The 57671-nt window shown below is 30.5% G+C and carries 57 protein-coding genes (2 of these 57 only partly in view); 17 read left to right on the top strand and 40 right to left on the bottom strand.

The genetic code is table 11. The features are described from left to right. Positions 1-222 carry the 3' portion of an encapsulin-associated ferritin-like protein gene (locus BN3657_RS00605; protein WP_062551351.1) on the top strand. It extends 156 nt beyond the left edge of the window, so 222 of the gene's 378 nt are visible here — the last part of the coding sequence; its start codon lies off the left edge, out of view; its stop codon occupies positions 220-222. 58 nt (positions 223-280) lie between these two features. Here BN3657_RS00605 and BN3657_RS00610 read toward each other — a convergent pair whose 3' ends face one another. From BN3657_RS00610 to BN3657_RS00625, 4 genes are read right to left on the bottom strand one after another with little or no spacing between them, the layout of a single operon-like run. After that, complete coding sequence (locus BN3657_RS00610) at positions 281-1492, bottom strand: AI-2E family transporter (protein WP_062551352.1); 1212 nt, start codon at positions 1490-1492, stop codon at positions 281-283. Positions 1493-1511: 19 nt separating this feature from the next. Beyond that, a complete protein-coding gene (locus BN3657_RS00615) occupies positions 1512-1970 on the bottom strand; it encodes a hypothetical protein (protein ID WP_062551353.1) in 459 nt (152 codons plus the stop codon). 2 nt (positions 1971-1972) lie between these two features. After that, positions 1973-2839 carry a radical SAM protein gene (locus tag BN3657_RS00620; RefSeq protein ID WP_062551354.1) on the bottom strand — a complete coding sequence of 289 codons (867 nt, stop codon included), beginning with the start codon at positions 2837-2839 and terminating at the stop codon, positions 1973-1975. A gap of 27 nt (positions 2840-2866) precedes the next feature. Continuing rightward, positions 2867-4321, bottom strand: a complete 1455-nt coding sequence (locus BN3657_RS00625) for a nicotinate phosphoribosyltransferase (protein ID WP_062551355.1) — start codon at positions 4319-4321, stop codon at positions 2867-2869. A gap of 277 nt (positions 4322-4598) precedes the next feature. Between BN3657_RS00625 and BN3657_RS00630 the strand changes: the two genes are divergently transcribed. The 3 genes from BN3657_RS00630 to BN3657_RS00640 all read left to right on the top strand — a co-directional run bounded on the left by BN3657_RS00630 (position 4599) and on the right by BN3657_RS00640 (position 7771). Beyond that, the gene (locus BN3657_RS00630) at positions 4599-5417 is read left to right on the top strand and encodes a tRNA lysidine(34) synthetase (RefSeq protein WP_062551356.1); all 819 of its coding nucleotides are present in this window, start codon (positions 4599-4601) and stop codon (positions 5415-5417) included. Between the two features lie 145 nt (positions 5418-5562). Next, entirely contained in the window at positions 5563-6771 is a 1209-nt protein-coding gene (locus tag BN3657_RS00635) for an FprA family A-type flavoprotein (protein WP_062551357.1), read from the top strand. A gap of 649 nt (positions 6772-7420) precedes the next feature. After that, positions 7421-7771 carry a Spx/MgsR family RNA polymerase-binding regulatory protein gene (locus tag BN3657_RS00640; RefSeq protein ID WP_062551358.1) on the top strand — a complete coding sequence of 117 codons (351 nt, stop codon included), beginning with the start codon at positions 7421-7423 and terminating at the stop codon, positions 7769-7771. Positions 7772-7856: 85 nt separating this feature from the next. Here the strand turns inward: BN3657_RS00640 and BN3657_RS00645 are convergent, their stop codons facing one another. From BN3657_RS00645 to BN3657_RS00660, 4 genes are all read right to left on the bottom strand, one after another. Beyond that, positions 7857-9392: a ClC family H(+)/Cl(-) exchange transporter gene (locus BN3657_RS00645; RefSeq protein ID WP_230204163.1), complete on the bottom strand. Its 1536-nt coding sequence runs from the start codon at positions 9390-9392 to the stop codon at positions 7857-7859. Further along, positions 9373-10569 (bottom strand): hypothetical protein, encoded by a 1197-nt coding sequence (locus BN3657_RS00650; protein WP_062551360.1) that lies wholly within the window; start codon positions 10567-10569, stop codon positions 9373-9375. Before BN3657_RS00650 ends, BN3657_RS00645 begins: the two co-directional genes overlap by 20 nt. A gap of 113 nt (positions 10570-10682) precedes the next feature. Then, on the bottom strand, positions 10683-12035 hold the full coding sequence (locus BN3657_RS00655) for an MATE family efflux transporter (RefSeq protein ID WP_062551361.1): 1353 nt from the start codon (positions 12033-12035) through the stop codon (positions 10683-10685). Continuing rightward, complete coding sequence (locus BN3657_RS00660) at positions 12028-12651, bottom strand: NAD(P)H-hydrate epimerase (protein ID WP_062551362.1); 624 nt, start codon at positions 12649-12651, stop codon at positions 12028-12030. Before BN3657_RS00660 ends, BN3657_RS00655 begins: the two co-directional genes overlap by 8 nt. Positions 12652-13090: 439 nt before the next feature. On the opposite strand from BN3657_RS00660, the gene BN3657_RS00665 reads away from it, so the two are divergent. The 5 genes from BN3657_RS00665 to BN3657_RS00685 all read left to right on the top strand — a co-directional run bounded on the left by BN3657_RS00665 (position 13091) and on the right by BN3657_RS00685 (position 17814). Next, positions 13091-13726, top strand: a complete 636-nt coding sequence (locus tag BN3657_RS00665; protein WP_062551363.1) for a helix-turn-helix domain-containing protein — start codon at positions 13091-13093, stop codon at positions 13724-13726. Positions 13727-13782: 56 nt separating this feature from the next. Further along, entirely contained in the window at positions 13783-15222 is a 1440-nt protein-coding gene (locus BN3657_RS00670; protein WP_062551364.1) for an MBOAT family O-acyltransferase, read from the top strand. Between the two features lie 8 nt (positions 15223-15230). Continuing rightward, entirely contained in the window at positions 15231-16259 is a 1029-nt protein-coding gene (locus BN3657_RS00675; RefSeq protein WP_062551365.1) for a hypothetical protein, read from the top strand. A 171-nt stretch (positions 16260-16430) separates the two neighbouring features. After that, on the top strand, positions 16431-17306 hold the full coding sequence (locus BN3657_RS00680) for a LysR family transcriptional regulator (RefSeq protein ID WP_062551366.1): 876 nt from the start codon (positions 16431-16433) through the stop codon (positions 17304-17306). A 61-nt stretch (positions 17307-17367) separates the two neighbouring features. Then, the gene (locus BN3657_RS00685; protein WP_230204164.1) at positions 17368-17814 is read left to right on the top strand and encodes a phosphatase PAP2 family protein; all 447 of its coding nucleotides are present in this window, start codon (positions 17368-17370) and stop codon (positions 17812-17814) included. Between the two features lie 20 nt (positions 17815-17834). Here the strand turns inward: BN3657_RS00685 and BN3657_RS00690 are convergent, their stop codons facing one another. The 7 genes from BN3657_RS00690 to BN3657_RS00720 all read right to left on the bottom strand — a co-directional run bounded on the left by BN3657_RS00690 (position 17835) and on the right by BN3657_RS00720 (position 24702). Continuing rightward, positions 17835-18524, bottom strand: a complete 690-nt coding sequence (locus tag BN3657_RS00690; protein WP_062551367.1) for a hypothetical protein — start codon at positions 18522-18524, stop codon at positions 17835-17837. A 29-nt stretch (positions 18525-18553) separates the two neighbouring features. Then, positions 18554-19159, bottom strand: coding sequence for a C39 family peptidase (locus BN3657_RS00695; RefSeq protein ID WP_062551368.1), 606 nt, complete (start codon positions 19157-19159; stop codon positions 18554-18556). Positions 19160-19211: 52 nt separating this feature from the next. Then, the gene (locus tag BN3657_RS00700) at positions 19212-19940 is read right to left on the bottom strand and encodes a TIGR03915 family putative DNA repair protein (protein ID WP_062551369.1); all 729 of its coding nucleotides are present in this window, start codon (positions 19938-19940) and stop codon (positions 19212-19214) included. Between the two features lie 7 nt (positions 19941-19947). Beyond that, entirely contained in the window at positions 19948-21177 is a 1230-nt protein-coding gene (locus tag BN3657_RS00705) for a putative DNA modification/repair radical SAM protein (protein WP_062551370.1), read from the bottom strand. Positions 21178-21360: 183 nt separating this feature from the next. Next, positions 21361-22959: a Na/Pi cotransporter family protein gene (locus BN3657_RS00710; RefSeq protein ID WP_019138920.1), complete on the bottom strand. Its 1599-nt coding sequence runs from the start codon at positions 22957-22959 to the stop codon at positions 21361-21363. 176 nt (positions 22960-23135) lie between these two features. Continuing rightward, entirely contained in the window at positions 23136-24335 is a 1200-nt protein-coding gene (locus BN3657_RS00715) for an MFS transporter (RefSeq protein ID WP_082676808.1), read from the bottom strand. Between the two features lie 94 nt (positions 24336-24429). Further along, positions 24430-24702 carry a hypothetical protein gene (locus tag BN3657_RS00720; protein WP_062551371.1) on the bottom strand — a complete coding sequence of 91 codons (273 nt, stop codon included), beginning with the start codon at positions 24700-24702 and terminating at the stop codon, positions 24430-24432. 139 nt (positions 24703-24841) lie between these two features. Here BN3657_RS00720 and BN3657_RS00725 point away from each other — a divergent pair, with 139 nt between their 5' ends. After that, positions 24842-26623: an LTA synthase family protein gene (locus BN3657_RS00725; protein WP_062551372.1), complete on the top strand. Its 1782-nt coding sequence runs from the start codon at positions 24842-24844 to the stop codon at positions 26621-26623. Between the two features lie 72 nt (positions 26624-26695). Here BN3657_RS00725 and BN3657_RS00730 read toward each other — a convergent pair whose 3' ends face one another. Then, the gene (locus BN3657_RS00730) at positions 26696-27562 is read right to left on the bottom strand and encodes a hypothetical protein (protein WP_062551373.1); all 867 of its coding nucleotides are present in this window, start codon (positions 27560-27562) and stop codon (positions 26696-26698) included. Positions 27563-27634: 72 nt separating this feature from the next. Next, complete coding sequence (locus tag BN3657_RS00735) at positions 27635-28117, bottom strand: hotdog domain-containing protein (protein ID WP_019138926.1); 483 nt, start codon at positions 28115-28117, stop codon at positions 27635-27637. Positions 28118-28747: 630 nt separating this feature from the next. Between BN3657_RS00735 and BN3657_RS00740 the strand changes: the two genes are divergently transcribed. After that, positions 28748-29365 (top strand): CAP domain-containing protein, encoded by a 618-nt coding sequence (locus BN3657_RS00740; RefSeq protein ID WP_062551374.1) that lies wholly within the window; start codon positions 28748-28750, stop codon positions 29363-29365. An 83-nt stretch (positions 29366-29448) separates the two neighbouring features. Here the strand turns inward: BN3657_RS00740 and BN3657_RS00745 are convergent, their stop codons facing one another. From BN3657_RS00745 to BN3657_RS00825, 15 genes are all read right to left on the bottom strand, one after another. Continuing rightward, positions 29449-30966, bottom strand: a complete 1518-nt coding sequence (locus BN3657_RS00745) for an ABC transporter permease/substrate-binding protein (RefSeq protein WP_062551375.1) — start codon at positions 30964-30966, stop codon at positions 29449-29451. Beyond that, the gene (locus BN3657_RS00750; protein ID WP_062551376.1) at positions 30959-31696 is read right to left on the bottom strand and encodes an ABC transporter ATP-binding protein; all 738 of its coding nucleotides are present in this window, start codon (positions 31694-31696) and stop codon (positions 30959-30961) included. The genes BN3657_RS00745 and BN3657_RS00750 overlap by 8 nt, the downstream gene beginning before the upstream one ends. A 531-nt stretch (positions 31697-32227) precedes the next feature. Continuing rightward, entirely contained in the window at positions 32228-32476 is a 249-nt protein-coding gene (locus tag BN3657_RS00760) for a hypothetical protein (protein ID WP_062551377.1), read from the bottom strand. Positions 32477-32728: 252 nt separating this feature from the next. Beyond that, on the bottom strand, positions 32729-33040 hold the full coding sequence (locus tag BN3657_RS00770) for a PadR family transcriptional regulator (RefSeq protein WP_062551378.1): 312 nt from the start codon (positions 33038-33040) through the stop codon (positions 32729-32731). Between the two features lie 2 nt (positions 33041-33042). Next, a complete protein-coding gene (locus BN3657_RS00775) occupies positions 33043-34284 on the bottom strand; it encodes a DUF2812 domain-containing protein (RefSeq protein WP_062551379.1) in 1242 nt (413 codons plus the stop codon). Between the two features lie 313 nt (positions 34285-34597). Further along, positions 34598-35275, bottom strand: coding sequence for an MgtC/SapB family protein (locus tag BN3657_RS00780; RefSeq protein ID WP_062551380.1), 678 nt, complete (start codon positions 35273-35275; stop codon positions 34598-34600). Between the two features lie 320 nt (positions 35276-35595). Next, positions 35596-36636, bottom strand: coding sequence for an ACR3 family arsenite efflux transporter (arsB, locus tag BN3657_RS00785; RefSeq protein ID WP_062551381.1), 1041 nt, complete (start codon positions 36634-36636; stop codon positions 35596-35598). A gap of 2 nt (positions 36637-36638) precedes the next feature. Beyond that, entirely contained in the window at positions 36639-37043 is a 405-nt protein-coding gene (locus tag BN3657_RS00790) for an arsenate reductase ArsC (protein ID WP_062551382.1), read from the bottom strand. Between the two features lie 8 nt (positions 37044-37051). Next, positions 37052-38782: an arsenical pump-driving ATPase gene (arsA, locus tag BN3657_RS00795; RefSeq protein WP_062551383.1), complete on the bottom strand. Its 1731-nt coding sequence runs from the start codon at positions 38780-38782 to the stop codon at positions 37052-37054. Between the two features lie 12 nt (positions 38783-38794). Next, on the bottom strand, positions 38795-39172 hold the full coding sequence (arsD, locus tag BN3657_RS00800; RefSeq protein ID WP_062551384.1) for an arsenite efflux transporter metallochaperone ArsD: 378 nt from the start codon (positions 39170-39172) through the stop codon (positions 38795-38797). Between the two features lie 97 nt (positions 39173-39269). After that, positions 39270-39551, bottom strand: coding sequence for an ArsR/SmtB family transcription factor (locus BN3657_RS00805; protein ID WP_062551385.1), 282 nt, complete (start codon positions 39549-39551; stop codon positions 39270-39272). A 590-nt stretch (positions 39552-40141) separates the two neighbouring features. Beyond that, positions 40142-41929, bottom strand: coding sequence for a recombinase family protein (locus BN3657_RS00815; RefSeq protein WP_062551386.1), 1788 nt, complete (start codon positions 41927-41929; stop codon positions 40142-40144). 55 nt (positions 41930-41984) lie between these two features. Beyond that, on the bottom strand, positions 41985-42122 hold the full coding sequence (locus BN3657_RS08525) for a hypothetical protein (RefSeq protein ID WP_162832783.1): 138 nt from the start codon (positions 42120-42122) through the stop codon (positions 41985-41987). Positions 42123-42659: 537 nt separating this feature from the next. Continuing rightward, complete coding sequence (locus BN3657_RS00820; RefSeq protein WP_054251370.1) at positions 42660-43070, bottom strand: sigma-70 family RNA polymerase sigma factor; 411 nt, start codon at positions 43068-43070, stop codon at positions 42660-42662. A 269-nt stretch (positions 43071-43339) separates the two neighbouring features. Next, positions 43340-43861, bottom strand: coding sequence for a hypothetical protein (locus BN3657_RS00825; RefSeq protein WP_230204165.1), 522 nt, complete (start codon positions 43859-43861; stop codon positions 43340-43342). Between the two features lie 188 nt (positions 43862-44049). Between BN3657_RS00825 and BN3657_RS00830 the strand changes: the two genes are divergently transcribed. The 6 genes from BN3657_RS00830 to BN3657_RS00855 all read left to right on the top strand — a co-directional run bounded on the left by BN3657_RS00830 (position 44050) and on the right by BN3657_RS00855 (position 48433). Then, complete coding sequence (locus BN3657_RS00830) at positions 44050-44451, top strand: helix-turn-helix domain-containing protein (RefSeq protein WP_004026815.1); 402 nt, start codon at positions 44050-44052, stop codon at positions 44449-44451. Positions 44452-44459: 8 nt separating this feature from the next. Further along, positions 44460-45008, top strand: a complete 549-nt coding sequence (locus BN3657_RS00835) for an ImmA/IrrE family metallo-endopeptidase (RefSeq protein WP_054251369.1) — start codon at positions 44460-44462, stop codon at positions 45006-45008. A gap of 8 nt (positions 45009-45016) precedes the next feature. Then, entirely contained in the window at positions 45017-45499 is a 483-nt protein-coding gene (locus BN3657_RS00840) for a ligand-gated ion channel (RefSeq protein WP_054251368.1), read from the top strand. Beyond that, entirely contained in the window at positions 45492-46574 is a 1083-nt protein-coding gene (locus BN3657_RS00845; protein WP_054251367.1) for a virulence RhuM family protein, read from the top strand. The genes BN3657_RS00840 and BN3657_RS00845 overlap by 8 nt, the downstream gene beginning before the upstream one ends. A gap of 169 nt (positions 46575-46743) precedes the next feature. Then, positions 46744-47100 (top strand): plasmid mobilization protein, encoded by a 357-nt coding sequence (locus BN3657_RS00850; RefSeq protein ID WP_054251366.1) that lies wholly within the window; start codon positions 46744-46746, stop codon positions 47098-47100. 1 nt (position 47101) lies between these two features. Further along, positions 47102-48433 carry a relaxase/mobilization nuclease domain-containing protein gene (locus BN3657_RS00855; RefSeq protein WP_054252129.1) on the top strand — a complete coding sequence of 444 codons (1332 nt, stop codon included), beginning with the start codon at positions 47102-47104 and terminating at the stop codon, positions 48431-48433. 240 nt (positions 48434-48673) lie between these two features. Here the strand turns inward: BN3657_RS00855 and BN3657_RS00860 are convergent, their stop codons facing one another. The 8 genes from BN3657_RS00860 to BN3657_RS00890 form a co-directional block, all read right to left on the bottom strand. Then, positions 48674-51175: an ABC transporter permease gene (locus BN3657_RS00860; RefSeq protein WP_054251365.1), complete on the bottom strand. Its 2502-nt coding sequence runs from the start codon at positions 51173-51175 to the stop codon at positions 48674-48676. A gap of 12 nt (positions 51176-51187) precedes the next feature. After that, positions 51188-51853, bottom strand: a complete 666-nt coding sequence (locus BN3657_RS00865; protein WP_054251364.1) for an ABC transporter ATP-binding protein — start codon at positions 51851-51853, stop codon at positions 51188-51190. A gap of 111 nt (positions 51854-51964) precedes the next feature. Next, positions 51965-53188, bottom strand: coding sequence for a radical SAM/SPASM domain-containing protein (locus BN3657_RS00870; protein WP_054251363.1), 1224 nt, complete (start codon positions 53186-53188; stop codon positions 51965-51967). Then, on the bottom strand, positions 53181-54122 hold the full coding sequence (locus BN3657_RS00875; RefSeq protein ID WP_054251362.1) for a S8/S53 family peptidase: 942 nt from the start codon (positions 54120-54122) through the stop codon (positions 53181-53183). Before BN3657_RS00875 ends, BN3657_RS00870 begins: the two co-directional genes overlap by 8 nt. Before the next feature lie 71 nt (positions 54123-54193). Continuing rightward, the gene (locus tag BN3657_RS08455; RefSeq protein ID WP_154664279.1) at positions 54194-54358 is read right to left on the bottom strand and encodes a hypothetical protein; all 165 of its coding nucleotides are present in this window, start codon (positions 54356-54358) and stop codon (positions 54194-54196) included. A gap of 65 nt (positions 54359-54423) precedes the next feature. Continuing rightward, entirely contained in the window at positions 54424-55623 is a 1200-nt protein-coding gene (locus BN3657_RS00880) for a radical SAM/SPASM domain-containing protein (RefSeq protein WP_054251361.1), read from the bottom strand. Further along, a complete protein-coding gene (locus BN3657_RS00885) occupies positions 55620-56630 on the bottom strand; it encodes a radical SAM/SPASM domain-containing protein (protein ID WP_054251360.1) in 1011 nt (336 codons plus the stop codon). The genes BN3657_RS00880 and BN3657_RS00885 overlap by 4 nt, the downstream gene beginning before the upstream one ends. Before the next feature lie 16 nt (positions 56631-56646). Next, positions 56647-57671: the 3' portion of an ABC transporter ATP-binding protein gene (locus BN3657_RS00890; protein WP_054251359.1), read on the bottom strand. The gene runs 616 nt beyond the window's last position; the window shows 1025 of its 1641 coding nt (coding positions 617-1641); its start codon lies off the right edge, out of view; the stop codon is at positions 56647-56649.

Here is a 57671-nt window from a genome sequence, read left to right on the forward strand (position 1 = left end):
TGGCACAATGCTGAAGAAGAAATTGAACACGCAATGATGACACTTGAATGGTTACGTCGCAACCAAGAAGGCTGGGACGAACAAATGAGAACTTACTTATTCTGCGAAGGTAGCATTATGGAAGCAGAAGAAAATAAAAAAGAAGAAGAGGACGAAGATAAAAAAGAAGATAAAAAGGAAGACAAAAAATCAAAAAAGACAACAAAAAAGAAAAGTAAATAAGATTTTTAAATCAAAAAACTGCTTGGGTTTATTTCTCCAAGCAGTTTTATTTTTTATTTTAAATTTTTTTCATCCTAAGATCTAAGTTCTTTTCATCAATTTTGTACTCTGTGTATTCTTTTATCAAGGCATAAATAGTTGATGCTAGTGGTATAAATGCCCACATGCCAACTACTCCAAATAGAGATCCACCAATAGTTATAGCTACAAGAGTCCAAAGGGATGGAAGTCCAACTTCTTTTCCCACAAGTTTTGGATAAACAAGATTTGATTCAATTTGTTGTAAGATTACAATTAGGATAATAAAGGCAAGACCCTTTGTTGGATCTTCTATTACAATCATGACAAAGGCCATGGCTCCTCCAAGGAAGGGACCAATTATTGGCACAAGATCTGTAACTCCAATTATTACTCCAAGAGTCGCCGCATTTGGCATCCTCAATATTAAACTACATATAAAAGTTGCAATTCCAATAAAAGTTGCTACTGTAAGTTGTCCCCTTATGAAACCAAAAAAGTTTTCGTGAAGAAGGTGGAAAACATGAATTATTTTGTTTGCAACTTTGTTGTCAAAGCATGAGTAACAAATTCTTGTTGCTTGATAGCCAAGTCTTTCTTTTTCTGCCAATACATAGATAGATGTTATAAGGGCAAGGAAGAAAGAAACAAGTCCACCAACAATACTTGATGCAGTTGAAAGTGCAGAGTTAAGTATATATGATGACTTTTCGTCTGATTTTACAAAACTCTTTGCCTTGTTAAAAATTTCATTCCAAGACAAGTTGTCATATTCAGCTTGCAATTTGTCTGAATAGTTATTTAGATAAGGGATTTGTCTTGTCTTATCTATTGCCATTTGCAAGAAACTTGGAAGGGACTTTCTAAGTTCGTTAAAGGAATTTATAAGTTGTGGCACTATTATTGCACTAATTAAAAATATAAGAAGTATTAATACAATAAAGGAAAGGGCAATTGATATTGACCTCTTGTGTTTTTGAAATTTTTCATTTTTAATTTTGTCAAAAACTTTTCTTTCCAAAAAGTTTAGGGGTATTTTCATTATAAAAGCAATTACTCCACCTAAGATAAAGGGAGCACAAATTCCTATGAATACGCCTAAGCCAGAAAATATAATTCCACTATTTCTAAATAAGTATGCCACAAATAAAAGGGCAAGTCCCAACAAAAATATTTTCTTGTAGACATCAGTTTTAAAAGATAATTTTGATGTCAATTTATTTTTTTCTTTTATTTCTCTTTCTTCTTCCATTTTTCACCTCAATTTGAAACTACAAGTCAAAGTAGTCTTCAAAAAATTGTCTTTCTATATTTTTTGTCCTATTTAAGTAAATCTCTAAGTAATCATAAAATAAGGATCCAGGTCCTATTTTATTAGATTTATTTTTGTCTTCTGCATTTATATAATTTATGCGAGGAAGAGGGAGATTGTCGCCCCTTTTCCTCTTATTTTTATTTTCTTCAAAATCTTTTGGATTTACTTCAATAATAATTTCGAAATTCTTATTGTTAGCTTCATCCTTGTCCTTAAAAATGTAGTCTATGTCAAGTTTTTCTTTTTTCTTGGAAGAAGAACTATCAAGGGGGATGAGATATCTAACAGGATTTAGGGCAAGAGATTTTTCTTCATTTTCTTCTGTAAAAGAAATGACACCAGAGTTAATATCTCTAGAAAAATTATCATTTTTTTGCCTTTTTTCATCCTTATTTTCAAAATTTTTATTTTTCAATTTTAAAATCCTCTCAATACGTCAGGTCTAAAAGACTTTTTCTTTAAAGTTTTTTCTATGGCCTTTATTAGATCTTCTCTATCTTCATTTAAATTGCCAGCGAGGAGTACATAATTGGAAGCGTGATTTGACCTAAAGACAGTTCCTTCTGAGTCCACATTTTCCAAAAATATTTTCATCTCTTCTAGGATCTCTCCTGCATCTGGCATCTTAAATTTACCAGTCACATAATCTTCATAAAGCGGAGTATTTTTGTAAATTCTCATTGTGAGGTACCCCAAAAAGTCAGGTTTTGTTTCGGAAACTAGTTTTGCAGTTCCAACTGCATTTTTTTCCATTCCCTCTACTCCACCAAGACCTGCAATTATTGTGACAGAAGTTTTAAATCCTGCTTCCTTTGCCTTTTTCATGGCAGTGACATATTCGTCATAAGTTATACCCTTTTGAATTTCCTTTAAGAGATCTTCATCTCCTGTTTCAAAACCAATGTAGAGCATTTCGAGTCCTTCTTCTCTTAAAGTTTTTAATTCTTCTAGGGACTTTCTATTTATATCCTGAGCTGTTGCATAGGAAGAAACCCTCTTTACATTGGGATAATATTTTTTTATTGTCCTTAGGATTTCGACTAAGTCCTCTGTCTTTAAAACAAGGGCATCTCCATCTGCCAAGAAGATTCTCTCAAAATAATCTCCATAGGAGGACATTTCGATTAAATCCTTTTTTATATCTTCAAGGGGTCTTATCCTAAAATCATCTTCCTTGTACATGTAGCAAAAAGTACAGTTGTTGTGTGAACAACCCACTGTAGCCTGAACTATTAGTGACCTTGCCTCACTTGGCGGTCTAAAAACATTTCCGTAATACTGCATATAACTTCCCTTTCTTTTTTCATCCTATTAGTTTTTACCGTGCTTCTTCAAAAGTTCATCCTTTAATTTCCAAAGTTTTTCTGACAAGTCAACGATGTATTCATTTGGATTGTCAAGTCTTTTTGTTTCTTCCCAAAGAGTGTCAAGTTCTCTTTCTGCTCTTTCCTTTATCTCTTCAAGACTTGGCAGGTCATAAACAAGTTCACCCTTGTCATAAATTTGTACAAGAACCTTTTTGGCTGTGTAGTCGCTTAAAGTTTTCCTCTTCCAAGTGTAAACTGGATGGAAAATTTCATAATTGTCCTCAGGAATTTCTTCATCCCTTAGGGCGATTACATCTGCCATGGCTTTTCCAGTTTCATTTTCATAAAATCTATAAAGTTCTTTAAAACCTGGTGTAGTTATTTTTGCCACATTTTCAGAAATTTTAATCTTTGGAATAATTTTTCCATCATCATTTACTGTGGCAACAAGTTTATAAACTCCACCAAAAACTGGAGATGACTTTGATGTTATAAGTCTTTCGCCAACTCCAAAGGAATCAAGTTTTGCCCCTTGGTGAAGGATTGTCCTTATTGTGTATTCGTCAAGAGAATTTGATGCCATAATTTGTGCATCAGGATAACCTGCATCATCTAACATTTTTCTAGCCTTGTTGGAAATATAAGTTATATCCCCAGAGTCAATTCTTATTCCCTTAGGTCTAAATCCACGCGGAACAACTTCTTCGTCAAAGACTTTTATTGCATTTGGGATCCCCTCTTTTAAAGTGTCGTAAGTGTCAACAAGAAGAAGGCAGTTGTCTGGATAAACTCTAGCAAAGGCTCTAAAGGCTTCTAATTCTGTGTCAAACATTTGAACCCAAGAGTGTGCCATTGTGCCAAGAGCAGGAACTCCAAACATTTTATCTGATAAAGTGTTGGCTGTACCTGCACAACCTCCAATATAAGCTGCCCTTGCTCCAAGATTTGCAGCAGAGTAACCTTGTGCTCTTCTTGATCCAAATTCTACTACTGGTCTTCCCTTAGCTTGTCTAACAATTCTTGATGCCTTAGTTGCAATCATAGATTGGTGATTTAAAGTTAAGAGAACCATAGTTTCAAGCATTTGAGCTTGGATAGCTGGACCTCTCACTGTTAAAAGTGGTTCGCCTGGGAAAGCAAGTGTTCCTTCTGGCATTGCCCAAACATCACATACAAATTTAAAATCTTTTAGGTAAGCTAAAAATTCTTCGTCAAAAATATTCTTACTTCTTAAAAATTCTATGTCTTCATCAGAAAAATGAAGATTTCCCATGTACTCGATTAATTGTTCAAGTCCTGCAACTATTGTGTATTCTCCATTGTCAGGTACTTCTCTGAAGAACATGTCGAAGATGACAATTTTATCTCTCATTTCTTCTTTAAAAAATCCATTTGCCATTGTAAGTTCATAAAAATCAACAAGCAAAGTGAGGTTTTTCTTTACATTATAATTTACCATTTTATACTTCCTTTTCTTTTTTTAGCTCACGCTTCTTATAGTTAAATTACATAAATTATATCACAAAGGAGATATTTTTTATAATTTAAGTCTTTCTTATCCTATATATTCCCAAAATTATTTTTATAAAATTCTACTTGTGTTATAATTTTTAAGCAAAACTTTATAGGAGTCTTGATTTTAATAAAAGATTTTAGATTTTTTTAGGCTTTATTTATTTAAAAATTAGTAAATAACTGTGATATAATGAAAATAGATTGATGAAGGTGAAATATTTTTGGAAACAATAAAAAGTGTTGTGGACATAGAGAGGTCCCTCATAAAAACTTACAGAAGAGATATTTATAAAAAATTTGTCCAAGGGGTTAATAAATATGAAATGATTAGCCCAGGCGACAAGGTTGCTGTTGCTATATCAGGTGGCAAGGATTCTCTTACTCTTGCAAAATTAATGCAAGAATTAAAAAGACACAATAAGGTGCCCTTTGACCTTGAATTTATAGCAATGGATCCTGGTTATCTTCCTGAAAACAGAAAAAGACTTGAATACAACTGTGAAAAACTGGGCATACCTGTTAAGGTTCACGATTCCGATGTCTTTTCTGTGGCTGAAAAAATGTCAGAAGGTGGATCAACTTGTTACATGTGTGCAAGGATGCGTCGAGGTAATTTATACAACAGAGCACAAGAACTTGGTTGTAACAAACTTGCTCTTGGCCATCACTTTGATGATGTAATAGAAACTGTTCTACTTAACATTATTTACGCTGGCGATTTTAAAACAATGATGCCAAAGTTAAAGTCAAAAAACTTTGAAGGACTTGAACTCATTAGACCAATGTATCTTGTAAAGGAAGAAGCAATAATAAGGTTTATGAAATCAACTGGTCTATCTGCTCTTGATTGTGCCTGCACTGTTACCCAAAAGAAATCTGGCAACAAGAGATTTTTTATAAAAGAACTTATTGAAGAACTAAAAAAAGAAAATAAAAACGTGGATATAAATCTCTTGCGTGCAACAGAAAATGTAAATATGGAACAAATTTTAGGCTACAAGGAAAAGGGAGAAAGACACGACTTTTTAGAATTTTACTAAAATCAAAATTATTCTAAAGTTCTGATTTTTATTGGGATTATGGGGTATTAAATTACTTATAGTGAATTTTTTGATTTAAAATTTTAGCTTATTCAAATTAGAAATAAATTTTTAAAAATATTTAATATAAATATAAGGAGGATATATGGAAAATTTATTGTCAGTGCCTATTAAAAATGATATTTATTTCATAGGTACAAATGATAGAAAAACAGAATTATTTGAAGGAATGTGGCCACTACCAAAGGGAGTTGCTTACAACTCTTACGTGCTTAAAGGTGAAAAAAATATACTTTTTGATTTAGTAAGAGTTAACACAATTGACGATTACATTCAAAAGATAAATGAAATTATTGGGGAAAATGAAAAAATTGATTACATAGTAATCAATCACATGGAACCAGACCACACATCTTCAATTATATCAATTTTGGACATCTATCCAGATGCAAAGCTTGTTACAAACAAAAAGGCTGTGGCAATGCTAAAGAACTTCTACGAAGTTACTGACAACATCATAGAAGTTAAGGACGGGGAAACCGTAGAACTTGGAGATAGAAAAATTACTTTCTACACAACTCCAATGGTTCACTGGCCAGAATCTATGGTTGCCTATGAAGAAAAAACTAAGACTTTATTCTCACAAGATATTTTTGGCGGTTTTGGAACACTTGATGGTGGAATCTTCGATGACCAAATCGAATACAATTCACAATATCTAGAAGAAACAACTAGATATTTCATCAACATAGTTGGAAAATATGCAAGCCAAGCATTAAAGGCTCTAAAAAAATTAGAAAATCTTGATGTTGAATTAATTTGTCCAGACCACGGACCTATTTGGAGAGAAAATCCTCAAAAAATTATCGACATCTACACATCACTTGCAAAACAAGAAACAATTGATGGCTGTGTAGTTATTTATGGTTCAATGTATGGAAACACTGAAACAATGGCAGAAGCTGTTGCCAGAGGACTTGCCGAAGGTGGACTTAAAGATGTAAAAGTAAGAGATATTACAAAGACATCTAATTCTTATCTTCTATCAGATATTTGGAGATACAAGGGAGTTATCTTGGGATCATGTTCTTACGACAACAACCTATTCCCTCCAATGAATTATCTTTTGACAGAAGTTTCTCACCAAAGAATGAAAAATAATTATTGGGGAATTTTCGGTACTTTCTCATGGTCTGGTGGAGCTTTAAGAACTCTAAAAAAATACATGGAAGATGGCAAGTACGATGTTCTTGACACTCAACTTGAAATTCAAGGTGCAGCAACTGACGAAGAATTAAAACAATTAATTGACTTTGGAAAAGAAATGGCTGCAAAAATCTTAGCAGATAAATAATCTTATAATTTAAAGATCTCCACTTTTTATGGTGGAGATTTTTTGTATAATAAATTTTATAAACTCTTTGAAATTTTAATATCAAAAAGGCATATTAATCTAAATTATAAAAATTTAAAATTAAAAATATGCATAAAAAAAGAATGTCTTTATATTTATACAAGAAAAAGACATCCTTTTTAAATTTCCAATTCCATCCAACTTAAACTTTTTGGTTCAATCACATCTATCACCTATAATCTTTATTTACTAAAGTCATATATAAATTAAGCTTTTGTAAGAGCTCCCAACTCTAGGACTCTTTGCCATTTATATAAAAACTAAGAGTAAATCTCATTAATTCTTACAATTTACACTATTTACCATCAACTAATTACTTTTTCTCATTCGATTTATATAAAAGCCTCATTAAATTTTAATAAAAAGGCTAACAAATTTAATAAAAATCAAATACGCTTTTACTTTTACTTGGATGGAATTGTCATTTTTCTCACCAAATAAGTTAATCAATTTCTTTACTTTAATACGTTAATCTTATTTGGTATTAATATTATACCACACAAAACTATTTTGTAAACACTTTTTTAAAAAATTTTTAAAATTTTTTTATATTTTTTTATAGTATAATTTGTTTTAAGAGGAGGATATTATGAATACTTTAATTGGATATAAAAAATGCAGTACTTGCAAAAATATTGAAAAACTTTTAGAAGAAAAAAATATTTCCTATGGATATAGAGAAATCGACAAGGATCTCTTGAGTACAGAAGAACTTAAAAAAATAAAAGAAATGGCAGATATAGACATCTACAAACTTTTTAACTCATCTGGAGTAAGGTATAGAGAACTTAATCTAAAGGACAAGAAAAAGGATATGACTGACGATGAAATCTACGGACTTCTTTCAAGTGACGGTATGCTAGTAAAAAGACCAATTCTTTTAAAAGATGACAAGGCCTATGTAGGTCCCCAAGTCAAAAAATATTTAGAGAACTTATAAAAATTTATAAGTAAATTTCTAAATAAAATTTATTTTATAAGTAAAATAAGTGCAAGAAAAAAATCTTGCACTTTTTTATTAGTTATTATTCTCCCTTAAAAAATTCATCTATATCGAGAGAGTCTTCTGCGTTTATTAATACAGTTATTTTATCTCCAAGCAGGATCAAGTCATCTGCCTTTGGTACAAATTCACTTCCATCTCTTTCAATGGAAAGAATTATAAGGTGTCTTGGGAATTTTATATCTCTTAGGCTTTTATTTATATTGACAAAATCATCTGAAACAGTATACTCAAAAACTGAATAATCGCCAAGTTCTTTTTCTTTTGCAGTAAGTAAATTTTTATCTTTTAACTGTCTTTCAAAAAGAGTGTCGTAAATTGGTGCAACTTTCAAAAGTTCTGCAACATAGTAGGACACCATAACCACAATGGATAGGGCAATTAAGTGTTCAAAAGTTTTTGTCATTTCTGAAACTAAAATTATGGATAGAATTGGACTTCTGACAACTGAAGCTAAAATTCCACTCATGCCCAAGATTATAAAGTTGATGTAATAGTCGTTTAGGGCAAAAGTTCCATCTAAGATAGAAAAAACTAAAGCTCCACAAGATCCTCCAATAACTAGGACAGGTAAGAATATTCCACCTTGGACACCTGATCCGTAACAAAATGTTGTGTAAAATAATTTTACCAAAAGTATGGCAAGTATATATTTTACTGCAAATCTTTCCTTTGCCATTTTTTCTAGAAGCCCGTGTCCTCCTCCAGTTCCTTCAAAAAACATAAATCCAACAAGTATTGTAACTCCCATTAAAAGTGCATATTTTAAAATTTTTGAATCTATTTTTTTAAATAAGTCCTGAAATTTTGTTATTAAGTGGTTATAAATTCCTCCAACTAAACCTGTCAAAATTCCAATAACAATGGGAAGCCAAATTAATTTCATTGGCAGTGATTTTGTCACAAAGAAGGAAAAGGAAGTTTCTGCTCCCATAATTACAAAGGAAACATAATTTGCCACTATTGATGCAATAAGTGCTGGCAAGAGAACAAATTTTGAATAGGACTTGTGAAGTTCTTCTATGGCAAAAATTGCTCCAGCCATAGGTGCGTTAAAGGCTGCGGCAAGTCCTGCTGCTGCTCCTGCTGTTATCATATACTTTATTTCATCAGGTGGTCTTCTAAGAGATTTGCCCAAAAACTTTGCCGCAGCTCCACCCATTTGGATAGATGGACCTTCTCTTCCAAGCGAAAATCCCATGAGATTTCCCAGTCCTCCACCTACAATTTTGGAAACAAGTGTTGGGACTTCATTCATCTTAAATTTGCCAAGGATTTCTCCCCTAATTTGTGGAATACCACTTCCACCTGATAGGGGTGCCCATTTTAATAATTTGTAGATTATAAAAGAAATTAAGCTTGCCAAAACTATTAAAATAAATAAAGATTTTATATTAAATTCCTTATACAAAAATGCCCTATACATGTCCATTTTCATTATTACAAATCTATATAGAACAGAAAAAATCCCAGCAAAAAAGCCCACCATTATGGCATCTAAAAGCATGCTAAAGATTAATTTGTCCTTTCTATTTATATCATTTCTCAACTTTTTCACCCCATCTCAATCTCTTCCAAGCCTCTTCATCTAATTTCAAAATTTCTATATATTCTTTTTCTTTTTCAATTTTTTCTGGCACTGTATAAAAATTGACATTTAATTTTTTTATATTTTCACCATCAATATCAGCAATTAATTTAAACTTTTTAGATCTTATAAAATTATAAAATCTCGCATTTATAAGGGTCTTTCCATCGTGATAAATTAATTTTTTTGTCTTTGGATAATAGGACATCCTAAAAGACCTGTCATTGATTTTCCCCTTTAGGGTTTTTAAATCTCCATTTTCTTCAGGCTCAATATAAATTTTAGTTTCTGGAAATTTTAATTCCAAATAATCCTTTATAGTAAGGGCATACTTAGAATCATCTGATTTTAATCTCAAAAGATTTCCCTCATCATCTGTTGAGATATAAAAAACTATTAAATCTCTCTTATCTAAATCATAGGAAATTTTTGAAAATTCATCTCTCAAAAAGCTTGAAAAATAAGTGTAAGGAAAGTAATTTTCTTCTTTATAAAAATCTTCTATCTTATCCATTAGATCTTTTAAGTCTTTGGACTTTAATTTTACTTCATAACTTTTTTCGGAGATCTTTTTTACTTTAGTTCTCCTAATTATCTCTGTCCATTCTTTTTTCACATATTTTTTTAGTTCCGAATTCTTTTCAGAAGGAGAAACTGGTGGAAGAAATAATTTTTTGTTGTCCAAACTATAGCCAAGGTCTGATAAAACTTTGGAGTCGCGAGAAAGGTTAAGCATAGTATTTCTGTCAATGTATAGGGGAAGACTTGCTATATCCTCTCTAAGAAGGTAAACATCACTATTTATAATTTTTTCACCATAAGTTTCAATCTCATGATTTACTTCTTTTCTCTCGTAAAAATATCTAGATTTGTCGCTTGCTGACTGGTGATTTATTATATTTAACTTGTCGCCCCTATTGTTTTCACAAGAAAGTCTTAGTCCATAATCTCCAGAAGCTTTTACCTTGTTAAAGATGTCACTAAAGCCAAAATCTTGGAAATAGTCATCTGCAAAGGCAAAAATCCTGTCGTCTATTGTGTAGAGAATTTCTGCAACAATTTTTTTTGGATATCTATTAAAAGAAGATACTGCAAAAAAAATCCCAGCTGCCAAAATAATTATTAAAATTAAAGTTTTTTTCTTCATAAAATCACTGCTTTTTTTTATATTACTTATAGTTTACAATAAATCTTCTCTTTATTGCAATGAAAAAGGCACCAAGAGGTGCCAAATTCTATTAATTCTTTTATAAAATTTATTTAAAAATCAAAATCTTTTCTCCACTTTCCAAATTTAAAATAAATTGCCATAATTAGGAAATTTGCAAGATAAGAAACTGGATAAATTATGGATATTACCCTTATTGAATTGTAAATTGGCATTGCAAAGTAAACTATTACAATCCTAAATATACAAATTGTTAGAAGAGAAATAATCATGGGTCCCATTGCGTGTCCACTTCCTCTTATAAAGCCAGATATTGTTTCTGAAAGTCCAAAGGACCATATTCCAAGACTCAAAATCTTCAGGAAGTCTGCCCCATAGGCAACGACATCAGGATCAGAATTAAATATTGCAATAAGAGGACTTGCCAAGAAGTATGCTATTAGTGACAATACAAAAGCAATTCCAAATACAATTAATAGTGAAACTTTCATACCTTCACGAAGTCTGTCAAATTTTTGGGCACCAAAGTTTTGTCCCGAAAAAGTTGTAGCTGCAAGAGCAATAGCTTGCAGGGACATAAATAAAAATCCATCTATTCTTCCTTCTGCCGCAACACCTGCTATGGCATCTGGTCCAAAGGAATTTATCTTCGCTTGGAAAATTACATTAGTAAAGGACAAGAGAGCTGTTTGAACTCCTGTTGGGATACCAACTTCAAAAATTCTCTTAGCTTCAAACTTGTGAAGTTTTATTTCACTTCTTCTAAGTTTATAAGATCCATCAGTTTTTAGGAGTGAATAAGTTACAAGAATTGCTGATGTAACTTGAGATGCAAGGGTTGCAATACCTGCTCCTAGTACTGACATCTTTAAAAATCCTACTAACAATAAGTCAAGGGCAATATTTACAATAGCAGAAACGCACAAAAAGTTAAAAGGTCTCTTGGAGTCGCCTGTTGCTCTTAGGATTGATGCTCCCATGTTGTATATAAGAATTGGAACTGTTCCTAGGAAAAATACCCTCATGTAAATTGTCGCATCTTGTAAAATTTCCTGTGGTGTGTCCATTATCCTTAGGAAAAATGGCGTAGTAAAATAACCAAAGGCCGTTATAATAAGACCCGAAACTAGTCCGAGAAAATAAGAACAACCCACAGATCTTTTTAAAGCTTCTCTGTCATTGGAACCATAGTAAAGAGAAATTATTACTGATGCACCAGTTGTAAGCCCAAGGAAAAGACCAATCAAAAGGTTTGAAACAGGTCCAGTTGCTCCAACGGCTGCCATGGGGTTTTTGCCAGCAAATCTTCCCACTATCATAAGGTCAGCTGTGTTGTAGAGCTGTTGCAAAAAGTTTGTGAGAAGAAGGGGAATGGCAAATTTAATTATCCCTTCGACAATTGAGCCTTCTGTCAAATTTATATTTCTGCTTATTTTTTTACTCATTGGCATACCTCACAATCCCTATATATATTTTTTTAAGTTCTCCCACCTTGCTATTTAAAAGTTCTCCCTTTTTTATGTCCGAAATAGCATAAGTAAGATTAGACGCTACACAATTACCGTACTCATCTCCAGTATCTGCATCCATTCCAGAAGGGATATCCACAGCAATGACATAATTTCCATGTTCATTTATACAGTTGATTAAGTTTTTATAAAAAGAATTTAAATCTCTATTTAAACCAACCCCAAAAATGGCGTCAATAGTAACTTCATTGACTTCTAGTGATTCAACTAAGTCATCAAAATTTTCGTCTTCTATATAATTTATTTCAGTAAGTTTTTCCAAAATTTCTAAATTTTTTGAAAATTCTCTAGTGGGATATTCGCCAACTACAAATACCTCAACTAGTTTTCCACTTAGTATTAGGTGCCTTGCAATGACAAGACCATCGCCACCATTATTTCCCTTACCGCAAATTATTGTAAAGGAATCGTACTGATTAATTTCACGATATATTCCCATTCCTGCATTTTCCATTAAAATAAGAGAATCAATTTTATATTCATCTATTGTTCTCTTCTCTAGTTCAATCATTTTATTTTTTGAAATTGTCACAGTCATCCCTCCTTCTTCTTATTATATGCTATTTGTGAAAAATTAAAACCATCTAGCCCCATTTATCTTCTACAAATTCAATTTTTAACAAATTTTTATCTCGTAACATAAATTTGATGAAAATCTTAAAATTATTTATAAATATTTAGATTTATTTTTAAAGATATTAAGATTTATTTTCTTTAGTTTTTATATTAAGACTTTCATAAAGTATTTATTTTACAACTTTCTATAAATTTTTACAAAAACTTTTTAGGATTTTTAAAATATTTCTCCTTTTATTTTGTTAAAGATGAGATAAAATAAAAATATTACTATTGATATTTGATATCAATTAGCTTATAATTATTTTGACTTTAAATTTAAAAACTAAACAAATCCATAAAAAATTAAATAAAGTAAAAAAGTTAAGAAAATAAATTAAAAACAGGAGGAATTTATGACAAATTATCTTAGGATTGCACAAATGGCAAGACCTCAGTGCATAAACTGTGCCACAGAAATTTTTGAAAATATTGAAGATATAAAAAAAGAATCTTCCATTGAAGATATGAAAAGGCAAATAGAAAATCTAAACACCTTTCTTTACACCTACTTCTTGATTACATATAACAAAGACCTTTCATACATACATGACAATTTCACAAAAAGACTTGAAGATATCTGTGAAGAAGAAGCTATAAAAAATCTTGCAAAAGACCTAATAGAGTCTTATTCCAACTCCCTTCTCGATGCTCTTTCTTTTTCCAAGAATGATCTTATAGATAAGGCTCTTAAAATTATTAACAAAGAATACATGAAGGGACTCACTTTGGAAGATTTGGCAAAAAAACTTCATCTTTCCAAAAATTATCTTTGCTCCCTTTTTAAAGAAGAAACTGGCTTTACCTTCTGCCAATATTTAAATACCTTAAAGACAAATAAGGCAAAAAAACTTTTGACAGAGGACAAAAAGACCCTAGAATATATTTCTTATGAGTGTGGATTTTCATCTCAAGCCCACTTTACAATGACCTTTAAAAAATACACTGGCAAAACTCCCAAGGAGTACAAATTAAGCCTAATAGCTAGCTAATCTAAATATTGAAATCCTCCAAATTTTACTATATTATATAGTGATTGGAGGATTTTATGCTTTTTAACTCATTTGAATACTTAATTTTCCTTCCCATAGTTGTAATTTTTTACAATTTATTTAGGGGAAAATCTAAAAATATATTTTTGCTCTTGGCAAGTCTTACATTTTACAGTTTTTGGAATGTAAAATACACTTTCCTAATGCTAATCTCCATTTTCATAACTTACTTAACTGGCATTTTTATAGAAAATAACAGAGATTCTAAAAATAAAATGAAAGTCGCTGTATTTTTGTGCTTCTTTATAAATCTGGGAATTTTATTTATATTTAAGTACTTTAACTTTTTTGTGGACTTGGCAGCAAAAATTTCATCAAAAGAATTTAATATTGCCCTAGATCTTTTGCTACCAGTTGGAATTTCCTTTTATACCTTCCAAGCTTTAGGCTACACAATCGATGTCTACAGAAAAGATCTCAAGGCAGAGAAAAATTTTATTGACTATGCCCTCTTCGTGTCTTTCTTCCCTCAACTTGTGGCAGGACCTATTGAAAGAAGTAGAAATCTTCTTCCTCAAATTAAAAATCCTAAAAAATTTTCCTATGACAATCTAGTAAGAGGTCTTGTGCTTTTTGTCTACGGCATGTTTTTAAAATTGCTAATAGCTGACAGGGCAGCCATCTTTGTCAACGATGCCTTTTCTTCTTACAAAATGCACTCTAGAGAATTCCTAATAATTGGAGGACTTTTATTTACCATCCAAATTTATTGCGACTTTTATTCCTATTCTATAATGGCAAAGGGTTCTGCAAAAATTCTCGGCATTGACTTAATGGATAATTTTAAGGAACCACTTTTGTCAAAATCCATAACAGAATTTTGGAGAAGATGGCACATTTCCCTTTCTACTTGGTTTAAGGATTATCTTTACATTCCTCTAGGTGGCAACAGACGTGGATCTTTTAGAAAATGTTTAAACCTACTTATTGTATTTCTAGTAAGTGGACTTTGGCATGGTGCAGAACTTTCCTTTGTCTTTTGGGGACTTATCCACGGAGTTTTTAATGTTTTAGAAAATATTTTTGGCATAAATAAAAATTCTAAAAGAAAAAATATTTTTATTGACACAATAAGGCGAGTCCTTACTTTCATAATAGTTGTATTTGCCTTTATTTATTTTAGGGCAGAAAATATTCACCATGGAAATGAATTTATCCTAAGTATAATAAACAATCCTTCTTCCAAAAACTTACTAGAAGAAATTGCTAATTCAAAATTTGGATTAGCTAATATTTATCCACTTATTTGTGGAGTTGTGATTTTATTTATCTTTGACATACTAAAATACAATAAGATAAATTTGTCCCAAAAAGTTATAAATTTAGTCCTTCCTCTAAGATGGATAGTTTATTTGGCCTTTATCTTTGCAATAATAATATTTGGGATTTATGGACCAGAATTTTCTGAATCTGCCTTTATTTACTTTCAGTTCTAGGAGCTAATATGAAAAAATTTTTTAAAATTTTAAAATCTATAATTTTTTTAGGCATAATTATTTTTGCCTGCCTACAACTGAATAATCTCTTTATTAGAAAATCTTTGGCAAAACCTTGGGATATGGGAAATAAAATTGGTGGATTTTTTAACGAAAGTGAAGATTACAATGCCATGTTTTTTGGAACAAGCCACACTTACTGTTCCTTTGAACCCCTTGTAATATATAGAAATACTGGAGTTAAGTCCTATGTATTGGCATCACAAAGTCAACCCCTAAAAATCACCGCCTCTTATGTGAAAGAAGCCTTAAAAAGAAAAAATCCAACTGTTATTTTTGTGGACATCCAAAGTTCAATCTACAATATTCCTGAGGATTACAGTGTAATAAATTCTTATTCAGATTATTTGCCCCTTTCAAAAAATAAAATTGAAATGGTTGCAAAAAAAGTTCCCTGGGGAAATAAACTCCCAGCAATTTTTCCTCTAATAGCCTACCACTCAAGATGGAATGAGCTTAAAGACGAAGATTATAACTTTGATAAGAAAAGCTATAAAGACTATTTAAAGGGCTATGTACTCTTAAAGGGACAGAGTGAGGACTTTGCCAATTCTGGAGAAGAAGTAAAAACAGAATATACAGAATTTGCAGAAAATTTTGATGAAGAAAGTTATTTAGAATCCAACTTAAAAGCCTTTGATGAAATAATTGATCTTGCTAAAAGAAATGGCATTAAACTTTATTTTCTAAAAACTCCAATTTACGATTATCCTATCTATGAAGAAAATATAAAAGTTATAGAAAAACACCTTGGCGAAAAGAACGCAGACTTCATCGACTTTAACAAATATTATGATGAAATGAATTTATCTAAGGATGACTTTTATGATCCTCATCACTTAAATGTGAATGGAGCAGAAAAATTTAATTTATTTTTTATTGATTACATGAAAAAGGAAGGGGTCTTCCAAGAAAATCTGGCTGATGATCCGGCTTGGTTTAACGATTTAAAGACCTACGATATAAATAAATTTTGATAGACAAAGGGATAATCCCTTTGTTTATATTTTTAGTATTCTTTTTATAATGTGACAATATTCCTACAAATATTTTTCTTAAAATTTTACTGAAAATAAAAATATAAGCTTTCTTCTATAATTCTTGATTTTTGCTAAAAATGATACTAGAATAGGTTTAAGGAGGTTTTTATGACAATTAGAGATTTAGAAATATTTATCGAAGTTGTTAAGACAAAAAATATGTCAAATGCTGCAAGTAATCTTAATATTTCGCAGCCCACTGTATCTCATGCAATTTCTCAAATTGAAAGTGAGTACAATGTTAAGCTCTTCGATAGAATTTCAAAAAAATTATACATAACAGATGTTGGCTTAAGACTATATGACTTTGCCTTAAATATTTTGGAACAATTTCAAGATACTGTTATTTTCTTACAAGGTTCATCTACTGCTCACAATATCAATCTTGGCGTCAGCTCAAATTTTAGCTCTCAGTTTCTTTTAGAAATCATTGATGAATATGAAAGTAAAAAAGAAGACATAAAAATTAGAGTTTATGTTGACTCTCGCGAAGAAATACTTAAAAAATTAAATGCCGGAATAATTAACTTGGCAATCATCGACGGAGACACAGGTTTTGAAAAAAATATTGCAGAACCTTTCTACGAAGATGAAATTTATATTATTTCATCTGGTGATTCTGAGTTCAGTAAAAAGAAGGAATTAGACGCCGAAGATCTTAGGAACAAAAAATTTGTCCTAGGAGATCTTGACGAATCAACAAAGAAAATCCTTCTAACTTATTTGAGAGAAACGAATATACCTATTGACATTAAGTATATTTGTCAAAACAAGGACATGGTCCTAAATATTGTAAAATCTTCTGATGCAATTTCTCTCGGTGCAGAATCTTCTTTTGAAGATGCTGAAATAACTAAGCACAGAATCAAAGACCTAGAAATAAAGAGGACTTACTACATGGTTTATCACAAGGAAGCCTTCCTAAAGAAAAACCTAAAGAATTTTGTGCAATTCATCAAGGGCAAATTTAAAGAAAAAGAATAAGATGGAATTACAATTCTTAAAATTTTTGGAATCAATTCATTCCCCCATCCTAGACAAATTTATGATTTTTATCACAAGTCTTGGTAACGGCGGAATAGTTTGGATTATTCTTGCCCTCATTATATTTTTTCAGAAAGACAAGAGAGATAAAAGAGAAGGTCTCACTCTTATTTTTGGTCTAATTATTTTTTCTATTATTGGACTTTTAATTATGAAACCTCTGATAGGAAGACCTAGACCTTATACAGTCTATGACTTTGATCTTCTGATAAATAAACCCATGGGATCATCTTTCCCATCAGGGCACACTGGATCATCCTTTGCCACTGCTTGGGGAATTTTTCACTTCAACAAAAAAGAAGGAATTTTCGCCCTAATCTTGGCATGTCTAATAGGATTTTCTAGAATGTATCTTTCAGTTCACTATCCCACAGATGTTCTTGCAGGAATTGTTGTGGGCATTCTTTCCAGTATTGGAGCAAGAACTTTAGTAAAAAAATTTGTATAAAAAAACTACCTCATAATTTTTTATGGGGTAGTATATTTTTCTGCAATTTTTATATTTAATTCTTCTCCAAGGCTTCCATAGATTTCTTGATACTCTTCGTAGACATTTTTTAGTCTATTTAAATTGAAATCTATTGCCTCCTTATCGTCTAGCATATCCAACTGATTTAGTGGAAATCTATCAAATAAGATTGAAATTTCTATTTCTAAATCATCTCTCATATATTGAAGCTTTTCATCACTTATATCTAATTCTTCTGGCCTTTTTTTATTTAAAAAGCTTTCGAGACCCTCTCTATCACAATTTTTAAAATGCTCTCTTGCCTCATCAAAATCTTCCAAAGGAAAATCGTAAAGCCTTGGGCTGTAGTGAAAAATAACCTCTCTAAATAAATCTTCTATTATTTTTCTGTCATCATCACTTATAAGTGGGGCTTTATTTTCAATTTTTTCTTCTTCATTTAGTTCAGAAAAATCTTTTTTAAATTCTTCATCTGCCTTTTTTTGGGCAAGTTCTGGAGAAAGTTTATCCAAAAGTCTCAAATTTCTCCTAAGCTTTCTTATGCTAAGGTTTAAATTATCTACATAAGATTCTAATTCTCCAAAAATTTCCCTGTACTTTTCATCGGTTTTTGGAATTAAATTTATCAAGGTATCTTCCTTAACAAAAATAAGTTCAGATACCAAAAATTTTAAATAGTTTCTTTCCATAAAATCACCCTATCTGGTCTTAAACTCTATTACAAATTCCTATCTAAGTCAATGTCAAAGACATTGTAAGAAAAAATTGGAAGGCTCAAAAATCCATTTAAGTCATTGTAGTCAATATAAGATTTTTCCTTATTCCAACCGTCATAAACGTGGAGAAACTTAACTTTCATGCCCCTAAATTTGTAAACTGAATATCCTGAAATAACCAAGGAGTGGTTTTTATAATAACCTGAAGCTAAATTCATAAGTAAGGGCCTAAAATTATCTATCTCATCTTTTACATGAGAATAAAAATTTCCTAAATAAACGCCTCTTGCCCTTATGGGAATATTATTTCTCTTAAAGTAAATATTTGCAATGTGGGAGATAAAAACTGGAAGAGTTCCATATTTTTTGAAGTAGCCATTTCTTTTTGCAATTTCAAAAACTTCTTCGTAGACCTTATTTTTGTCAATGTCCTTAAAATAATAAGTTATCACCCTAGTTAAGCTTGTAATGGTGCAGTTATTTAATCCAGCCTCAAAATCTCTTTGCAAAAAATCTGGCAAATCAATGTCACTAGCTTCGATGAATTTTGCTCCGGGATAATTTTTTTCTATATAAGTATTTAAGTTTGCAATTCTATTTTTTTCCATCTTTTCCTCCCAAGATATTTATACCCTTTGGAGAAAGTTTTATTAATATAGCTTATTTTTTTAGCCTATTCATCTCTGGGAGATTCTTCCAATATTTTTTTGGCATATTTTGCATCCTCAATTTTTCATTTTTTCTCTCATCTATGGCGACTGCATCGTAAAAAGAGAGCCAAAGATTCACATAAGCATCTTCTGATTTTAAATTTTCATCCATTTCAAATTTAAAAAATTCTCCTCTTTCACCATTGTAGATAACTGCCTTGTCACGTCTTAAATCTGCAATGACAAATTTCTCATTTACAAGTCTACTCTTAAAGTGTCTGTAAATAAAAAATAAAATATCATTTTGTGGTTCAAACTTTGCAAATAAAATTCCTTCTTTTTCATCAAAGCGAAGTAGTCCCTTGAAAGAATGAATTTCTCCAGAAACTCTCTTTAATAAATCCCTAAATTGAATTACGTCTTCATCTGCACTTTCCAAATAATTAAATCCATGGATGTATAATTTTTTTAGAGTCTTTGCAATGGCTATTTCCTTTTTATCACTAGAAGAGGCAAAAACTTTTAGAATGCTGTCATAAAAGGAATAGGAAAAGTTTTTTATGATAGAATTTTTTACTCGTCTCGCCTTATCTAATTCAGTAGTGCATTTTATCCTGTCCTTTATAAAATCTATTTGCTGAGACCTTTTTGTTATTGTGTCTACTTCTTCTAGGACCTTATAAGCATTAAAAATTACAGTAAATAATCCCTCAATGCTTCCATCATATATATAAATCATAATTTATTCAGTCAAAAAAACTGAGTTGTTCGCCTCCTTCTCTTTCTAGGATTAAGGACCTCAAGGCTTCTTTAGAGTCAAAATTTTTCCCATAATATTTTCCCGAAACTGTTATAAAATTTATGGCTCTCTTTGTGGAAATCTTAAGTTTTTTTAAATCTTCAAAGGTCAAATTAAAAGATCTCCTCGCCCTTACAATTTTTCTCGCAGACCTTGGACCAAAACCAGGGACTTTTAAGAGTTCCTCAAGACTCGCCTTATTTATTTCAAGGGGATCCTTATAATTTTCTATTGCCCAGTCCATTTTCGGATCTATATTTAAATCAAAGTCCTTTTTACTTTCGCTTAAAAGTTCTCCAGCCTTAAATCCATAAAATCTAAGTAAAAAGTCTGCCTGATAAATCCTGTGTTCCCTTAGAAGTGGTGTCTTTACACTTGGCAATTTGGAATCTTTTCTAACAGGAACATAGGCAGAATAATACACTCTTTTTAACTTGTAATCATCATAAAGACTTTGAGACCTTTTTAGCACGTCTCTATCGTGAATGTCACCTGCTCCAACAATCATCTGACTTGTTTGACCTGCTGGCAAAAATAAATCTTTTTTCGAAAACTTTTTATATTTTTTCTTTTCTAGTTTATTAATTTCTAAGGTTTTTGAAACTAAATCCATGGGTCTTGTTATTTCTTCGATACTTTTTTCAGGTGCCAAAAGAGCAAGACTTTTTTCAGTTGGAAGTTCTATATTTATGCTCATCCTGTCCACATATTTGCCAAGTTCTCTCAAAAGATCTTGACTTGCACCTGGAATTGCCTTCATGTGAATGTATCCATTAAAATTTTCTTCCTGACGTAGTTTCTTTGCAACTTCAATTAATTTTTCCATGGTGTAATCGCAGGATTTAAAAATACCAGAGGACAAAAATAAACCTTCTATGTAATTTCTCTTATAAAAATTTATGGTCAAATCCACTACTTCATCAACTGTAAATGCCGCTCTTTTTGCATCAACACTTCTTGCATTGATGCAGTAGTTGCAGTCATAGATGCAGTGATTGGTAAAAAGTATTTTTAATAAGGATATACACCTTCCATCTTCTGACCAAGAATGGCAAATTCCACTGGGACTTGCATTTCCAAGACCCCTATTATTTTTTCTATTTGATCCAGAAGAAGAACAGCTTACATCATACTTTGCAGCATCTGATAAAATTCTAATTTTTTCCCTTAATTCCATATTACCACCAAATTTATTTTATCATTGAAACTTACGTTTGTAAACAAATATTCTTTTCCTTTTTATATCTTGGTCCTCTCTTTTAGTTTTTCTTTTAAGAATTTTTTCCACAAAAAAATCTGCCCTAGAGCAGATATTTTTTTATTATTTTATTTTTAATATTAATTATTTTTACAAGTTATTTTAATTTGCAAGCTTGCTGGCATTAGAAATGTAAGATGAAATTCTTTCCATGGCTGCCAAAGTTTTTTCATAAAGAAGTCCAGATTCTGGATTACAAATTTTTTCTCTCATTCTAAGCATGTGGTTGTTTCTAAAGTTAGATGCTTCTTTTTGGACAAGTTCATTAGATTCACGCATAAAGGTAATTCTTTCGTCCTTATCTAATTTGTCAATAGCAGAGTGGAACATCTTCTCAATGATTGAATTAATTTCTCTTAATTCTTCAAAAGTCATGTCTGTAAATTCAAGTTTTTCATCATATTTTAGTTTTGCAACTTCGGCAATATTTTTGGAGTGATCCCCAATTCTTTCCATATCTCTTGAAATTCTAAGATAATTTGCAAAGTTTGCAGAAGTTTTTTCATTCATAGAAAGACCTAAGGAGTCAATTATAAAGGCTGAAATTTGTTTGTTTAAGTAATTTATTACTCCTTCTCTTCTAAAGATTTCATCGTATTTTTCCTCATCAAATTCGCTTAATAAGCTAACTGAAGATTCGTAGTTCATAGTAACAATATCTAATAGTCTTCTGATTTCTGCCTTTACATCTGTAAAAGTTGCCGGTGCATCCTTTACAACGTTTAAGTTTATATATTGTAAAGACATTTCTTCTTGTTCCTTGTCAATACCAGGGATAATCTTGAAGGATAAGTCCGCAAGTTTTTTGGAGAAAGGAATTAATAAAATTGTAGTTGCAATGTTAAAAGTAGTGTGCAAGTTAGCAATTTCTGCTGCTGGCAAATCTCTTGAAAAACCCTTTATTATTTCGTCTATAGGCACAAATAGTGAAATAGTTACGAAAATAATTGTTCCTATGATATTGAATAGAACGTGAACTAAAGCAGTTCTTCTGGCATTTTTGGAAGATCCAACAGATGATAAAACTGAAGTGACACAAGTACCAATGTTAAATCCTAGAATAATATACATTGCTGAATGTAGTGTTATAACTCCTTGATTTGAAATGGCTTGCAAGATACCAAGAGAAGCTGAAGATGATTGCAACAAAGCTGTTATGGCAGTACCTGCTATTACTCCTAAAAATGGATTGTCAAACTTAGTCATCAAAGTTACAAATCCAGGATAGTCTCTTAGTGGTGCCATAGAGTCACTCATAAATTGCATACCCATAAATAAGAAACCAAGTCCTATTATGGATTGACCTACATATCTTTTCCTCTTGTTTTTGGAGAAGGTATTTAGCAAGAATCCTACAAAGGCAATTATAGGTGCTAAAGTAGAAATGTTTAGGGCAACTAATTGACCAGTGATTGTTGTACCAATATTGGCGCCCATAATAATTCCAACAGACTGATAAATAGTCATAAGTCCTGCATTTACAAAACCAACAACCATTACTGTAGTCGCTGAAGATGATTGGATAATTGCAGTTACACCAGCACCTACAAGTATTGCCTTAAAAAAGTTCGATGTCATCTTTTCTATGATAACTCGAAGCTTATCACCTGCGACTAATTCGAGGCCTGTACTCATCATTTCCATTCCATAGAGGAAAAGAGCAAGTCCTCCCAATAGTTCAATAAAATAATTAATTGACATATGTCCTCCCAAATTGTTTTTCAATTTCATCTTACAATATATTTATCTTTTTTTAAAGTAAAAGTAAAAATTTTGTAAAGAAATAGTAAAAATTTTCAAAAAAATAGACGGCTATAACTTGCTATAAGTTGAACATAAAAAACTTATAAATTCTTATTAACCATCTAAACTTTATTTTATTTTAATTTGGAAACACTTAAATAAAATGGAATTGCAAGCACTTGAGCTAAGATAGAAATCCCTATCATAAGTGGAATGGAAACTGAATACAAAACTCCAAGTAACCAAGAACCCAAAAACCAAAAAATACCAAAAGAACATTCAAAAATACCATAACCACTTGCCCTATTTTTCTTGGGAACCATAGAAGTTACTGCAGCTTTTAAAATAGATTCTTGTGCACCCATTCCAATTCCCCAAAGGACTAGACCAAACAAAATTGCCCCTTCACTTTTAAACCCAAAGATTAAAAGCGAAAAGGGAGCAGATATTAAGGTTGAGATTACAAGAGCTTTTACGCCTTTTTTGTCGTAAATATGACCAAAAATAAGAGCAGCTATTGCATCGACAAGCATTGCCCCTGCATATAAAAGTGGCAATGTTTCTTCGCTTATGAGAGAAAGACCTGCAAGAGATTTTGAAATGTGCATAATTATAAGAGCGTAATCCATAAATCCAAAGGCAAAAAGGGAAATTCCAACTATATAATAGACAAAGGATTTTTTCATTACAAAAGCGTCTTCTTTTTTTGACTCTGGTTCAAAAGATTCTGGATTTGGAAATTTATTTTTAGTAAAAAGCAAAAGTAGAATAGTTATAAATCCAGGAATTGCCAAAAAAGCAAAACAAGTTCTGTAGATTTCAAAAGTAGATCCTTCAGTTTTAAATAACATCACAAGATAAAGAAAAAATGGACCTAGAAAGGCGCCAATTTGATCTAACATCTCTTGAATGCCAAAGGATTTTCCAACTCCTTCCTGACTTGCAGCAAAGGACATTATTGTATCCTTGGCAGGTTTTTTTATTGCCTTTCCCATTCTTTGGATAACCAATAAAATTGATGCAGCAATCCAACCCTTATCACCAACTAGGGCAAGTGCTGGCACGGCTAAAATATCAAGTATATAGCCAAAAATTACCATGGGCCAATATTTTTTAGTCTTGTCAGTAATTTTTCCAAAGACATATCTCATAGAATAACCCACAAGTTCGCCAAGACCAGATATAAAACCAATTGTCCCAGCTGATGCACCAAGCATCGCCAAATAAGCACCTCTAATGCTCGATGCACCTTCATGGGTCATGTCTGAAAAAAGACTGACAATTCCAAATAATATAATAAATAACATAGCTCTAGAGAATTTTTTATCCTTCAACTATATTCCCTCCAAAAAACTTAGTTTTTTTATTATAGCATTGTTAATTAATAATATTGTAAAATCTTAATAAATTTTTGAAAATTCTAAATATTTATTTTCTCTTAAAAAGAGTTATTCCATTAATAATTATTGAAGCAAGGGTGCAAATAAAAAGAGTCTTTGATATAGTTGGTATGACATCCTGAGCTCCAGAAAAGTCTCCTTTTGCAAGAAATTCTGCTCCCATATTGTAAAATGCAAAAATAGTTAAACTTGTAAATGCCATGCTGAGAAATCTGTATTTTGTTGGATCCTTTCCATATAACCAAGCTATTACATTTGCTGCAGCAAAAAATATTGCCAATATTCCAAGAATAAATCCCATATATTTCCTCCTTTATTAGCCCTAGGTATTTTTATAAGCTATACTTTGTTAAAGTGTACCCTATTCAAAAAATTATAATTAGATTCTTCTTACTTATTTTGATATTATCTTAATATAAAAATTTTTAAGAGGTGATTTTATGAAAAATAATTTAAAAAATATACTCATAGATTTATTTTTAATATCTCTTATGTCAATTTTCACAGTCTTTATTTCTTTTTTATTTACAAATCAAGAAATAAGTAAAAATTTGTTTTTCCTTTACATAAAAAATACAAATGTGGTAGCATTAAATTTTTTGCCAATTTTTATTTTAAATTTAGTCCTATATTTTGCTTCAGGGAGAATTTTTTTAACAGCTGTATTTAATTTTGTAATTTTCATTTCTATGGGACTTGCAAATATTTCAAAGCTCCACTACAGGTATGAAAATATCCGCTTTTCCGACTTAAAACTTTTTGGAGAAGCAATGACAATGCTAAAGGACGACTATTCCATTATTCTTCCAAGATTTTTTGGACTTATAATTATTTCCTCTCTAGCTCTTATTGTTTTCTTCTTTATCTTTAGAAAATATAAAATGCCCAAAAAGTTTAGACTTGTGGGACTTCTATTTTCTATAATAATTTTATTTGCTTCCAAAAATATTCTTTTATCTCAAAAAATTTATGCAGACAACAAGGTCTATGGTTTTAATGATTTTGTAGAAGTTGAACAAGAAAAAGCTCGCGGCATGGTCTATGCTTTTGTCCACTCTTTAAATGAAATTATAACCACAAAGCCTGATGGTTACGATGAAAAGTCCACAAGAGAAGTTTGGACATCTTATGATGATTTAGACATCCCAAGTGATGAAAAAATAAATATAATTGGCATTATGCTAGAGTCTTATAGCGATTTTTCTGACTATAATATTGATTTTTCAAAAGACCCTTATAAAAGTTTTAGGGAAATAAAAGAAAACAGCATCCAGGGCAGACTAATAAACAACATGTTTGGAGGAGGAACTGCCTTTGTTGAAAGATCTTTTTTATTAGGTTCTTCCTATTATTCAAGATACTATAGACCAGTAAACTCCTATGTTTGGTATCTCAAAAGTCAAGGCTACAAGACCATGGCAATGCATCCTCACAACGGAGGTTTTTATAACAGGAGAAATGTAAATCCAAAATTAGGTTTTGATGATTTCTTGTATATGGAAAATTATTTCAAAGATTATGAAAAAGGTGGCAAGCACTTCACAGATGAAAATTTGCGAGAACACATAATAAAAGATTATAAAAAACAGACTCAAGATGGAAGCCCCTATTTTTCCTTTACAGTTACTATGCAAAATCATGGACCCTATGAAAGTTCAAAAAGCAGCGAAGAATATATTCCAAAAGAAAATTTTTCCACAGAAGAAAGCTACAATATTGTAAATAACTATTTCACTGGCATAAAATCTAGTGGAGATTCTTTAAAAAAATTGTTGGACGATGTAAATGACTTTGAAAGTCCAACTCTTGTAATAGTTTTTGGGGATCACAAACCCTTCCTTGGTCAAGATGATATTGGTTATAAGGATCTTGGAATAGATATATCTGCTGACAAAAAAGAGAGTTATTTAAATAGATGCAGCACACCTTATATATTGTGGGCAAATGAATCTTTAAAAAAATCTCTTAACAAAGATTTCGTGGGAGAAGGTCCTGAAATTTCGTCACAATTCTTGATGAATTATGCCTTTAAAGAACTTGGCTGGACTGGTCCAAAATATATGCAAATTATCCAAAAAGAACTTCCTGGTTTAAGTGTTTTCAATGACAATATCTTAAAATACGAGGACCTATATTACGATTCAGAAAGTGAAAAATTTAAAGAGATACAGAGATTTATAAAATCTATAGATTATTTTGCCAATAAAAACTTTTACTATTAAATTTTTAAAAGAGTGCAGATGTAAATTTTTCTGCACTTTTTATTTTTCCCAATAAAAAATCAGTGACTTCCATCACTGACTCTTTATTTTTTCAAAAGTCCTTCCGCCATCTCTTGAAATGTAGTTGGTCTTATTGTTGTTTATATCCTCAAAATCCAAATGTATGACGCCATCTTCATCCATCCTTCCAGAAACTTTTGGGCTAGTTTCTTCGAGTTCAGATATAAATTTTATCTTGTCTCCAGAAATTTTTACAAAAAACCAGCGTGACCTTGCCATAGCTCTATCAACTTCCAAGAGAGCAAAGTCAGAATTTTCTATTTTTATGGCGTCTTCTTTTTTAAAATCTTTTAAAATTTCATCTTTATTCTCTATTTTCTTAATTTCTTCTTTTTCTGACAGGTTTTTATCCTCATCTTCATTTGTGAATTTTTCTGACTCTTCATTTCTTTCAATCAAAATTTTTAAAATTTCTCTTGTGTCTTGGTCCTCAATCTTATTTAAATCAACAAAGGTATTTTCAATTTCATCTTCACTTAACTTTTCCATGTTTATAAAATTTTTTCTGTAGACTTCATAAATTGGATCCATCCAGCCCACATTTAAAACATAATATTTATCCCCATCATAGATTAGATTTCGGTCTTCCTTCCCAGAAAAGACAGATGCCAAAAATAAATAAAATATGAATAAGAGCAAAATTCCTGTTAAAACTATTCCTACAAAAATTTTAAAATATTTATTAAAATCAAAATTCAAAATTTTGCAAATAGAGAAAATTTGTAAGCCTAAAAATAATAAAAAGTTAAGACCAAGTATAATATTATTAATTATTGGAATAAATTCAATTTTTGTAACAAGAAATAAAAATCCCAAAGAAATTACAAAGGACAAAAGATAAAGTAAAATGTATAATATTTTTTTGCTCTTTAACTTCATAATTCCTCCAATTTAATTTGAATTTTTATGAAATTATGTAAAAAAATTAGGAGAACTTGTCCCCTAATAATCTTACATATTATCTTTTACACCAACAGCAACCATCTTTGCCTTAGCACGAACTTCGCCTGCAGCTTCCATAAGCATGTTTACAATTACTTTTCTCTCACCAATTTCTTCAGCAGTGGCAGTAACTGTTATTTCTTCATCCATTGGAGTTGGCTTTTTGAAGTCAACTTCAAGCCTTGCTGTTATAAATCTTCCAATAACTGTATCTTCAGTGAGTTCAAGTCCCTTGTCATGATGTTTAAACCAAGCAGCTGAAGCAGTTCCATGGCAGTCAAAAATCATGGCAATCATTCCACCAAAAAGATTTGCTGGAACTCCTCCAGTGTACATTTTATCAGGCACTATTTTTGCAATACATTCACTTCCATCTTCTGATGGATAAGATTTTAAGTGCATACCTTCATCATTCTTTGGTCCACAACCCCAACAGTATTGAAATCTTTCTCCATAAGTTTCTTGAATGGCAATTTTTTTATTTTCTGACATATTATCCCCCTTGTAAATCACATTTATAGAAATATTTTACCATAATTAGTTTTAATTTTCCTTTTTCTATTAACTTTTAAATTTTTTAACTCATAAACAAGCATATTTTCTTATATTTATGAATCAATATTTTTGTCGTCAATATAATTTATCACAAAAGAATTTTGTCAAAAATTTTCCCAAATCAGCTTATTTTTTAATTAGTCCCTTTCTCAATTTTATTCAAAAATTTCAACCCCAAAAAAGTACAATGTTAATCAATTTGAAAACCACTGTTTTAACAGCTTTACTTGAGTCTGTAAATATACAAAATAGATACATTTATTAGTTTTATTAAATATATCTATTTTGTATAACATTTTATAATTGTATTTAATAGGTATTAATTGTTCAAAAATGTATTTATATAGTACATAAATTCTAAGATTTTAATCTCTTGATAATCTGTATTTTTACTGCTATACTTGAATTATAAAAGAAATAGTTTTTATGAATTAATACAGTTTTTTAAAAAAATATTTAAATCAGTTTAAATAGACCATTCTTTGGTATGTATGATATATTTTCAATTGTATCATAGAGGTGTACTATTTATAAATCTGCAAAATATTTTTTATCAGGAGATAAATTATGAAAAAGTTCAATTTATTTAATACAAAATTTAATTTTAAAAAAATAATAGCAGCATCATTACTTCTTGTAAGTTTAGTGCCTACTACAGTTTTAGCAGCAGGAAAAACTTCTACAAATACAGCACCAAAAAATATTTCCACTAATATTCTTGTAAAAGCCCAAGCTCAAACTACAGCAAATCCTACATTAGTTGAAAATCCAGAGTCCAAAATTAAAGTTGGATCTATTGGAAATTCAAACTTATTTGTAAAAAAGTTAAATAACTACAGAACTGCTAATTCCTTAGCTCAAATTAAGGAAGACAAAAAATTAAATGAATTGGCACTTTTAAGAGCTAATGAAGAATTAGAGCAATATATAAATACTGGAGATGGCGATCATGAAAGTCCTGGCGGCTACAACAAGAATTTAGGAGAAAACTTGGCACTTTCTTATTACACTCTTGCTTACAAAAATAGCGATATAAACGAAGAATGTTTATCAAGGTGGATTAAATCTCCTGGTCACAATCAAAATCTGCTTTTTAAATCTGCTAAAAAATGTGGATTTGCTTCTGTAAGAAAAGTTGTCGATAATCAAGTTTATGAAGCTTCAATTTACCTTTTTGGCATATAAAATAAATTTAAATAAAATTCTAGATTAAAAAATGGAGCACAGGCTCCATTTTTTTTGTAACAATTTTTAAAATTTAATGATTTTTATTTTTCTATTAATCCTTCTTTTATCAAGTAATCTCTCGCAACATCCTTTGCTGGTCTTCCCTTGACGTCTACCTCATAATTCATCTCTGCCATTTCCTTTGAAGTTATTTTTCCAGATAATTTTCCCAAAGCTTTTTCCAGTTCCGGATATTTATCTAAAGTTTCACTTCTAAGAAGTGGTCCTGCTTGATATGGTGGGAATAATTTTTTATCGTCTTCTAAAAGTTTAAGTTTATTTGTAATTATTTGACTGTCTGTTGAATATACATCAGTGACATCAATGGATTTATTTGAAATAGCAGTGTATCTAAGTGCCGGTTCCATTGTCTTTACGTCAAAATTAAGATCATATAAACTCTTTAGTCCCTTGTTTCCATCTTCTCTATCATTAAATTCTAGAGTAAATCCTGCAACCATTGATTTTTCTAATTTTTTCAAATCAGAAATTTTTTCCAAATTATTTTCCTTTGCAAAATCTTCTCTAACAGCTAGAGCATAGGTATTTTGAAATTCACTTGGATTTAAATAAACTAAATGATCTTGTTTTAAAATTTCATCTCTAGCAACTTTATAATACTCTTCTGCATCTTTTTCTATTTCTCCTGGGTCATTTTCCAAAAGTGTAGAAGTAACAGTCCCTGTAAATTCTGGATAAATATCAATGCTGCCAGACTTTAGAGCTTCATACAAAAAACTTGTCTTCCCAAAGTTTGGCTTTACTTCAGCCTTTATATCAGTTTCATTTTCAATTAATTCCTTATACATATTTATTAAAATTTCCGGTTCAGCACCAAGTTTTCCTGCAATCACAAGGGGTTTTTTATTATTTACTCCAAAGGGAACAAAACTAAGAGCCAAGAGAACTAATGCCATGATAAAAGAAATTAAAATTGTTTTTAATTTTTTATTTTGTAAAAATTTAATTAAAGCACCAAATAAAACTGCAAGAATGGCAGAAGAAATTGCTCCAATTAATATTAAAGAAGAATTGTTTCTATCAATCCCCAAAAGAATAAAAGATCCAAGACCTCCTGCACCCACAAGGGCAGCAAGAGTAGCTGTTCCTATAATCATAATACTTGAAGTTCTGACTCCAGACATTATAATTGGCATGGCAAGGCTCAATCTATATTTCTTTAACTTTTCCCACTTAGTCATCCCAAAAGCTCTCGCTGCTTCTTCAAGAGATGGATCAATTTCAGAAAAACCTGTCACGGCTCCTTGATAAATTGGAAAAATCGCATAAATTACAAGGGCAGTAATTGCTGGAACTTTGCCTATCCCCATAAAAGGAATAAAAAGTCCCAAGAGAGCAAGTGATGGTATAGTTTGAAAAATTCCAGTAACTTGAAGGACTCCTTCATTTATTCTTTTGCGATTAGACAAAAATATGGCAAGTGGTATTGCTATTATAATTGCAATGACAAGGGACATAAGAGAAATTTGTAAGTGTTCAAGAAGAGCAGTGACCCACTGACCTTTTCTCTCAGAAAAAGTTGCTATTAAACTATTCATGAATTTCACCTTCCTCTTTAAAGAAGTTTGCCACAAAATCACTTGCAGGATTATTTACAATATCATCAGGACTTCCAATTTGAACAATTTTTCCAACTCTCATAATGCAAATCCTATCAGCAAGTTTTATGGCCTCTCTCATATCGTGAGTTACAAAAACAGTTGTAATCTTGAAATCTCTGTGAAGTTTTTTCACCAAATCTTGGAGCTGAGACCTTGAAATTGGATCGAGAGCAGAAAAAGGCTCGTCCATTAATAGAACTTTCGGATTTGCAGCAATTGCCCTTAAAATTCCAATCCTTTGTTTTTCTCCACCAGATAAATCTTCTGGCAATCTATTTCTATAAACTTTTGGGTCAAGATCAACTTGTTCAAGAAGACTGTCCACTTTTTTAGAAATTTCTTTTTTGCCCATTTTTTTCATTTCAGGAATAAGACCAATATTTTCAGCCACTGTGAGATTTGGAAATAGAGCAATTTCTTGCAAGACATAACCCATCTCAAGCCTCATGTCTCTTAGAGGATAATCTCTAATATTTTTCCCTTGAAAGAAAATATCTCCTTCACTCTGTTCAATTAATCTATTTATAAGTTTAAGTGTCGTTGTCTTCCCGCTGCCACTAGGACCAACTAGAACGAAAAATTCTCCCTCTTTAATTTCAAAATTTAAATCATCGAGGACCTTTTCCTTTCCGTCGTAAGACATAGAAACACTTTGGTATCTAATCATCATTTTCTCCTTTGTTCCTAAAAATAGCTTACAAGAATAACTTACCCTTAGACAAAAAAATAATTCATAAATCCCAGTTTTTGTGAGATCTATGAATTATCCATTTTTCATAATTAATTTTTTACCAGCTAATGAGTTATCTTTGTATTTTTCATCAAGAGTTTCATCTTTTGTTATTTTTTAAGTAATATCAAAGAGCTTTTCAATATCTTTTCCTTGCTTTTTAGCTTGCTTACTGGAATAAAGTTCTTCTGCAGCTTCTTTTAAGACCTGTCCTAACAGTTTATGCTTTTTGAGATAAGTTCAGTATTTCCAGAAGTTTGTTGACGTCACGCAGTTCTGATTGGGTATGTTTTATCTCTTTATTAACTTTGTTTTAGTGCAGTTTGTAATTTAGTAGTATCTTCACCAACCTCAACAGTTATCCCTTTTATTCTATTTGCCAATATATCACCCCTTAATTTTAGGCATCAAAAAAGCACCTACCATTTTGATAGATGCTAAAAGAATAATCTTAGTTAATAGATCTTTCTAATATATGCTTAAATCATCATAAAGATTTTCTGATATTATTTCTTCAATTTTTTTCCCTTCTATTTTTGTATGATTTAGTAAATCAGCATATGAATTATATAACAAATCTTTTTTTCCACAAATGTCAGTAAAAATATACCCCTCTCTTGAAAAAGTAAGAGAATACATTTTATCATGATAACTAAATTCAAATTCTCTATTTGCTTTAATATCGTCTTTAAAATTTTCTAATTTATAGTTGCTCATTTTAATACACTGGTCCTCTTTTACCATTTATCCAATCATGTCTATGCAGAATATTAGGATCATGTGGTTTTTTTGAATCTTTTTTACATACCCTTCTTCATCTTTATCAAAGACAAAACGCTTATAAAACTGCTTAAAATACAGGATTTCTAAATTTACATCTTTTGTATCAACGCTATGGTTTTCGAGTAAGATGTTTTTGGAAACAGACATACTATTTCTAATTCTTCTATGGCCTAATATTTTTTAACTTCACTTATCGAAATGATTTTCATAATTATCTATTAATAGCCTAAGTCTTTCAACTTCTTCTTCAAGGAGTTCTCTTCCCTCATCTGTTATCATGTAATATTTTCCCTTTTTATCCACTTCAACTCTTGTGATAAAATCATTTTCTAAAAACTGTGCCAAGAGGGCATAGAGGGTTCCTGGTGCTAAGTTTATTCTTCCTTTGGTTATTTCACTTACCCAAGCTGTTATCTCTGCCCCATTTCTAACTTGACCTAGTGCCAAGAGGGTGAAGTACATGGGCTCTGTTAAGGTTTGGAATTGGTCTCTTGCCATGATTACACCTCCAAGATTTTTGCAATCTCTTCTTGGACCTTTTCATCCTCTAGATTACCACTCACTTCTAAGACTACATTCTTATATAAAATCACATAGTCTTCTCCATCAGACAAAATATATGTCTTGTCATAGGGATAGGCTTCAGATATGTCCTTTACATAGTCAGCCCTATAATGGTGCTTCGTAGATTTTTTTAGAATTCTTTCAAATAAATTGCCTGCAAGGTCCTGTGACTTTACCACAGTCTTTCTTATGCCAAGATTCTTTTTTTCAGAAAAATAATAATCGCAGCTTTCTGTCAAAAAGCTTCTATTTTCCTTAGTCTTAACAAAATCTCCCACAACTTGGTTTTCAACTTCATTAGCTGTAGAGAATTTGTCGATTAAGGTAAATATAGATATATTGGTAATTAAAGAAATTAAAATTACCATTGAGATTAAAATAAATTTTTTCTCGCTTCTTTTTATGTTCATTGTTTTTATTTTTTTGCGATAGAAATAAACAAAAGAAATCATAATAAAAGTTGAGAGAAGACTTATTAGATGAGCTCTGTCACTAGACCCATCATTAGGAAGTAAGAATTCTGATCCAAGGGCAAGGACCATTAAAATAATTGGAGTATAAAATAATAAGACAAAGGTCTTGGAAAAAGTAAGTCTTGAAAATTTTATTTCACTTATGCTATTTACATCCTTGTTCCTCTTTCTAAAAAGTATATGGTCTCCCAAGGCTAGAGTATTGAAAAGAAAAAATAAAATAACAGCCGGCCACATAAATATTAGGTAGTTTGAATAAAATATATCCCTAGAAAAAAATCTAGAAGTTATAGAGAAAACTATAAATACAAAGAATATAAAAGTTATGCTAAAGGAAATTAGTTCTCCTTTGGCACCCTTATTTAAAATTTCAATTTCTTCCTTTTCGTCGTTATAAAGAGAGTCTTGACTTCCTTCATCAAGCTTGTAGATGTTTATGTTGTAGGTCCTGTCTACAAGATGCCAACCAAGGTCTTTTGCCATCTCATCAAAGTCCCTTAGTTCATCCTTGGAGAAGGCAGAAAAAGATCCTTCGTTAGGTGCAATAGAAACTTTGTATCTGGCATCTTCTGGTTCAGCTTTTTTAAACTTGTGGATGAAGGAGAAAATTGTTTTTTCAATTTGCCAGCCCTTCTTCGCCATGTCTTCATACCACTTTTCAACAAGTCCAAAGTTTGTATAAGTTAAATGTCTTGCCTTTAACATAATCTATCCTCCTTTAGTATCGACTATCGATAATTAGATTATATATCGAGACTCGATAGATTTCAATAAAGATTAGGATATTTTTTTAATTTTTATTATCTTCTCTTTCAAATTTTGTTTTTGCCTTTCCCAAAAAATTTTTTATAAAAATAAGGTCCCTAAGATATAAAATCCTAAGGACCTCTAATTTATTTTTCGCTTGTAATTATCTATTTTGAGCAAATATTTAAGGGCACTCCTTTTATTTTACTTAAAAAATTATCCTCAACATTTTCAATTATTCTCCATAAATTCTTTGAGACTTTTCTCAAGATCAGTCTTTATCTTTTTCTTTACTTAATTTTACTGAACTCATTTGATAGTCTGATTTTAGTTTCTTAAAAAATTTACCAATATTATAGTTCCTATGAAAGGATAAAGTCGATTCAATCATTGATTTGTGATCTATAGCATCATCAATTATATCTAATGTTCTAACTTCCACGCCCTCTTTTGCAGCAAAAGCTAGAAAGCTTTCCTTATTAAAATTATCAGTGTCAAACACCATTATATAAGACTTTGTTATCATATCATTTACAAAATCACTAACTCCCCTTAATGATACCAAGGTTACCAGACAAATTATAGTTGCTATTAATGCTCCTTCATAAAATCCAACTCCCACTGCAAGTCCAATTGCTGCAGATAACCATAAAGTTGCAGCTGTGGTAAGACCTGAAACTTCATCCTTTGTTTGAAGTATAGTGCCTGCACCCAAAAAACCAATTCCACTCACAACTTGGGCTGCCATCCTTGCCGTATCTCTCCCAATATTATTAGATATTTCACCAATTCCCTCTATTCCAATTAGCATAATTAAGCATGCACCAACGCTTACTATTATATGTGTCCTAAGGCCAGCCGCCCTATTTTTAATTTCCCTTTCTATGCCGATAATGGCACCTAAAAAAGCTGCCACTAAAATTCTAACTGCCACTAAAAATATATCCATTCTCTCTCCCTCCCCTCGATAAATATTTAAATGATTTTTTATAATTTCTTTTTGCTCTTCCCTGCAAAAGCTACCCCCATTATATTAGGGCATCCTGGATAAGAGCAAGACCCCTTTGCTTTTCTTAGCAATCCTTCCAGGTCCTAATTGGTATAAGAAAATCCCTGAAGGTTTCCCTCCAAGGATTATATTATATTTCTTGCTAATTATATTGTACCACAGATTATAGGTAGACCTTCTAGAACTTTTAGGACACAAATCTAATCTAGAATTTTCTAAATTAATACTACTTGATTGTTGTTGGCAGTTTTAACTCATATTCAGCGATTAAATTTATTTTCCATAGAATTTGCAATCCTTACCAAGGCTAACATAACAGGAACTTCAACCAGAACGCCTACTACAGTTGCTAAGGTAGCTCCTGATGATAGCCCAAATAGTGATATAGCAACTGCAACGGACAGCTCAAAAAAGTTAGATGCACCAATCATACCGCATGGAGCTGCTATTGAATACGGTAGCTTTGCTAAATATGCCATGAAAAATGTTATCCCAAATATAAAAAATGTTTGAATTATCAAAGGAATTGCAATAAGGACAATATTTAATGGCTGATCTAATATCTTCTGTCCTTGAAAAGAAAATATTATAATCAAGGTCAACAATAGTCCCATCATAGTATATTTGTCAAATGTAGGTATAAACGTATTATTTAGGTAGTCCTCGCCTTTATTTTTAATGGTTATACTTCTAGTTATCATGCTTAAAATAAGAGGAACAACAATAAATAATACAATGGACAATAAAAGTGTTCCCCATGGAATATTTACATTCCCAACCCTTAATAAGAAGCTCACAATTGGTATATATGCAACCAAAATTATTAGGTCGTTACTAGCTACTTGTACTAAGGTATAGGCACTATCACCTCTTGTTAACTTACTCCACACAAATACCATTGCGGTACATGGTGCAGCTCCCAGTAAAACCGCTCCTGCTAAATATTCTGATGCCAATTCCTTATTAATAAATCCTTTATAAACAATAAAGAAAAATAAGGACGCGATTAAATACATAGTGAGTGGCTTAATGATCCAATTTACAAACCATGTAATAAATAGACCCTTAGGATTTTTTCCTATGTCTTTTATACTCTTAAAATCAATTTTCAACATCATTGGATAAATCATTATCCAAAGTAAAATTGTTGTCGGTATAGACACGTTGTAGAACTCAAATTTTCCTAACCACTCTGGAATATAAGGAAAATAGTTCCCAATAAGTACGCCTATTACCATACAAATTAACACCCAAAAAGTCAGGTTTTTCTCAAAAAAACCAATATCATTTGTTTTCTTCATTCTTAATTTGCCTCAACTTCCTCAATTAATTTATGAACCTTACTTTCAATCTCCTTAATAGTTTTTATAAACTCTTCATCATTTTTTCCACTAGGATCGTTAAGTCCCCAATCATCTTTTTTAACAGTGTAAGGTAGTATTGGACAAACAACATTACATCCCATTGTAATTAGGTAATCAACTTCAGGAATATCATTTAAAAGTTTTGGCTTTTGAGTCTCTTCCATATCAACTCCATACATTTCCTTGACAAGCCTTACTGCATCCTGATTAATTTGATCCTTTAATTCTGTCCCTGCAGAATATACCTCTATAGAATCTCCAGCGAATTTTTTTGTCAGTGCTTCAGCGATTTGACTTCTACATGAATTGTGAACACACACAAAGGCAACTTTAGTTTTCTTCATTTTTCCTCCTATATATCATAAAGTTTATCTCCGTGAAGGTCTTCTTTTGTCCATTCAACGACGGCTAGTTTTCCTGAATTATGATCTAATATCTTGTTAATCCACTTAACTTCTTCATTTGCTTTAGCTGATAACATCTTGTTGCTAGGATTTGCTTTATATAGGGATGAATTAACAAGCCACCAATTGGTATGAATTGATGCCCTTTTTAGATCTTCTTCTAGTCTATATGCCTCATAAAATGGAGTAGCCTCCGCCAAGCTAAGGATTAATACTTCTGTTTCCTCTCCCCTTAATCTAGGTAACAATTTTTTTACAGATTCAGGTATTTGTCCTTGTGTTCTTTCAACTTCTTGATGATAACTTTGAGTTGAATCTAAAAGTAACAAGGTATGACCGGTAGGAGCAGTATCAATTACCACTATTTCATCATCCGCCTTTTCCACAAGCTCTGCAAAAGCTCTAAATACAGCTATTTCCTGTGTACATGGTGATCTTAAATCTTCTTCAATGTAAGCTATATCATCATCACTCATTGTATTTCTTGCATTTTCAAGTACTTCATCTTGATATTTTTTTAATTCTTCTTTTTCATCAATATGACTCATAGATATTCCACTTGAACTATCTATCATATATTTTATATGGTCAGCAGGATCTGTTGTAGCTAGGTGTACCTTTTTACCAAGTTTGCTTAGCTTGAGGGCAATAGAAGATGCAATAGTAGTCTTACCTACACCACCCTTGCCCATAGTAAAGATTACTTTTCTATTGTTTCTTACAAGATCATTAACAACATCATCTAAATTAAAGAGTTTACCTTTTACTTCAACTTTTTGTTCATTTATTTGATCTTTCTTAAGAAGATTTCTTATGGAGTCAATTCCAGTAATGTTATATGATCTTAAGGCAATCGTATAGGTATCAAACCCAGTTAACATCTCTGGCATATTTTCAAGGGCTGATTGTTGTTTCTTATATATACTTTCAGATAAGTCATCATCATATTTTTCTAAAAGACCATTAATCACTAGTATTTGATTTTTTACACCAATCTCAGATAGCTCTTTTGATGCTCTGGCTACCTCATTAAGTGGTGTTTTATCAGGCCTTGTAACTAATACCAGGGTTATTAAATTCTCATCTGATAAATTTTCAACTGCCTTTTTATAGGTTTCTTTTTTAGCCTCTAATCCTGATAACTGTCCTAAACAGGATGCTCCATGTGTGCTTTCACTGATAAAATCAGTCCAAGCAGAAGGAAGCTGTAACATTCTAAGGGTATGACCTGTAGGTGCTGTATCAAATATAATATGGTCATAGTCTGTATTGAGCTTAGAATTTGTAATGAAATTAGAGAACTCATTAAAGGCAGCAATCTCTACTGTACAAGATCCAGATAACTGTTCTTCCATATTCTCAATAACAGAATCAGGCAATTTGCCCCTAAAAGGTCCTACTACACTTTCTTTATAGTTATGTGCCGCTTCCAATGGATCTAGATTGATTACTTCTAGATTATCTACTCCTTTAATTTGTTTTGCATTACCGTCTAATTCTGTTTCAAAAACATCTTGCAGATTTGAAGCAGGGTCTGTACTAATAAGTAGTACTTTCTTTCCTTCATCTGCTAAATTAACTGCCGTTGCACAAGCTGTAGATGTTTTACCAACACCACCCTTGCCTGTGAAAAATAGATATTTAGTTAGTTTTATATCTTCAATATTAAATTCTTTCATAATAAATCTCCCTTAGCAACAAGAGCTGTTACTTCCACAACACCCTTGATTTGCTTCTTTATCCTCACTACTTTCAAGATAATCTTTAGAAATTTGTAAAAGTTCCATTATTTCTTCATTTTTTGGATATCTTCCTTCTATGACGATATCGTCGTCCACAAGGATTAAGGGCAGATTATCGGCTCCATTTTTATCCAAAGCATCTTTTACCTTCTTATTATTGACAAATGCCATTGGCTCACTAGATAAATTGTATCTTTCAATAGTGATACCATTTTTCTTTAAGTTGTTAATTACTGTAGAAATACGCACTAGTTCAGGATCTACATTAACTCCGCAAACACCTGTATCACAACACATAGCTGGTTCATAAATTGACATTCTTTTCATTTTTTACACCCTTTCTTCAATTTTTTAAATTAAATTTTATTAACACATCAAGTTTTTTTGATATGAAGAGTATTTTTTTAGTTACCCCTAAAGGTAACTAATTTCTTGTTGTTGCTTCTAAAAACATCTCTATTATTTTTTCTCTTCCTTGTTCAGATATAGTGTAGTAAACCCACTTTCCATCTTCTCTTGCTGTAACAATTCCTGACTCTATCAATATTTTCATATGGTATGACAAGCCTGATTGTGTTAAATCTAGTTCTTCTAGTAAGTTACAGGCACATTCTTCTCCATTTTTTAATAAATCTAATATCTCTAGGCGAATCGCCACTGAGAAGGCTTTAAATATCTTTGCAGTTTTTACTAAATCTCTGTTCATAAAAGTCCCTCACATCAATTTCTTTTGATGTGTTTATAATATTACTAGTTGTTCTTCTTGTCAAGTCTATTTTCGTGAAATATCAAAAATACTTCTGATAATCTTATCATCTATATTATTGTTATTAATGTTAGTTTCTATTATGTGTATTCTTAGGATATGAACATGTAAGTTTATAAAAAGACGTTACAAGCATCACCTATTCTTTTTATCAGACATTTATAATCCTCAAGAACCATTTGTAATTTTGTGTAACTTATTAGAAAGATCAGCAGCATTAACTGTATCTATATCCTTAATACTGACGACCAAGTCTTTTTTAGTGTCTCGTGAATATCTCTTTCTTCATCTAATAGGTTTACAAAGACTTCATTGTTTATCTTCTCTGACATTTTTAGCTAATCTTCAGCTTTCGTAAAAGCTTTTATATCTGATATCTTTTCACTTCCTATGTCTGCTGAATATTTTAAGATATCAAGGTAAAACTATTTTTCTATTCAAATTTCTCCACAAGATATTTTATAAAAAAATGACTTTTAAAATTTCTTTAAAAATCCTAAAAGTCACCTATTCAACATTCTTATAAGTTCTCATATTATTTTCTCGAAAGAAGACTTATACATTCCGCATGCGTTGTCTTTTGATTGGGAACATAATTTTTTATCCTCGTCATTCTTGTAGGAACACAATTTATCAATGTCATTGTCTTTGGCATTTTTTCTTTTATCTTTAAAGTTATTAGAATCTTGACTATCTTTAACTCCTGTTTTGAAATAGAATATTAAGTCATATGGGTGGACTGTTCCGTCTTTGTCAATTCTGCCCACCACAACTTTATCAACTATACTTTCAAATACTGTTCTGTTAAATTCCTCTATTATTTCTTTGTTTTCTAAGATCTTTTTAAATTGCTTTAGTCTTTCTTTAATAGAGTTTTCATCTTTGATAGTTAGCTCTAGTGTTTTCTTTTCATCAAGTAATTCTTCTTTTTGTTTTGTAAGTTTTTTATACTTTTTAGCATAAACTTCTTCGTCTATACTATCTTCTAAATGAAGATCAACTAACTTTCTTTCTTGACTAATGATTCTGTTTAATTGGTTTTCTAACTTTTTCAAATCTTTGACTAAAGTATTATCATTTATTTCTTCTTCTACAATTTTTAAAAAGTCATCTATTACTGTTGAATCTGCATGGCATAATTGCCTATAGCTTTCAACAAATGCTTTTTCTATTGCTGCTTCTTGTATTCCTTTTGAATGAGGGCAATATTTTTTACCTTTTTTTGTTGATTTTACACATTGCCAGTTAATTTTTTTGTAAATTGAACTTGTGTGCCAAGTTCTTCTTGACAGTATTTCGCCACAAAATCCACATTCAAGCATACTTGAAAAAGCGTATTGCCTTGATAGTTTTTCTCTTTTTCTATCCTTGTTAGCAATAGTGTTTCTGTTTTGTGCTCTTCTGAGTCTAATCTCTTGTGCCTTTTCAAAATCTTCTTTTGATATAATTGGCTCGTGATGATTTTCAATGTGATATTTATCAGATTCACCAAAGTTTGCTAGTCTTCTTTTTGTTATGGGATCAACTGTGAAGGTCTTTCCCATTAGTATATCTCCAATATACTTTTCATTCTTAATTATTCCTAACACTGTAGTATCAGACCATTTTGTTTTACCTCTCGGGGTGAGATATCCTTGCTCTTCTAGTTCTCTACCAATGACTGAGCCACCATTGCCCTCTAGATATCTTTTAAAGATGTATCTAACAATTTTGGCTTCCTCTTCATTTATAGAGATACTTTTTTTTATAGGGTCATAGTCGTAGCCAAGGCAACCTTGAAAACCAATAAGCTCCCCTTTTTCCATTTTCATTTTCAGTCCTTTTTTTACATGGGCTGAGGTATTTTCTACTTCTTGTTGAGCTACTGAACTTAATATTGTTAGTAATAGCTCTCCATCCATTGTCAAAGTATCTATATTTTCTTCTTCAAATACTACACCAACATTATTTTCCTTTAATAGTCTTACATATTTCAAAGTATCTAATGTGTTTCTAGCAAATCTCGATATAGATTTAGTAATTATCATGTCTATATCTCCATTTTGACAATCGCTTATTAGTCTCATGAAATCAGCTCTCTTACTAGCAGTTGTTCCTGTGGTTGCTTCATCTGCATATATACCAGCCAAAGTCCAGTTCTTATTATTTTTTATTAGATTTGTGTAATAATCAACTTGCGATTTATATGATTCAAGTTGGTCTTTACTATCTGTACTTACTCGACAATATGCTGCAACTCGTTTTAAATCTAAATGTAGTGCATTTCTATTTCTAGCTCCTGTATTTGAAGCTTTTATTAATTTTACTTTAGTATTCATTTTACCTCCTTCCCATTTTGTATCTTTCTACAGTGTTATTATATCACAAGATTAACTACTTTCTATCTCTCTTTTTATAATCATTTTCTATTCTATTTTTTATTTTTGTATATTCCTTATCATTAATTAATTTAAGATCATAAAGTCTACATAACATAGCAACTCTCATGCTATAAACTTTTATTGCTTTCATAATAACCTCCTATGTAAATTTAAGTTTTTTGACATTGACAAGTGCCTTGGATTAGCAACATAGGAATCTCACCTCCGCCTCTGTTCAGGATGAGCCGGCTTCAACCTTAGAAGTATCATTATCCTCATTTTCTTCATAGCGAATAGGGTATCCCTCCCTATATTCAAACTCTTACTTATCGCTCCCTTTCTTCTTCCCTTGCTTTTAGCTTAGCAGTACTTGTTTTGCCGAATTATTCAGCAGAAAGATCTTGGCGGATAGGTTATTACGCTCCAAAAATGATTAACGTCTTGTCTTGGTCTATTCAATTGTTAAGGTTCAAAATTTATCGAGAGTTATTAATCTTTTTAAAATTTGACCATCAGAAAATACTTATCTTGATGAAACAAAATTGTTTAAAATTACCCTCTTATACTTAACAGTGAAAAGAATTCTTTCTTGGTAACCAATTTTCAAAAATAAATTTTGGTATATAAAAAGGTCCAATTCCCACTGTATAAGTTACAGTGAAAATTAGACCCTCTTGGCAACTGTCATCTAAAAGTTTTCCAACATTTCCTTTAGTTTTTCTAAGACTTTATTACGCCTTTTAATAACGGCTGGATGAGAAATATTCAGTTTAGCAGCTACTTCTCTAATTGTTTCTTCTTTATAAAAAAGACTTTCTATCAAATCCCTTTCAACAGGGTTGAGTTTAGAAATAGCTCTTCTTACTTCTTCAATCATTTCCTTTGTTTCGATAATTTTTTCAACATCAAATTCCAGATCTTCTAAATTTTCTTCAAAATTACCATCATGATCATAGGAACAAAAAAAGAAACAGTTATTTAACCTGTCTCTTCTCATTTGATATTTCTCTTTATTCAATTCACTATGATAAGCAAGATATACCTCTTTGCTAACAACTACTTTCTTCCCTTCTACAAATAAATAATATTCTTTGTCCATTAATTTTTCCTCCTTGTTGACATGAATTTCTTTTGTTTGAAAATGAAATTCACACAAGGAGGGCTTCTAATTCTTTGCATATATTCTCCTGGGCATAAAAAAAGACCGAAAGAAAATAAATTCTTTCAGTCAATAAATGCCAATATTAAATTTAGGTGCAAATCACCTATCATGGATATTATATATGCACTTAAGTACACATAAAATTCGTATATGGTACTTTTTTCATCCGGAAATAGTACGCAATAAGTTCGTCATAAATTAATTTCCTAGATGTTCATTATTTCTTCAATGCTGCGACCGTCTTTAAGTTGGCTAATAGCAGTCGGTAAAGTATATCCCCAAATTATTACACCAACCAATGCAATTGCTTCCTTTTTTCTTTGGTAATAAACAGTTCTCTCTAAAGATACACTTCTCATACAAGCTTCATCAGTAATCTTTTTTTCAGAAATGTAGTAGTTATAAATAATCTTATGATAGATTTCTCCATACTCTGGATAAACTTTTAATCTAACACAGGCATCATAAATTATTAAAAGCATAAGCTTACTATCCATTACATTGGAAACTCTATTATTGAACTTTTCTTCAACTCTTTCTGGAGCAAATGTAGAAAGATACAAGTAAGCAGATTCTGAAGTTGACCCATAGTTTTCTTTACTCTCAAACATCATAAAATTTGCCCTGCTATCTACTGCCCAGGTAACTTGTCTATATAAACTTAAAATAAGTTTTGCAGCTGAACTAATTTCTTCAAATTTCAAGTTGCTATCTGCATACATGTTCATTATATTCTTTAAAGTTTTACTTATTCTCAATCTAATCACCCCAATACAACTTATTTACAAACTTGAATGTTTGTGCTATAATATGAATATAAGTTCAGTTTGTATTATATCTCAAATCGAAAAATAATTCAAGCACTATTGTTCGTATTAAAAGTTATAAATGCACATTAGTACAGGAGGTTAAAATTATGGCTTTTGCGGATAGATTAAAGGAATTTCGTGAAAAAGAAAAGTTAAGTCAAGCAGACTTTGCAAAAATGATAGGAATAAGTACAAGAACTCTTGTACATTATGAAGACGGAGAAAGATACCCAAGAGATGTCGAGGTTTACAAAAAAATAGCTGAAGTTATGGACTGTGATTACAATTATCTTCTAGAAGAAAGTGACGAATTTTTAAATCGAGTTTATAACATGGGTGGCAAAAGAGAATTAGAAAAAGCTAGAGCATTAACAGAAGGTCTAAGCTCTTTATTTGCAGGTGGAGAAATTTCTGACGAAGATAAAGATGCTGCTTTTGAAGCTATTACTCGTGCTTATTGGGAGGCTAAAAGAGAAAACAAGAAATACGGTCGTAAGAAAAAAGATTAGGTGATTTTATGAGCATGAATCGCCATATATATGATAAGGTTAATCGACTTATAAAAAAATATAAGACACGAGATCCTATCGAATTAATAGAAGCTTTGAATATTAACCTGGTATATCTACCTGAAACAAAAATACTTTTAGGAATGTACCATTATATTCAAAGGAATAGATTTATTTTTATCAGTAGCAACACAAATTTTAATAGAAAGACGATATTAGCACACGAATTAGGTCACGATCAACTTCACAGAGATTATTGTATGAGAGGTGGAGCTTTTCATGACCAAACAGTATTAAACCCAACAAACAAATTTGAAACTGAAGCTAATATTTTTGCGGCTCACTTATTAATAAGTGATGAAGATGTCCTAGATAATATCAATGATCAAGTTTGTGATTATGAAATCGCTGGAAAATTAGGTGTTGATATAAATTTACTAAATCTAAAAATTTCTGAGTTAGCAAAAATGGGCAAGTTTAATAAACCAATTAATGTTAATATACCTCAGGGAGATTTTCTTAAAAACTATCGCCCTGAACATGATGATTATTATTAGGAGACTCTATGGGAATTTTTATTACAGGATATTTTTTATTAATCCTTTCTGGAATAGTTTTCTACTATCTCATCACTACCTACTCTGTAAAAATCTCAGCATTTTTGATTGATTTTATAGTTGTAGGTTTAGGATTTTATATATCCATAAAAGATAAACTAGATAACAAATTGGCTATTCCCCTCTCAATTACAGTAGTAATAGTTTATGGAATATTGCTAGTTTTAATAAATCAAAAGCTACCAAAAGTTAGCAAGTTTTTAAACTATATAATTGCTTTTATAGGATCAGCAGTTGCCTTATGGTTGGCACTAGATTTTATAACAAACACTCTAGCCGCTTTTAAAATAATAGGTCAAACTTATCATCAATTACCAATAACAAACAGTATGATGATAAATTCCTTTATACATTATGTAATTGTATTCTTGATTAGTATTCCAGTGTTTAAAGGTAGAATGAAATTTATATTTGGAGGAAATTATGAGTAAAGAAATGGATAAAAATAAAGACGAAAATCAGAAAAAAAAAGAACTTCAAATTAGGTCATCTGCTGCTGAATACTTGACCTTTATTGCAGCAAATGGTGATGATCAAGAAGCTATCGAAATTAGATATGAAGATGAGAATATTTGGCTAACTCAAAAGATGATGGCAGCTCTTTATGATGTTAGTGTCGCCACAATAAATGAACATCTTAAAAAAATCTATGCCGATAGTGAATTACAAGAAGAAGCAACTATTAGGAATTTCCTAATAGTTCAAAAAGAAGGTTCTAGAAATGTTTCAAGGGAAACAAAACACTATAATCTGCAAGCAATTATTGCAGTAGGCTTTAAAGTAAATAACGAACGTGCAGTCCAATTTAGAAAGTGGGCAAACCAAATTGTAAAAGATTTTACAATTAAAGGTTGGGCAATGGATGATGAAAGATTAAAAAATTCTGGCACAAAACTTACCAAGGATTATTTCGAAAAATTACTTGTAAAAATTCGTGAGATTCGATTATCTGAAAGAAGATTCTATCAAAAAATCACAGATATTTATGCCACATCTTTAGACTATGACCCATCTGCAAAAGCAACAAGAAGGTTTTTTGCAGCTATTCAAAACAAATTACACTATGCCATTCATGGAAAAACTGCAGCCGAATTAATTGTAGATAGAGCCAATCACAAAACTAAAAATATGGGACTGACAACTTGGGAAGGCTCTCCAGATTCAAAAATTCATAAATATGATGTAGTCGTTGCAAAAAATTATCTAAACGAAGAAGAATTAAATCAAATGCAAAGAATTGTTTCATCTTATTTGGACATGGCAGAACTACAAGCAGAAAGACATATCCCTATGACTATGGAAGATTGGGAAAAAAGATTAAATGGATTTTTACAATTATGGGATAAAGAAATTCTAAACGATGCAGGAAAAGTATCTGCAGCCCTTGCTAAAAAACACGCAGAGAGTGAGTTTGAAAAATATAGAATTATACAAGATAGACTCTACAAGAGTGATTTTGATAAATTCTTGGAACTAGAAGATGATGCTAAAAAATTAGAAGAATAACTTAATACACGCTTAACGCTTATAACTTTAATAGCAAGCACAGTAAGTGTACGGACACTTACGAAAAAATTAATGGAGCAGACCTTTACGGAATGCTCCATTTTTTTAATTTTTACCTTGTTAGGGAGAACCCTAAGACCCCGAAATATATTTTATAAAGGAGAATAAAATGGCAAATAGATTTAGAAATGAAAGAATAGAAATAAAATTAACTAAGGAAGAAAAGGAAGTTTTTGAAAAGAAAATGAAACTTGCAAATTGCAAAACAATGTCCCACTTTCTTAGAAAATGTGTATTGGAAAAAGAGATATATGTTGTAGATTTAGAACCATTTAGAAACCTACAATGGCTGCTTTCAAATGCAACAAATAATATAAACCAGATTGCAAAAGCTACTAATACAACTGGTGTTATTTACAAAAATGAAATTGAATCTATGAATAATCAGATAGAAAAATTATCAAGAGAAATATGGCAGATCCATTCCCTACTTCTTAATAAATCAAAAGAAAGTTCTGATGAATAATATGGCAATTACAAAAATACATCCTATAAAATCAACTCTAAATTTGGCAATAGATTATATAACTAAGAGTGAAAAAACTGATGAAAAAATCTTAGTATCTTCATTCAAATGTCATCCATCTACTGCTCATATTCAATTTATGAGAACACGAGAAGACAATGATACTAAAGGTACAGTTTTGGCTAGACATTTAATTCAATCTTTTCTACCAGGAGAGGTTGATCCTATAAAAGCTCACGAAATTGGAATGGAATTATGCAAGAAAATTTTAAAAGAAGATTATGAATTTGTTCTTGCAACACATATAGATAGAGGGCATATCCACAACCATATTATTTTTAATAATGTCAATTACAAGACTGGCAAATGCTATCAATCCAACAAAAAAACTTACCATAAAATTAGGTATCAAAGTGACGAATTATGTAATGAAAATAAGCTTTCAGTCATTGATGAATATTATGAAGCTTACAAAAGAAAATATAAAACTGCAGGTAAATCTTGGTACGAATATGACCAAAATAAGAAAGGAAATTCTTGGAAATCTAAACTGCAATTTGATATAGATAGAATGATTAATAAGTCTAACTCGTGGGAAGAGTTTTTAGAAAATATGAAATCTCTTGATTATGAAATTAAGTTTGGTAAACACATAGCTTTTCGCCATAAAGACAAACAAAGATTTACAAGAGCTAAGACTATCGGAGAAGATTATACCGAAGAAAAAATCAAAGAAAGAATAGATTTAGCTATTAAAAACAAAGCTAATCCTATTAAAAAACGAGTAGGAAATGTTATTGATATCTCTACTAATAAAAAAGCTCTATCCTCTAAAGGTTATGAAGTTTGGGCAAGGAAACATAATATAAAAACAATGGCAGATTCAATAATTAAACTTAGAGAGCAAGGAATTAATTCAATTACTCAACTCGATGACCTGATCAAAAAATCTGCTGATGATAGACAAGACTTGTTAGATAAAATAAAGAAATTTGAAACTGAAATGAAGAGTTTATCTCAAGATATGGAAAATATTAATACTATAAATAAGTATCGTGAAATCTATAAATACCACAAGAAAAATCCTGAGGACAAGCAATTTGCAGAAGAATATTATAGTGAAATTTCCGTCTATAAAATAGCCGCTAAAGAAATTTTAGTTAACTATAAAAAGCCTCCAAATACAAAAGAAATACTATCAAATCTCAATAAATTGCAAGAAAAAAAGAACACCCTTATGCAAGAGTATTCTTTGAATAAAGAGCAATTTTCCGACCTTGTTCAGTATAGGAAAAACTATGAAAATTATTATAAAGAAGAAATTGAAAGATAAATCATTATACTAAAATATATGTTTTATATTCCAATTGTCAAAACAATACTCCACAAATAAATTCAGAGTAATTTGGATAACATCTTATAATTAAATTTAAAAATAGCAATGTTATAGTAATATTAAAGATATCCTTTTATAGATATACTATCTTATTAAAGGTTTAGGTATCTATAATATCTGTTAAGATTTTTTCTCAAACAGATATTATAGGTAAAATTGCTAAATATGGTTCCCAATTCAATTTTGACGCAATCTCTCAATAATAGTTTTTTTGAGATCTATATTAAAAATAATTATAGGTACTGTTAAACATAATATTAAAGTAATTATTCCAACTATCAATAGATGATAAATTGGGTAGCTAAAAACTGAATAGTATGCTATTTTCTTAAAACTCATATAGATAGGTATATATATCCCTGTTCCAATTGTTCCAAGCAATAAAAACGAGATAATCCAGTAATACCAACCTTCATATAGTAAAACAGTTTTTATTTGTTTTTTTGACATACCAATGCTTTCAAGAGTAGCAAATTCTTGCTTACGTGTATCTACACTCACAACCATTGTATTTATAAAATTCATAATCCCAATTATCAAGAACACAATAGCTGTTCCAGTTGCCAAAACTCGTGAAGTGAATAAATATTGTTCAATTTCTTTATACTTTTCATATCTGGATTGAATATTAACTTGAGATGAAGATATGATTTTTTGTAGTTTATCATCAATTTGCTTATTATCAACTCCTTCGTCTATATCAAATGCTATCCTAAATATTTTTGTATTAGGAAAAAATTTTTTTAGTGCCTGCTGGCTAATATATAAATTTGGGGCAGTTCCTCTTTCAATCCCCCTTCCACTTTGAAAATCTGCATCCAAAAATCCATTAGCAACAGTTAGAGTATGCTTTTTATCATCTTCTCCAACTATAGTTATTGATTCCCCTTGAGAGATTAGTGGATTGCCATTATTATCTGTCATAGAAGATAATAAAACAATTTCACCATTTTCAAATGCTTTTAGATCAATTGGGTTCTTAAGTGTTTCATTAAGCTCTTTAACATATTTCTCATCAATGCCATAAACGCCACTGAAAAAATTATCAGTATATTTCTTTACATTTTTTGGATCTGAAAAGTCAAGTCCAGATACACTATCTAAAGATTCAATATATTTTCCAAAAACCTTTTGGTCATATATAACAGGAATTTTTATTTTTGAAGATGCATATGTCAATCTGACATTTTTAACACCCTTAATTTCTTTTATTTTTTCTGCCATTTCAGATGTTAGTAGCTCACTCTCTTCATGAATACTGTAGGTCAATGCATAATCACTTTCTCCCCATTCACTTACAAAGTTTTTAGGATTTAAGCTTGATAAAAGTCCAGTGGATATTAGAAACATTGTCAAACCTAAAAACAATGATCCAAAAGTAAGCATTGCACTTTTAGGATTCCTAAAAATATTTCTAAATGCCATTCTAGATAATTTTATTTGATGACTCCTTCTTTTATCAGGTGTCTTTATAGTCTTGTCTATATATCGAGACGCAGTTATAGGAGACACTTTCCCAGCAACTCTAGCTGGTTTCATACTTCCAATTATTGCAGTTAACAACGCAAATATTCCAGCTCCAATAAATATAATAGGAGAAAAAGAGATTTTTGTTCCTAATTCAGCATTGCTAGAAGACAGCATCCTCATAGCAAATGGAACTACAAATAGCGAAACAAAACATCCTAATAAAAGACCTATGGGGATACCAATACTGGACAATCTTAATATTTGCCATTTTACAACCTTTTTTATTTGTTTTTTAGTAAAGCCAATTGTTTTAAGTTGTCCATAAAATCTTGTATCCCTTGAAATTGAAATATAGAGTATATTGTATATTAATAAATATCCACTTACCATTATGATAAATATTAAAGCAACACAGGAAAGAACTATAGAAAAATTATCTCCTTGTTTTGATGGTACAATTTGAAAAGATTGTTTTTCTGAAAAATCAATTTCAGATTTTAATTTTTCAAGAGAATGCTCAGCTTTCTCGTCTCCATTAAAAGTAATCATTGCACTAGTTCTATCTTCAAAAGGTAGGTCAATTTTGTCAGCGAAAATTTTTGATACATATACTGAACCACGTTTCCCCACACGAGTAGTTGTATAATCATTATAATAGCCTGAAAGTATAAAATCTTTATTAAAAACTTTATTAATTTTTGATATCCTATATGGTAAGGTAATCTTCATTCCTATCTTAGGATTATTAATTCCCAATTCATTTAATGCCCAAATAGGACACATAACCTCATTCTCTTCCTCTGGATATGAACCAGTAATATTGGAAACTGTGGGTTTTCTATGTTTCTCCCATTCTTCTTTATCTATATACGTAAGTCCAAGTTTTATATCTTTATTTTCTGTCGCATCAATATTTCCTAATCTCTGACTAATTCCCATTATAGATATCAATCCTGAACTATTTAATTCTTCTTCTTGTGTTTTTGTAATATTGGTTATAGCTGCATCTGCAGTTGTCCCCATATATCTAATTTGTTGCTTCTTTAATGTTTCAAAATAACTAAATCCCAAACTGAATATAGAAGTAATCATAAAAGTTGTCAGCATCAAAGCTAATACTACAAATAAATTCCTCTTCTTATTAGCATTGTAACTTTTTTTAGCTAGAAGTTTAATATAAGAATTATTATCAGAAAAAAAGTTTTTCATATACAATTCTCCTTAACTAGAAATTTTTCCATCTTCAATACGAATAGTTCGATCCGCTAGCTCTGAAATATCCATATCATGTGTAATCATAACTATAGTTTGATGAAATTTTCTACTCGATAGTTTTAAAAGTTCTAAAAAATCATTACTAGTCTTGCTATCAAGATTTCCAGTAGGTTCATCCGCCAAGATAATTTTAGGATTTGTTACAAGAGCTCTAGCTATTGCAACTCTTTGTTGCTGACCTCCTGAAAGGTTATTTGGCATATTTTGAAGTTTGTTTTTTAAACCTAGCATTTCTATTACTTCGTCCATAAAATTACTATCTACTGCTTTTCCATCTAATTCTACTGGTAAAACAATATTTTCATATACATTTAGAACCGGAACAAGATTATAATTTTGAAAGATAAATCCAATATTCTTTCTGCGAAAAATAGTCAACTCTTCATCTTTTAGTGTAGAAAGGTCTTTTCCATCTACCAGTACTTTTCCAGAAGTTGGTTTGTCTAAACCACCCATCATATTCAAAAAAGTGGATTTTCCACTTCCAGAAGTTCCAATAATAGCAACAAATTCACCTTCTCCTACTGAAAGAGAAATCCCATCTAATGCCTTTGTAATATTGGGTTCCTTTCCAAAATATTTTTTTAAATTTATAGTTTCCAATATGCTCATATTAAAATCTCTCCCTTCTAATATACAAACACTATAAATTAAATCTATTTAAAAGTTATTAATGACACATTATTATAAAATATTTATTTTCATATTCCAAATAGAATTAAATCATCCCCAAACATATTTTTGTAACTTTTCTCTATATTTTATACATCTTTGTTTTCGTAAATAGGGATTAGTAAAAATATTAATATTTGTTGAATAACATTTAGAAGAACAAAAATAACGCACATCACAAAACTTACATGGTGAAATTTTATCAACAATACAAGTTTGTTGTATATGACTAATATTCTTTGAAATCATATCTAAATCATTATAATTTCCTAAAACTATATTGCTATCTTCAGTAGATGCACATAACGTTACAGCGCCACTTGCAGTAATAGAAATCATAGAAAATCCTGCATTACACATTGATAACATATTTATATGCTTTAAGATATTATCTTCTGCACCTTTATTGCTTTCCGAAATTAAAAAATCATAATTTTCTATAGCACGACCTTTAATAGCTAATATTCTAGTTATAGGTCTTACATTCATTTTTTTGCATAGTTTTTTAAATTTATCTATGTGAATACTATTATCACTTGTCAAAATCATAGACAATGTAATGTTATAAAAACTATTTAACTGTAATTGTTTTATAGAACCCATAACTTTGGTAAAAGTACCTTTTCCACGTATAAAATCTACGCTTTGCTTGTCATATCCATCTAAACTTATATTTATTTCATCGACACATTCTGTTAAAACACTTACTTTTTCTTCCGAGAATAATGTCGCATTAGTAATAATACTTATATTCCCATTAAAATTATTACGAATGTATTTCAATTTTTCATATATATCTTCAATACAAAAAATTTCCCCTCCTGTAAGCGTTAGCGAATTTATTTGCTTAGTATTTGCCCAATTTATTATGCTTTTTAAATGAGAATTAGATAAAAATTCATTTTCTTTACTCCCATACATTCCAGAACAATGTTTGCACCTCAAATTGCATGCCGTTGTTAATTCTAATGACAAGTCCTTAATAAAAACTTCTCTTTTTTTAAATTCTTTATTTACCAAAACCTTTATCTTTGCAAGAACCCTCAATAGTTTCGTATAATAAACTTTGTATTCTACTGATTCCAAACTATTCATCAATTTTTTATACCCATCAACTATTCCTATATATGGCTTTATATAGTAATAATCTTCAACAGGTATTTTAATCCAAAGCCCACTTCTAAGTATATCTCCTATAACAATATAGTCATTCTTAATAATGATCCTCGTATAGTCAGAAAATGCTACGTCATCAAGTCGAATTTTATCATCCATAACTATCCTCCTTTATACTCAATAATTTGTTTGTTAAATTTTCTATAAACATAATATCTGATAACCAAATTAAATTATTAATATAATTTAATTTGGTTATAGAATTGATAAGCTTAACTAACCTTGTGACATTTTCACTTGTAGCATTTTCGATAATCAATTTACCATCACTATTATACATATCTGTAATAATCGAATTGGATATCATTCTTTTATAAAGTGATTTATCAATTAAACAATCCCTTTTGATTTCTAACTGTTTAGGTGAGAGTCTTAAAATACTTGATGGTTGCAACTTTAGTAACACTTTGTAACTTTCTTCTAGATCATTTTTTGATTTATTAATTTGATATAAATTTTTTATAAGGAATGGTGTCAAAAAACTATTTGCACCACTTAATTTATAAGTTCCATTTATCCACGGAACAACCCTTGGTATATTATCTACAAAAAAAGCCGCAGGGTTTAATTTAAGTAGATCATTATTTACACGGTTATGATTTCTTCTTTGAATACTAAGTATATCTTTGTATTGTGCTAAATAGTTGAACTTTCCACGATTAGAAGTGGTTGTTACAAGAATTATTTTCTTTCTGCAACATTCTAATAGAATACCTTCTAATTCCGAATCAACGGACATATTCTCTATTCCTAAACTTAGATTTACTATATTAACATCCTTTTTAATAGATTCTTTTAATGCACCCTTAAGCGAACAAAGATTACCTTCCCTATTTTTGTCTAAAATTGCCATATTATAGATTTCTATATTAGTCCCAATCGAATCAATTAATGTTATAATGCATGTTCCATGTCCATTTTTATCTATAGGTGATAATTCGCTCGAAAAACTATTACTATAAACTATTGGATTTTGCAATTGTCTGTGAAAATCAAATCCACTATCTAACACAGCTATTTTTAATTTATTCATGAATTTAATCCTGTTTAATAATACAATAAAAGGGAGGATAATCCATCCTCCCTTTTATTGTTTTCCCAATTTTACCATAATGGACTTGTGTTATCTGTTGGTTTCCATCCACAATTATATCCAGCTGTCTTTTCAAAGAATTCTTGACAATCATCGTCACAGCCATATCCTTTAATCTCGATGTCAAGTTCTTCAACCTTACAAGTATCCTTAGTATTAGTGTTTTGTTCTTTCATAAATAAACCTCCTTAAAGATATTTTCAAAACATACTACGAATCTATGTAAAATAGCGACCAACTGCTATCTCACATCAACATTATCCCATACAATGGTAATTAATTTTTCATATAATTTTTTGCAACGTTCCATTCTATATTCTTTATTTAAGTATATCACATCATTTTGTGAAATACAAGGGGTAGAGCAAAAATATCTGACAGGACACGATGAACAATCTTCTATAGTGTCGATAATCGGAACTAATGAATCTAACATAAATTCGAACTTATTTTCTCTTACTAAAAACTTCCCAATGATATATTCGATTTCTCTCAATGCAGCACATGGAAACACTTCGCCATTTGTATTCACAAATAATGAAGAGTAACTATGATGACATATAGACTTCATATTAGTTCCATTTAAAGAACTTAACTCGATTGACTCAGCGTTTTTATATTTGAAGTTCTCATTAGCTTTCCCCTTTAAATTTAGTTTACGAACCACTGGATGAACATTTAATCGTTTAGTTAGTTCATAAAAATGTGTTATTTTCTCTTGATCACCAGTATCTACACACGATAAGGAAATATCCTTAAAGTTATTTGAATGTAAATTATTAATTAGAGTAATAATTTTTTCAAAAACATATTGACCTCTAATAGAAGATACACTTACTTCATCATATCCATCCAAACTTATATGTAATCGATTTACATTTTCTATAATAAATGGAATATCAGACTTATCTATCAATGTTCCATTTGTCATTATTTCTAGTGAACCACTATAAAAAGAGCGAATACCTTCCAATATTTCAAATATATCAGTTCTACAAAAAGGCTCTCCACCAGTTAAAATTATACGCTGGACACCATTTTCTGAACACCATTTAGCCAAACCAATAACTGTACTAATGCACATCTCTTTATAATTATTTCCACCAAAGCTGTAAGAACAATGTTTACATTTTAGATTACATAGTGTTGTCAATTCAATAGTTACATTTTGAGGTCTAAGTAAATTCTTTTCTTCATCTTCAATTTTATTTTTTTCTATAAGAACATGAATTTCATATAATTTATCAAAGACTTTTCTAGTTACTTCATCAAGTGATTGGGAAGAATCCGTAAATTCTAATTTGTTAATACTGTCTATCAATACTGACTTTGGAATCTTTATCCAACGCCCATCCACCGCTATATTACCAATAATACATAAATTTTTCCAATATAAAGTCTTTGCATATTTCGAAATTACTAAATTATCATAATTGATCATACTCCTCTCTCCTTTATGCTATACAATATTTTTCTATATGAACAAAAAAAGTTATTAACTTTATCGAATTGACCTGAAAGCTTATAATTCCCATACAAACAACCGGAACTTTTACAACATTTGTAATACTTACATCCATCACAACCTTTTCTATGAATTTGTGTTCCATCTGTATAATTTAATGGGATTTCACAATTATCAAAAATGTTTCCAATAATAAATTTAGGAGTACCTACAATATATGTACATGGATAAATGTCACCATTTCTATCTAAGCTAAACATACTATATCCGCCAGCACAACCCTTTCTACCAATAAATAAGTCATCGTCATCCAAATTAATACGTATATGTTGATTCTCATATTTAAATTTATAAATCAATCTAATTTGTTCCTCAAGTATTGGTATTTGATTATCATCCCAATTATCATCAAAGTAATCAGGTATGGCTTTTAATACTGTAAATCCTCGATTAATTAAGTACATCAAACTACTATATAATGAATCAACGGTTTTAGAATTATAAGTCATGCGTGCAGATAATTTTAGACCATTATCCACAACCTTGGGTATTAGTTCATCAACAGTTCCCCATGAAGATTTTCCATTTTTATAATGTCTATTGGACTCATATACCGATTTATTTCCGTCTATACTTAAAGCACACTCTATGTCATTATCTTTAAACCAAGCAATGATCTCATTTGTCATTAAAGTACCATTGGTCGTAATTGAGTAAAAAATCCTAATACCTGGTAATATTTCATTATCTAATTTTTTAATAAATTTATATATAAATGGATATTTAAGTAAAGGTTCTCCACCAAAAAATTTAATAAATAATTTATTACTATTTGTCTTGTGGCATGTTGTATTAATGAAATCAATACATTTTTCAATATACTCATACTCATTAATAAATATATCATCTCGTAAATTATCTTGTTCATAGCAATAATCACAATCCATATTGCAAGATCTTGTTACCCAAATACTTAATTTCATAGACTTATACCTCCACTCATGATTTTTCAGTTAACTTTAAAATCTTCGTACATAAACGTAAAATCTCTGGTTTATGTGTTATTATAATAAGAGTCTTTCCCTTGAAATAGTTATTTATAAAATCAATCATAATCTCTTCACTGACAGAATCTAGAAAAGCTGTAGGTTCATCCAATATACAGATAGGTTTGTTCTCTAAATACAATTTATATAAAGCTAATTTTTTTGCCTCTCCACCAGATATGTTTAACTTATTCTCTTTGATCTCAAATCCAGACTCTGTTATATTAATACCTGAGTTAGAAAAGTTCATTGAGTTTATATATTTTTGAAGTAAAATTGCATTTTGTTTATTATTTAAAAATTCATTGAATTCCTCAGTTAGTATGAAACTATCTTGAGTCATGACTCCTATTTGTGTTCGTAAATAATCAGTTTCTATATCATTTAAGTTTATACCATCTAGTTCAATTGAACCTTCAGTAACATCACATAACTTGGTTAAAAGTCTGCATATTGTTGTCTTTCCGCTTCCATTCTCTCCTACAATTCCAACTATATCTCCTGGGTTCAAATGCTCAGAAAAATTTTTAATAACATAATCTTCACCGTTATATGAAAACGATACTTTTTTAAATTCGATTTTCCCTGTTAAAGGAAGTTGCGATTTATAAGAACCTTGAACAATTATGTTCTCATTAGAAACCAAATCGTATATGTTTTCAAGAATCGGAGAAAAATTTCTAATTTTGACAAAGAGATTCCCAAGAGTTACAATCGGAGAATATAATCGTTGGACATATATTGTCATACTGAAAAGCAAACCAACAGAAAGTAAGCCATCAGAAACATCTAAAGCGCCAATAAATAATACTAAAATAATAGCTAGTATATTAAAAGATGTCCCAGTAACACTTACCATACTTAAAATTTTTGTAAGTCGTAACCCTCTCAATGATAATATATTACACTTATTAGAATATGTTTTTTTTATATAGCTTACTTTACCAGTCATCTGTAAAGACATCATATTATTAATGG

The organism is Peptoniphilus phoceensis, assembly GCF_001517665.2.
GTDB lineage: Bacteria > Bacillota > Clostridia > Tissierellales > Peptoniphilaceae > Peptoniphilus_A > Peptoniphilus_A timonensis.

Bases quoted from the DNA above. Each gene is read 5' to 3' on its own strand.
- BN3657_RS00670 (WP_062551364.1), top strand. From the start codon at position 13,783: ATGCTTTTTAACTCATTTGAATACTTAATTTTCCTTCCCATAGTTGTA.
- BN3657_RS00745 (WP_062551375.1), bottom strand. From the start codon at position 30,966: ATGAATAGTTTAATAGCAACTTTTTCTGAGAGAAAAGGTCAGTGGGTC.
- BN3657_RS00865 (WP_054251364.1), bottom strand. From the start codon at position 51,853: ATGAGCATATTGGAAACTATAAATTTAAAAAAATATTTTGGAAAGGAA.
- BN3657_RS00805 (WP_062551385.1), bottom strand. From the start codon at position 39,551: ATGAACAGAGATTTAGTAAAAACTGCAAAGATATTTAAAGCCTTCTCA.
- BN3657_RS00675 (WP_062551365.1), top strand. From the start codon at position 15,231: ATGAAAAAATTTTTTAAAATTTTAAAATCTATAATTTTTTTAGGCATA.
- BN3657_RS00820 (WP_054251370.1), bottom strand. From the start codon at position 43,070: ATGGACAAAGAATATTATTTATTTGTAGAAGGGAAGAAAGTAGTTGTT.
- BN3657_RS00640 (WP_062551358.1), top strand. From the start codon at position 7,421: ATGAATACTTTAATTGGATATAAAAAATGCAGTACTTGCAAAAATATT.
- BN3657_RS00815 (WP_062551386.1), bottom strand. From the start codon at position 41,929: ATGAATACTAAAGTAAAATTAATAAAAGCTTCAAATACAGGAGCTAGA.
- BN3657_RS00840 (WP_054251368.1), top strand. From the start codon at position 45,017: ATGGGAATTTTTATTACAGGATATTTTTTATTAATCCTTTCTGGAATA.
- BN3657_RS00770 (WP_062551378.1), bottom strand. From the start codon at position 33,040: ATGGCAAGAGACCAATTCCAAACCTTAACAGAGCCCATGTACTTCACC.
- BN3657_RS00875 (WP_054251362.1), bottom strand. From the start codon at position 54,122: ATGAATAAATTAAAAATAGCTGTGTTAGATAGTGGATTTGATTTTCAC.
- BN3657_RS00710 (WP_019138920.1), bottom strand. From the start codon at position 22,959: ATGTCAATTAATTATTTTATTGAACTATTGGGAGGACTTGCTCTTTTC.
- BN3657_RS00825 (WP_230204165.1), bottom strand. From the start codon at position 43,861: ATGAACATGTATGCAGATAGCAACTTGAAATTTGAAGAAATTAGTTCA.
- BN3657_RS00725 (WP_062551372.1), top strand. From the start codon at position 24,842: ATGAAAAATAATTTAAAAAATATACTCATAGATTTATTTTTAATATCT.
- BN3657_RS00740 (WP_062551374.1), top strand. From the start codon at position 28,748: ATGAAAAAGTTCAATTTATTTAATACAAAATTTAATTTTAAAAAAATA.
- BN3657_RS00750 (WP_062551376.1), bottom strand. From the start codon at position 31,696: ATGATTAGATACCAAAGTGTTTCTATGTCTTACGACGGAAAGGAAAAG.
- BN3657_RS00885 (WP_054251360.1), bottom strand. From the start codon at position 56,630: ATGAAATTAAGTATTTGGGTAACAAGATCTTGCAATATGGATTGTGAT.
- arsD (WP_062551384.1), bottom strand. From the start codon at position 39,172: ATGAAAAGAATGTCAATTTATGAACCAGCTATGTGTTGTGATACAGGT.
- BN3657_RS00855 (WP_054252129.1), top strand. From the start codon at position 47,102: ATGGCAATTACAAAAATACATCCTATAAAATCAACTCTAAATTTGGCA.
- BN3657_RS00835 (WP_054251369.1), top strand. From the start codon at position 44,460: ATGAGCATGAATCGCCATATATATGATAAGGTTAATCGACTTATAAAA.
- BN3657_RS00650 (WP_062551360.1), bottom strand. From the start codon at position 10,569: ATGAAGAAAAAAACTTTAATTTTAATAATTATTTTGGCAGCTGGGATT.
- BN3657_RS08525 (WP_162832783.1), bottom strand. From the start codon at position 42,122: ATGAAAGCAATAAAAGTTTATAGCATGAGAGTTGCTATGTTATGTAGA.
- BN3657_RS00775 (WP_062551379.1), bottom strand. From the start codon at position 34,284: ATGTTAAAGGCAAGACATTTAACTTATACAAACTTTGGACTTGTTGAA.
- BN3657_RS00780 (WP_062551380.1), bottom strand. From the start codon at position 35,275: ATGGATATATTTTTAGTGGCAGTTAGAATTTTAGTGGCAGCTTTTTTA.
- BN3657_RS08455 (WP_154664279.1), bottom strand. From the start codon at position 54,358: ATGAAAGAACAAAACACTAATACTAAGGATACTTGTAAGGTTGAAGAA.
- BN3657_RS00695 (WP_062551368.1), bottom strand. From the start codon at position 19,159: ATGGAAAAAAATAGAATTGCAAACTTAAATACTTATATAGAAAAAAAT.
- BN3657_RS00655 (WP_062551361.1), bottom strand. From the start codon at position 12,035: ATGAGTAAAAAAATAAGCAGAAATATAAATTTGACAGAAGGCTCAATT.
- BN3657_RS00850 (WP_054251366.1), top strand. From the start codon at position 46,744: ATGGCAAATAGATTTAGAAATGAAAGAATAGAAATAAAATTAACTAAG.
- BN3657_RS00730 (WP_062551373.1), bottom strand. From the start codon at position 27,562: ATGAAGTTAAAGAGCAAAAAAATATTATACATTTTACTTTATCTTTTG.
- BN3657_RS00635 (WP_062551357.1), top strand. From the start codon at position 5,563: ATGGAAAATTTATTGTCAGTGCCTATTAAAAATGATATTTATTTCATA.
- BN3657_RS00625 (WP_062551355.1), bottom strand. From the start codon at position 4,321: ATGGTAAATTATAATGTAAAGAAAAACCTCACTTTGCTTGTTGATTTT.
- BN3657_RS00760 (WP_062551377.1), bottom strand. From the start codon at position 32,476: ATGAGCAACTATAAATTAGAAAATTTTAAAGACGATATTAAAGCAAAT.
- BN3657_RS00860 (WP_054251365.1), bottom strand. From the start codon at position 51,175: ATGAAAAACTTTTTTTCTGATAATAATTCTTATATTAAACTTCTAGCT.
- arsA (WP_062551383.1), bottom strand. From the start codon at position 38,782: ATGAAAGAATTTAATATTGAAGATATAAAACTAACTAAATATCTATTT.
- BN3657_RS00735 (WP_019138926.1), bottom strand. From the start codon at position 28,117: ATGTCAGAAAATAAAAAAATTGCCATTCAAGAAACTTATGGAGAAAGA.
- BN3657_RS00610 (WP_062551352.1), bottom strand. From the start codon at position 1,492: ATGGAAGAAGAAAGAGAAATAAAAGAAAAAAATAAATTGACATCAAAA.
- BN3657_RS00690 (WP_062551367.1), bottom strand. From the start codon at position 18,524: ATGGAAAGAAACTATTTAAAATTTTTGGTATCTGAACTTATTTTTGTT.
- BN3657_RS00700 (WP_062551369.1), bottom strand. From the start codon at position 19,940: ATGATTTATATATATGATGGAAGCATTGAGGGATTATTTACTGTAATT.
- BN3657_RS00665 (WP_062551363.1), top strand. From the start codon at position 13,091: ATGACAAATTATCTTAGGATTGCACAAATGGCAAGACCTCAGTGCATA.
- BN3657_RS00685 (WP_230204164.1), top strand. From the start codon at position 17,368: ATGATTTTTATCACAAGTCTTGGTAACGGCGGAATAGTTTGGATTATT.
- BN3657_RS00790 (WP_062551382.1), bottom strand. From the start codon at position 37,043: ATGAAGAAAACTAAAGTTGCCTTTGTGTGTGTTCACAATTCATGTAGA.
- BN3657_RS00845 (WP_054251367.1), top strand. From the start codon at position 45,492: ATGAGTAAAGAAATGGATAAAAATAAAGACGAAAATCAGAAAAAAAAA.
- BN3657_RS00680 (WP_062551366.1), top strand. From the start codon at position 16,431: ATGACAATTAGAGATTTAGAAATATTTATCGAAGTTGTTAAGACAAAA.
- BN3657_RS00720 (WP_062551371.1), bottom strand. From the start codon at position 24,702: ATGGGATTTATTCTTGGAATATTGGCAATATTTTTTGCTGCAGCAAAT.
- BN3657_RS00870 (WP_054251363.1), bottom strand. From the start codon at position 53,188: ATGGATGATAAAATTCGACTTGATGACGTAGCATTTTCTGACTATACG.
- arsB (WP_062551381.1), bottom strand. From the start codon at position 36,636: ATGAAGAAAACAAATGATATTGGTTTTTTTGAGAAAAACCTGACTTTT.
- BN3657_RS00830 (WP_004026815.1), top strand. From the start codon at position 44,050: ATGGCTTTTGCGGATAGATTAAAGGAATTTCGTGAAAAAGAAAAGTTA.
- BN3657_RS00880 (WP_054251361.1), bottom strand. From the start codon at position 55,623: ATGATCAATTATGATAATTTAGTAATTTCGAAATATGCAAAGACTTTA.
- BN3657_RS00620 (WP_062551354.1), bottom strand. From the start codon at position 2,839: ATGCAGTATTACGGAAATGTTTTTAGACCGCCAAGTGAGGCAAGGTCA.
- BN3657_RS00705 (WP_062551370.1), bottom strand. From the start codon at position 21,177: ATGGAATTAAGGGAAAAAATTAGAATTTTATCAGATGCTGCAAAGTAT.